The 55652-nt window shown below is 68.0% G+C and carries 56 protein-coding genes and 1 pseudogene (1 of these 57 running past the window's edge); 26 read left to right on the forward strand and 31 right to left on the reverse strand.

The features are described 5' to 3' along the window. Positions 1-146, forward strand: a pseudogene (locus tag VGU65_RS10590) (IS481 family transposase); the annotation flags it as partial. Here the strand turns inward: VGU65_RS10590 and VGU65_RS10595 are convergent. The 9 genes from VGU65_RS10595 to VGU65_RS10635 all read right to left on the reverse strand — a co-directional run bounded on the left by VGU65_RS10595 (position 135) and on the right by VGU65_RS10635 (position 7723). Continuing rightward, positions 135-875, reverse strand: coding sequence for a CPBP family intramembrane glutamic endopeptidase (locus VGU65_RS10595; RefSeq protein WP_327475498.1), 741 nt, complete (start codon positions 873-875; stop codon positions 135-137). The pseudogene VGU65_RS10590 and the gene VGU65_RS10595 sit on opposite strands and share 12 nt — an antisense overlap. A 36-nt stretch (positions 876-911) precedes the next feature. After that, entirely contained in the window at positions 912-1238 is a 327-nt protein-coding gene (locus tag VGU65_RS10600) for a non-heme iron oxygenase ferredoxin subunit (protein WP_327475500.1), read from the reverse strand. Further along, positions 1235-1786, reverse strand: coding sequence for a GNAT family N-acetyltransferase (locus VGU65_RS10605; protein ID WP_327475502.1), 552 nt, complete (start codon positions 1784-1786; stop codon positions 1235-1237). The genes VGU65_RS10600 and VGU65_RS10605 overlap by 4 nt, the downstream gene beginning before the upstream one ends. 91 nt (positions 1787-1877) lie before the next feature. Then, positions 1878-3134 (reverse strand): cysteine desulfurase, encoded by a 1257-nt coding sequence (locus VGU65_RS10610; protein WP_327475504.1) that lies wholly within the window; start codon positions 3132-3134, stop codon positions 1878-1880. A gap of 132 nt (positions 3135-3266) precedes the next feature. Beyond that, complete coding sequence (sufD, locus tag VGU65_RS10615) at positions 3267-4571, reverse strand: Fe-S cluster assembly protein SufD (protein ID WP_327475506.1); 1305 nt, start codon at positions 4569-4571, stop codon at positions 3267-3269. Continuing rightward, positions 4568-5335, reverse strand: a complete 768-nt coding sequence (sufC, locus tag VGU65_RS10620; RefSeq protein WP_327476325.1) for a Fe-S cluster assembly ATPase SufC — start codon at positions 5333-5335, stop codon at positions 4568-4570. Before sufC ends, sufD begins: the two co-directional genes overlap by 4 nt. A 41-nt stretch (positions 5336-5376) precedes the next feature. Then, positions 5377-5796 carry an ACT domain-containing protein gene (locus VGU65_RS10625; RefSeq protein WP_327475508.1) on the reverse strand — a complete coding sequence of 140 codons (420 nt, stop codon included), beginning with the start codon at positions 5794-5796 and terminating at the stop codon, positions 5377-5379. Next, positions 5793-7271 (reverse strand): Fe-S cluster assembly protein SufB, encoded by a 1479-nt coding sequence (gene sufB / locus VGU65_RS10630; protein ID WP_327475510.1) that lies wholly within the window; start codon positions 7269-7271, stop codon positions 5793-5795. The genes VGU65_RS10625 and sufB overlap by 4 nt, the downstream gene beginning before the upstream one ends. Next, the gene (locus VGU65_RS10635; RefSeq protein ID WP_327475512.1) at positions 7268-7723 is read right to left on the reverse strand and encodes an SUF system Fe-S cluster assembly regulator; all 456 of its coding nucleotides are present in this window, start codon (positions 7721-7723) and stop codon (positions 7268-7270) included. Before VGU65_RS10635 ends, sufB begins: the two co-directional genes overlap by 4 nt. Before the next feature lie 106 nt (positions 7724-7829). Between VGU65_RS10635 and VGU65_RS10640 the strand changes: the two genes are divergently transcribed. Further along, positions 7830-8333, forward strand: coding sequence for a hypothetical protein (locus VGU65_RS10640; protein ID WP_327475514.1), 504 nt, complete (start codon positions 7830-7832; stop codon positions 8331-8333). Positions 8334-8397: 64 nt separating this feature from the next. Continuing rightward, positions 8398-8688: a hypothetical protein gene (locus VGU65_RS10645; RefSeq protein WP_327475516.1), complete on the forward strand. Its 291-nt coding sequence runs from the start codon at positions 8398-8400 to the stop codon at positions 8686-8688. Positions 8689-8825: 137 nt separating this feature from the next. Here the strand turns inward: VGU65_RS10645 and VGU65_RS10655 are convergent, their stop codons facing one another. The 3 genes from VGU65_RS10655 to VGU65_RS10665 form a co-directional block, all read right to left on the reverse strand. Further along, on the reverse strand, positions 8826-9476 hold the full coding sequence (locus VGU65_RS10655; RefSeq protein WP_327475518.1) for a glutathione S-transferase N-terminal domain-containing protein: 651 nt from the start codon (positions 9474-9476) through the stop codon (positions 8826-8828). Positions 9477-9535: 59 nt separating this feature from the next. Continuing rightward, positions 9536-9928, reverse strand: coding sequence for a YciI family protein (locus VGU65_RS10660; RefSeq protein ID WP_327475520.1), 393 nt, complete (start codon positions 9926-9928; stop codon positions 9536-9538). A 126-nt stretch (positions 9929-10054) separates the two neighbouring features. Continuing rightward, a complete protein-coding gene (locus VGU65_RS10665) occupies positions 10055-10594 on the reverse strand; it encodes a hypothetical protein (protein WP_327475522.1) in 540 nt (179 codons plus the stop codon). Positions 10595-10750: 156 nt separating this feature from the next. Between VGU65_RS10665 and VGU65_RS10670 the strand changes: the two genes are divergently transcribed. The 4 genes from VGU65_RS10670 to VGU65_RS10685 all read left to right on the forward strand — a co-directional run bounded on the left by VGU65_RS10670 (position 10751) and on the right by VGU65_RS10685 (position 14594). Then, positions 10751-11407 carry a glutathione S-transferase family protein gene (locus VGU65_RS10670; protein WP_327475524.1) on the forward strand — a complete coding sequence of 219 codons (657 nt, stop codon included), beginning with the start codon at positions 10751-10753 and terminating at the stop codon, positions 11405-11407. Positions 11408-11427: 20 nt separating this feature from the next. Further along, positions 11428-12135 (forward strand): DUF899 family protein, encoded by a 708-nt coding sequence (locus VGU65_RS10675; protein ID WP_327475527.1) that lies wholly within the window; start codon positions 11428-11430, stop codon positions 12133-12135. A gap of 334 nt (positions 12136-12469) precedes the next feature. After that, the gene (locus tag VGU65_RS10680; RefSeq protein WP_327475529.1) at positions 12470-13609 is read left to right on the forward strand and encodes a hypothetical protein; all 1140 of its coding nucleotides are present in this window, start codon (positions 12470-12472) and stop codon (positions 13607-13609) included. Positions 13610-13751: 142 nt separating this feature from the next. Beyond that, complete coding sequence (locus tag VGU65_RS10685) at positions 13752-14594, forward strand: class I SAM-dependent methyltransferase (RefSeq protein ID WP_327475531.1); 843 nt, start codon at positions 13752-13754, stop codon at positions 14592-14594. 21 nt (positions 14595-14615) lie between these two features. On the opposite strand, the gene VGU65_RS10690 is transcribed toward VGU65_RS10685, so the two are convergent. The 4 genes from VGU65_RS10690 to VGU65_RS10705 all read right to left on the reverse strand — a co-directional run bounded on the left by VGU65_RS10690 (position 14616) and on the right by VGU65_RS10705 (position 17142). Further along, the gene (locus VGU65_RS10690) at positions 14616-14828 is read right to left on the reverse strand and encodes a hypervirulence associated TUDOR domain-containing protein (RefSeq protein ID WP_327475533.1); all 213 of its coding nucleotides are present in this window, start codon (positions 14826-14828) and stop codon (positions 14616-14618) included. Positions 14829-14897: 69 nt separating this feature from the next. After that, positions 14898-15299: a hypothetical protein gene (locus VGU65_RS10695; protein ID WP_327475535.1), complete on the reverse strand. Its 402-nt coding sequence runs from the start codon at positions 15297-15299 to the stop codon at positions 14898-14900. An 85-nt stretch (positions 15300-15384) separates the two neighbouring features. Next, on the reverse strand, positions 15385-16752 hold the full coding sequence (locus VGU65_RS10700) for a permease prefix domain 1-containing protein (RefSeq protein WP_327475537.1): 1368 nt from the start codon (positions 16750-16752) through the stop codon (positions 15385-15387). 3 nt (positions 16753-16755) lie between these two features. Then, positions 16756-17142: a PadR family transcriptional regulator gene (locus tag VGU65_RS10705; RefSeq protein ID WP_327475539.1), complete on the reverse strand. Its 387-nt coding sequence runs from the start codon at positions 17140-17142 to the stop codon at positions 16756-16758. A 475-nt stretch (positions 17143-17617) separates the two neighbouring features. Between VGU65_RS10705 and VGU65_RS10710 the strand changes: the two genes are divergently transcribed. The 4 genes from VGU65_RS10710 (at position 17618) to VGU65_RS10725 (ending at position 22311) form a co-directional block, all read left to right on the forward strand. Further along, entirely contained in the window at positions 17618-18418 is an 801-nt protein-coding gene (locus tag VGU65_RS10710) for a phosphatase PAP2 family protein (protein WP_327475541.1), read from the forward strand. 153 nt (positions 18419-18571) lie between these two features. Continuing rightward, a complete protein-coding gene (locus VGU65_RS10715) occupies positions 18572-19117 on the forward strand; it encodes a peroxiredoxin (RefSeq protein WP_327475543.1) in 546 nt (181 codons plus the stop codon). Positions 19118-19329: 212 nt separating this feature from the next. Next, positions 19330-20139 (forward strand): TIGR04325 family methyltransferase, encoded by an 810-nt coding sequence (locus VGU65_RS10720; RefSeq protein ID WP_327475545.1) that lies wholly within the window; start codon positions 19330-19332, stop codon positions 20137-20139. 228 nt (positions 20140-20367) lie between these two features. Beyond that, a complete protein-coding gene (locus tag VGU65_RS10725; RefSeq protein WP_327475547.1) occupies positions 20368-22311 on the forward strand; it encodes a CocE/NonD family hydrolase in 1944 nt (647 codons plus the stop codon). A 260-nt stretch (positions 22312-22571) separates the two neighbouring features. Here VGU65_RS10725 and VGU65_RS10730 read toward each other — a convergent pair whose 3' ends face one another. The 3 genes from VGU65_RS10730 to VGU65_RS10740 all read right to left on the reverse strand — a co-directional run bounded on the left by VGU65_RS10730 (position 22572) and on the right by VGU65_RS10740 (position 25108). Beyond that, positions 22572-23126, reverse strand: a complete 555-nt coding sequence (locus tag VGU65_RS10730) for a YdeI/OmpD-associated family protein (protein WP_327475549.1) — start codon at positions 23124-23126, stop codon at positions 22572-22574. Between the two features lie 19 nt (positions 23127-23145). Then, positions 23146-24450, reverse strand: a complete 1305-nt coding sequence (locus tag VGU65_RS10735; protein ID WP_327475551.1) for a M24 family metallopeptidase — start codon at positions 24448-24450, stop codon at positions 23146-23148. 100 nt (positions 24451-24550) lie between these two features. Further along, a complete protein-coding gene (locus tag VGU65_RS10740) occupies positions 24551-25108 on the reverse strand; it encodes a DUF3228 family protein (RefSeq protein ID WP_327475553.1) in 558 nt (185 codons plus the stop codon). A gap of 148 nt (positions 25109-25256) precedes the next feature. On the opposite strand from VGU65_RS10740, the gene VGU65_RS10745 reads away from it, so the two are divergent. The 10 genes from VGU65_RS10745 (at position 25257) to VGU65_RS10790 (ending at position 34905) form a co-directional block, all read left to right on the forward strand. Next, positions 25257-26756, forward strand: coding sequence for a catalase (locus VGU65_RS10745; protein WP_327475555.1), 1500 nt, complete (start codon positions 25257-25259; stop codon positions 26754-26756). 258 nt (positions 26757-27014) lie between these two features. Next, on the forward strand, positions 27015-28220 hold the full coding sequence (locus VGU65_RS10750) for an HD-GYP domain-containing protein (protein ID WP_327475557.1): 1206 nt from the start codon (positions 27015-27017) through the stop codon (positions 28218-28220). A gap of 176 nt (positions 28221-28396) precedes the next feature. Further along, positions 28397-29437: a dihydroorotase gene (gene pyrC, locus VGU65_RS10755; protein ID WP_327475559.1), complete on the forward strand. Its 1041-nt coding sequence runs from the start codon at positions 28397-28399 to the stop codon at positions 29435-29437. A gap of 167 nt (positions 29438-29604) precedes the next feature. Next, positions 29605-30360, forward strand: a complete 756-nt coding sequence (locus VGU65_RS10760) for a M90 family metallopeptidase (protein ID WP_327475561.1) — start codon at positions 29605-29607, stop codon at positions 30358-30360. 403 nt (positions 30361-30763) lie between these two features. Beyond that, complete coding sequence (locus VGU65_RS10765) at positions 30764-31228, forward strand: hypothetical protein (protein WP_327475563.1); 465 nt, start codon at positions 30764-30766, stop codon at positions 31226-31228. A 381-nt stretch (positions 31229-31609) separates the two neighbouring features. Next, complete coding sequence (locus tag VGU65_RS10770) at positions 31610-31792, forward strand: hypothetical protein (RefSeq protein ID WP_327475564.1); 183 nt, start codon at positions 31610-31612, stop codon at positions 31790-31792. A 416-nt stretch (positions 31793-32208) separates the two neighbouring features. Further along, on the forward strand, positions 32209-33297 hold the full coding sequence (locus VGU65_RS10775; RefSeq protein WP_327475566.1) for an alkene reductase: 1089 nt from the start codon (positions 32209-32211) through the stop codon (positions 33295-33297). Positions 33298-33415: 118 nt separating this feature from the next. Next, positions 33416-34393, forward strand: a complete 978-nt coding sequence (locus tag VGU65_RS10780) for an aldo/keto reductase (RefSeq protein WP_327475568.1) — start codon at positions 33416-33418, stop codon at positions 34391-34393. Between the two features lie 64 nt (positions 34394-34457). After that, positions 34458-34622 carry a hypothetical protein gene (locus tag VGU65_RS10785; RefSeq protein ID WP_327475570.1) on the forward strand — a complete coding sequence of 55 codons (165 nt, stop codon included), beginning with the start codon at positions 34458-34460 and terminating at the stop codon, positions 34620-34622. Positions 34623-34650: 28 nt separating this feature from the next. Further along, a complete protein-coding gene (locus VGU65_RS10790; protein WP_327475571.1) occupies positions 34651-34905 on the forward strand; it encodes a hypothetical protein in 255 nt (84 codons plus the stop codon). A gap of 27 nt (positions 34906-34932) precedes the next feature. Here the strand turns inward: VGU65_RS10790 and VGU65_RS10795 are convergent, their stop codons facing one another. The 7 genes from VGU65_RS10795 to VGU65_RS10825 form a co-directional block, all read right to left on the reverse strand. Next, positions 34933-36276, reverse strand: coding sequence for an MFS transporter (locus tag VGU65_RS10795; RefSeq protein WP_327475572.1), 1344 nt, complete (start codon positions 36274-36276; stop codon positions 34933-34935). Positions 36277-36560: 284 nt separating this feature from the next. Further along, positions 36561-36818, reverse strand: a complete 258-nt coding sequence (locus VGU65_RS10800) for an XAC0095 family protein (protein ID WP_327475574.1) — start codon at positions 36816-36818, stop codon at positions 36561-36563. 272 nt (positions 36819-37090) lie between these two features. Continuing rightward, the gene (locus VGU65_RS10805) at positions 37091-37285 is read right to left on the reverse strand and encodes a ribbon-helix-helix domain-containing protein (protein WP_327475575.1); all 195 of its coding nucleotides are present in this window, start codon (positions 37283-37285) and stop codon (positions 37091-37093) included. Between the two features lie 355 nt (positions 37286-37640). Then, the gene (bglX, locus tag VGU65_RS10810) at positions 37641-40022 is read right to left on the reverse strand and encodes a beta-glucosidase BglX (protein ID WP_327475577.1); all 2382 of its coding nucleotides are present in this window, start codon (positions 40020-40022) and stop codon (positions 37641-37643) included. A gap of 247 nt (positions 40023-40269) precedes the next feature. After that, entirely contained in the window at positions 40270-41754 is a 1485-nt protein-coding gene (locus tag VGU65_RS10815; protein ID WP_327475579.1) for a glucoamylase family protein, read from the reverse strand. 124 nt (positions 41755-41878) lie between these two features. Next, the gene (locus VGU65_RS10820) at positions 41879-44905 is read right to left on the reverse strand and encodes a TonB-dependent receptor plug domain-containing protein (RefSeq protein WP_524537787.1); all 3027 of its coding nucleotides are present in this window, start codon (positions 44903-44905) and stop codon (positions 41879-41881) included. A gap of 404 nt (positions 44906-45309) precedes the next feature. Continuing rightward, positions 45310-45954 carry a hypothetical protein gene (locus tag VGU65_RS10825; RefSeq protein ID WP_327475583.1) on the reverse strand — a complete coding sequence of 215 codons (645 nt, stop codon included), beginning with the start codon at positions 45952-45954 and terminating at the stop codon, positions 45310-45312. Between the two features lie 276 nt (positions 45955-46230). On the opposite strand from VGU65_RS10825, the gene VGU65_RS10830 reads away from it, so the two are divergent. The 3 genes from VGU65_RS10830 (at position 46231) to VGU65_RS10840 (ending at position 49634) form a co-directional block, all read left to right on the forward strand. After that, positions 46231-47922 (forward strand): winged helix-turn-helix domain-containing protein, encoded by a 1692-nt coding sequence (locus VGU65_RS10830; protein WP_327475585.1) that lies wholly within the window; start codon positions 46231-46233, stop codon positions 47920-47922. Positions 47923-48142: 220 nt separating this feature from the next. Further along, the gene (locus VGU65_RS10835; RefSeq protein WP_327475587.1) at positions 48143-48691 is read left to right on the forward strand and encodes a cysteine hydrolase family protein; all 549 of its coding nucleotides are present in this window, start codon (positions 48143-48145) and stop codon (positions 48689-48691) included. After that, complete coding sequence (locus tag VGU65_RS10840) at positions 48669-49634, forward strand: GlxA family transcriptional regulator (protein WP_327475588.1); 966 nt, start codon at positions 48669-48671, stop codon at positions 49632-49634. The genes VGU65_RS10835 and VGU65_RS10840 overlap by 23 nt, the downstream gene beginning before the upstream one ends. Positions 49635-49749: 115 nt before the next feature. On the opposite strand, the gene VGU65_RS10845 is transcribed toward VGU65_RS10840, so the two are convergent. After that, the gene (locus VGU65_RS10845) at positions 49750-50190 is read right to left on the reverse strand and encodes a barstar family protein (protein ID WP_327475589.1); all 441 of its coding nucleotides are present in this window, start codon (positions 50188-50190) and stop codon (positions 49750-49752) included. 693 nt (positions 50191-50883) lie between these two features. Between VGU65_RS10845 and VGU65_RS10850 the strand changes: the two genes are divergently transcribed. Beyond that, on the forward strand, positions 50884-51300 hold the full coding sequence (locus VGU65_RS10850) for a YciI family protein (RefSeq protein WP_327475590.1): 417 nt from the start codon (positions 50884-50886) through the stop codon (positions 51298-51300). Positions 51301-51313: 13 nt separating this feature from the next. Here VGU65_RS10850 and VGU65_RS10855 read toward each other — a convergent pair whose 3' ends face one another. Next, on the reverse strand, positions 51314-52024 hold the full coding sequence (locus tag VGU65_RS10855; RefSeq protein WP_327475591.1) for a transposase: 711 nt from the start codon (positions 52022-52024) through the stop codon (positions 51314-51316). A gap of 195 nt (positions 52025-52219) precedes the next feature. Between VGU65_RS10855 and VGU65_RS10860 the strand changes: the two genes are divergently transcribed. Next, the gene (locus tag VGU65_RS10860; protein ID WP_327475592.1) at positions 52220-52756 is read left to right on the forward strand and encodes a flavodoxin family protein; all 537 of its coding nucleotides are present in this window, start codon (positions 52220-52222) and stop codon (positions 52754-52756) included. Between the two features lie 419 nt (positions 52757-53175). Here the strand turns inward: VGU65_RS10860 and VGU65_RS10865 are convergent, their stop codons facing one another. The 3 genes from VGU65_RS10865 to VGU65_RS10875 all read right to left on the reverse strand — a co-directional run. Continuing rightward, entirely contained in the window at positions 53176-53466 is a 291-nt protein-coding gene (locus VGU65_RS10865; protein WP_327475593.1) for a HigA family addiction module antitoxin, read from the reverse strand. Positions 53467-53482: 16 nt separating this feature from the next. Beyond that, entirely contained in the window at positions 53483-53764 is a 282-nt protein-coding gene (locus VGU65_RS10870) for a type II toxin-antitoxin system RelE/ParE family toxin (RefSeq protein WP_327475594.1), read from the reverse strand. Positions 53765-53949: 185 nt separating this feature from the next. Beyond that, on the reverse strand, positions 53950-55652 hold the 3' portion of the coding sequence (locus tag VGU65_RS10875; RefSeq protein WP_327475595.1) for a PPC domain-containing protein. The gene runs 1177 nt beyond the window's last position; only the last 1703 of its 2880 coding nucleotides appear in the window; the start codon falls outside the window, past its right edge — the gene reads right to left on this strand; its stop codon occupies positions 53950-53952.

Consider the following 55652-nt stretch of genomic DNA (forward strand, 5'->3'; position numbering starts at 1 on the left):
GCAGCTACGAGCACTCTGCCCAGCGCGCCGCCCATTGGCTGACCTGGCTACACCAGTACAACTGGCATCGGCCACACGCCAGCCTGGATTACCGGGCCCCAATCACCCGCATCACCATGAACAACCTGGTGGGTTTACACATCTAGCCGGCGCACCGGGAGCACCAGCACGACCAGCAGGATGCCCAGGTGCGCGATCGCCGAAAGCGCCGCGCCGCGGCGCGGATCCAGCGTGTCGACCGCAAGCAGGCCGTTGGCCAGGTTCCATCCCCAATGCAACCCGACCGCAGCCCACAAGGTGCCGCTGCGCCACAGCGCCGTCGCATAGGCTAGGCCGAAGCAGAACAACATCGCCCATTCGAGCGGTCCACGCTCCAGCCGGTAGATGTGGTTGAGCACGTACATGAGGCTGGAGAACGCCACGAAAACCAGGCCGCGCCGCCAATGGACACCGGCGGCGCGATACCAGAATCCGCGCGTGAGGATGTCCTCCGCCAGCGAGGGTACGAAGGTGCCCACGAGCAGCATCGCCAGCGCGCCGGCGGAAAACCCGTTCCAAACCAGTCCGCCGCTGTCGGATGCATAGACGCCCAGGCGCAGGCCCACCGCAACGGCCAAGGCCTTGCCCGCCACGGCCAGCCCCAGCCCGCCGGCAAGCCAGAACCAGACGCGCACCGGTGCCCACCGGAGCGCATAAGCACCGTAGCCTTTCCAGCCCAGCCAGCGCGACAACGGCCAAGCCGCCAGCACGCTGGCGATCATCAGGCCATCCTGGACAACGACGTCGCGCAGCCAGCGGGCGCCCACGCCCTCGGCCGACTGGTAGAGAACGAACAGCACACCAAACGCGAGCGGCGCGCGCCACGGACGCAGCATCGGTATTCCCCGGAAACCCCCACGCCAGCGTAGCACTCAGCGGTCGTCGCGCGTCCAGACGGAACCCTGCTCCTGGCGCACCGGGAAAGCCGCGATCGGTTCGTAGGCCGGCGGGCGGGTCACCGCACCGGTGCGCAGGTCGAAGCGCGCACCGTGGCGGGGGCACTCGACCTCGAAGCCGAACACCTCGCCGCCCGCAAGGTCGCCCCCGTCGTGCGTGCAGACATCCTCGATCGCGTACAGGCCGCCGTCCACGTTGTAGACCGCGATCGGCGTATCGCCGTCGTACACCACGCGAAACTCGCCCGGCAGCAGCTCGCCGGCCGCGCAGACGCGCACCCAACCTTCCGCTGCCAGGCTCATGCGGACGCTCCGGCCAGTTCCTTGACCAGCAGTTCGAAGCGCAGGTCGTCGCGGCGCGGCAAGCCGAAGCGCTCGTCGCCATAGGGAAATGGCTTGTAGGTCCCGGTGCGGCGGTAGCCGCGGCGCTCGTACCAGGCGATGAGTTCGGCACGCTGCACGATCACGGTCATTTCCATCACGCGGCAGTGCCACTCCCCGCGCGCTATGTTCTCCGCCTGCGCGAGCAGCAGCTTGCCCAGGCCGCCCGTCTGTTGCGTGGGGTCGATGGCGAACATGCCGAAATAGGCCGCATCGCCCTGGCGCTCCACATGGCAACTACCCAATAGGCGACCGTCGCGCTCCAGCAGCACGATCCGGCTGTCCGGGCGCGCGATCAAGGCACCGACGTCGGCGTCGTCGGTGCGCCTGCCGTCGAGCAGGTCCGATTCGGTGGTCCAGCCGCGGCGGCCGGAATCGCCGCGATAGGCCGATTCGACCAGCGCGACCACGGCGGGAACGTCCGCCAGGGTGGCAGCGCGGAACGTGGGAAGGGAATGCGGGGTGGTCATGGCGCCCATGATAACCAGCGGCCGCCCGTGCGATCGCTGATCTGGCGCAAGCGCGCTTGGTGTCCGCGGACGAAGCTCGACCGCGGGGCGATCACATGAGCAGCTTGCGCACCTTCTGCAGCGCCGCGACGAACACATCCACCTCGTCCATGGTGTTGTAGAAGGCCAGCGAGGCACGCAGCGTGGCGGGCACGCCGTAGTGCTGCATCAGCGGATGGGCGCAATGATGGCCCGAGCGCACCGCCACGCCCTCCAGGTCGAGCAGCGTGGCCAGGTCGGTCGATTGCGTACCTTCGATCAGGAAGGAGAGCACCGGCTCCTTTTCGGCCGCCTCGCCGAACAGCCGCAGTCCCGGGACCCCATGCAACCGCTCGGTCGCGTAGGCGAGCAGCTGCTGTTCCCAGGCGTGGGCGGCATCCAGGTCGAGTTCGCGGTAGTAGTCCACCGCCGCCCCCAGGCCGACGAAACCGGCGATGTTGGGCGTGCCGGCTTCGAACTTGTGCGGCGGATCGGCGAAGGTGGTGCCGTCCACGCGCACCTGCCGGATCATGTCCCCGCCACCGAAGAACGGCGGCATCGCATCCAGGCGCGCGCGGCGCGCCCACAGCGCGCCGGTGCCGGTGGGACCGAGCATCTTGTGCCCGGTGAAGGCGTAGAAGTCGCAACCCAGCGCCTGCACGTCCACCGGCCGGTGCGGCACGGCCTGCGAGCCGTCGACCAGCAGCGGGATGCCGCGACGCGCGCACTCGCGCGCGATCTCGCGCACCGGGTTGACCGTGCCCAGCACGTTGGAAACGTGCGCCAGGCAGGCGAGCTTGACCTCCGGCGTGAGCATCTCCAGGTAGCGCTCGACGATGAGCTGGCCACGCTCGTCGATCGGCGCGAACTTCACCGCGGCGCCGCTGCGCTGGGCGACCAGTTGCCAGGGCACGATATTGGCGTGGTGCTCCATCAACGTCGTGAGAACCGCATCGCCGGGCTTGAGCTGCGGCAACGCGAAGCTGTAGGCCACCAGGTTGATCGCCTGGGTGGTGCCGGAGGTCAACACCAGTTCGTTGCGTGAAGGCGCATTGATGAAGCGGGCGAGCTTGTCGCGGGCCCCCTCGTAGGCGAGCGTGGCCTCCTCGCCGAGCTGGTGCACGGCGCGCGAAACGTTGGCGTTGTGCAGGCGGTAGTGCGCGTCCATCGCCTCGATCACCGCCGCCGGCTTCTGGCTGGTGTTGGCGTTGTCCAGGTAAACCAGCGGCTTGCCATGCACACTGCGGGCGAGCAGCGGAAAGTCGGTGCGGACGCGCTCGACATCGAAGGCGGCAGGCGCGCTGTGTGCGTGTGCGGCGGTGGCGGCCATCGGGGTCTCGCTTTGTGAAGGATCGATCACGATGTTTTAGCCTGCCGGATGTGAAGAAAAGCTGGGCTTGCGTACGACCGCGCCGAGGCGGGTGCCGCCTCTCCCGCGCCGCAGGAGAGCAAGCAGAACGGATCAGCCGGGCAGTCGCGCCAGCAGCAACTGTTCGACGTAGGTGCGCAGCGTCTCGTCAGGCAACGACTCGAACGGCACGCGGGCAAAGGCGGCGGTCAGCAGCGAGCGGGCCTGGTCACCTGGAATCCCGCGCGAGCGCAGGTAGAACAATGCGCGTTCGTCGAGCTGGCCGACGGTGGCGCCGTGTGCGGCCTTTACTTCGTCCGCGTAGATTTCCAGTTCGGGCTTGGTGTCGATTTCCGCCTGCGACGACAGCAGCAGGTTCTTGTTGCTGAGCGTGGCATCGCTGCCGTCGGCGCCGGCCTCGACCACGATAGCGCCACGGAATACGCCGCGCCCACGGCCGCCGGCCACGCCTCGCCAGGTCGACGAGGACAGGGTGTCGCGCGCCCTGTGATGGATCGCCAGCTGCGTATCCATGTGCTGGCGCCCGTTCGGCAGGAACGCGCCATCGGTGCGGAATGCCGCGCCATCACCCACCAGTTCGGCGCGCAGGTCGTGGCGCGCCAGCGCACCGCCCAGCTCCAGCGCATGCAGCTGGACCTGCGCACGCGCATCGAGGCGATAGTGGCTGCGGCGAACCAGGCTGCTGCCCGTGTCCGCCTGCTGCAGCACGACGTGATGCAGCTTGGCGCCGGACTGCAGAGCAAAGTCGGCTACGCCGGTACCCAGATGCGCCTGCCCGCCGGTGGACAGGTGCTGTTCGATGAGCGTCAGCTCGCTGCCCACGCCCAGGTCGACCAGGTTGCGCACATGCCAGGCCAGATCCTCTTGGGCGCCGGCGCCGACGAACACCAGGCGCACCGGGACCGGCACCTGGATGCCGGCGCCGATGCGCAGCACCACGCCGTCGGAGGCAAAGGCGGCATTGACGCGCGCGAACGCATCGCCCGGGCCGCGGTAGTGGCGGGACAAGGCGAAACGCAAGGACTCGGGCACCTCGGCCAGTGCCCTCGACAGGGGCCTCAGGTCCACGCCATCGGGCAGCGCATCGAACGCGGAAAGGTCGGCACGGAAAACGCCGTTGACGAACACCAGCGCGGGGCCGTCCGAGCCCGGCAGCGCGAGCAGACTGGCTTCCACCGGTCGCTCGAGCGCCAGCGCATCCCCACTGGCGTAGCGGCGCTGCGCCAGGGCGCGCAGCGCGGTGTACTTCCAGGCCTCCACGCGGGTATCGGGCAGCCCGGCATCGACGAAGGCATCGCGGTTCTGGCGGCGCGCCTGGTCCAGCCAGGCGGTGGCGCTGGCCGGCAAAGGCGCCTCGGCCAGCGCGGCCACGAACGGCGTGCGGGCCATCTGGGTCATGCCGAAGCTCCAGCAGGCTCGCTGTGCTGGCCGATCCATGCGTAGCCGCTCTCTTCCAGCTTCAGCGCGAGACTGCGATCGCCGCTCTCGACGATGCGCCCGCCGGCCAGCACGTGCACGAAGTCCGGAACGATGTAGTCGAGCAGGCGCTGATAGTGCGTCACCACGATGAACGAGCGCTCCGGCGAGCGCAGCGCGTTGACGCCCTCGGCCACCTGCTTGAGCGCATCGATGTCCAGGCCCGAGTCGGTCTCGTCCAGGATCGCGAGCCTGGGCTCTAGCAGCGCCATCTGGAAGATCTCGTTGCGCTTCTTCTCGCCGCCGGAGAAGCCCTCGTTGACCGCACGGTTCAGGAGCTCCGGCGAGAGCTGCATGATCTTGAGCTTCTCGCGTACGAGCTTGAGGAACTGCATCGAGTCGAGCTCGGCCTCGCCGCGCGCCTTGCGCTGGGCGTTGAAGGCCGCGCGCAGGAAATAGGTGTTGTTCACGCCCGGGATCTCCACCGGGTACTGGAATGCCAGGAACACGCCGGCTGCGGCGCGCTCCTCGGGCTCGAGCTCCAGCAGGTTGCGGCCTTCGAACAGCACCGAGCCTTCGGTCACTTCGTAGCCTTCGCGCCCGGACAGCACGTTGCCCAGCGTGGATTTGCCCGCGCCGTTGGGGCCCATGATGGCGTGCACCTCGCCCGGCCTCACCTCGAGCGAGAGGCCCTTGAGGATGTCCTTGCCCTCGACGCGGGCGTGCAGGTTGTCGATCTTGAGCAGGGTCTGCGTGGGCAGGTTCGGCGTGGGCATGGTCGGGTCCATCAGGAAGACAGGTGCGCGAGCGCGGCGAGCGCGTCTTCGCGGCGGTTCCATGGCACGAACACGTGGTCGTGCAGGAACGCGGAAACCGGGTTGCAGGAGATGCCGCGCGCGGCGAGCGCGGCCGAGACGGCGGCCATCATGCCTACCGCATCGAGGCTGGATTCGACGCCCAGGGTGATCTGCGCCCACAGCAGACGGTCGGCGACGACCTCACCGCCCTCCAGGTCGTGGTCGACGATCAGCGTGACGCCCTCGTCCTCGCGGAACATCATCAGCGCCTCGGGGATGCGCGCGGCAGCCTGGTCGTGCGCGACGAACAGGAACCGGCACGGCGCCGGATGCAGGCGCGGGTTCAGTCCGGCCAGCAGCGCGCGCAGGTCGGTGCCGCCGGGATGCGCAGTGGTGGCGGCAGTGGTCATCCGACCGCGCCTTCCAGCGAGACCTCGAGCAGCTTCTTGGCCTCCACCGCGAACTCCATCGGCAGCTCGCGGAAGACCTGCTTGCAGAAGCCGTCGACGATCATCGACACGGCGTCTTCCTCGCCGATGCCGCGGCTGCGGCAGTAGAAGAGCTGGTCGTCGGAAATCTTCGAGGTGGTCGCCTCGTGCTCGACGGTGGCGGTGGGGTTCTTCACCTCCATGTACGGAAAGGTGTGCGCGCCGCACTTCTTGCCGATCAGCAGCGAGTCGCACTGGGTGTAGTTGCGCGCGCGCTCGGCGCCCTTCTCCACCTTGACCAGGCCGCGGTAGCTGTTGGAGCTGCGCCCGGCGGAGATGCCCTTGGAAACGATCTTGGACTTGGTGTCCTTGCCAAGATGGATCATCTTGGTGCCGGTGTCGGCCTGCTGGAAGTGGTGCGTGAGCGCCACCGAGTAGAACTCGCCGACCGAGCGGTCGCCGCGCAGCACCACGGACGGGTACTTCCAGGTCACCGCCGAGCCGGTCTCGACCTGCGTCCAGCTGATCTTGCTGTCGGCGCCGCGGCAGTCGCCGCGCTTGGTCACGAAGTTGTAGATGCCACCGACGCCGTTCTCGTCGCCGGGATACCAGTTCTGCACGGTGGAATACTTGATGGTGGCGCCTTCCAGCGCGACCAGTTCCACCACCGCCGCGTGCAGTTGGTTTTCGTCGCGCCGCGGCGCCGTGCAGCCTTCCAGGTAGGAGACGTGCGCGCGGTCCTCGCAGACGATCAGCGTGCGCTCGAACTGGCCGGTGTTCTGCGCGTTGATGCGGAAGTAGGTGGACAGCTCCATCGGACAGCGCACGCCGGCCGGCACGAACACGAAGCTGCCATCGGAGAACACCGCGGAATTGAGCGCGGCGAAGAAGTTGTCGCCCTGCGGCACCACGCTGCCCAGGTACTTGCGCACGAGTTCCGGATGTTCGCGGATCGCCTCGCTCATCGAGCAGAAGATCACCCCGGCGTCGGCCAGCTTCTTGCGGAAGGTGGTGCCGACCGAGACCGAGTCGAACACCGCGTCCACCGCCACGCCTGCGAGCGCCGCGCGCTCGTGCAGCGGTACGCCCAGCTTCTCGTAGGTCTCCAGCAGCGCCGGATCGACCTCGTCCAGCGACCTGGGCGCCGTCTTGGGCGCGGAGTAATAGCTGATCGCCTGGTAGTCGATCGGGTCGATCTTGAGCTTGGCCCAGTCCGGCGTGGGCATGGCCTGCCAGTGGCGGAAGGCCTCCAGGCGCCATCGCGTCATCCACTCCGGCTCGCGCTTGATCGCCGAGAGCTGGCGAATGGTGTCTTCGTCCAGGCCCGGCGGCAGGCTGACGCTTTCGATGTCGGTGACGAAGCCGGCCGCGTAGTTGCGGCCGAGCGCCTCGGCGACCTCGGCGTTGTCGCGCAGCGCGGCGGCGTCGGTCCGGCTTTCGATGGATTCGGCACTCATGCGTGGGTCCTGCCTTTCAGCTCGCTCAGCGCCACGGTGGCGACCGTCGGGCGCAACGGCTGCAGCATCTCCGCCAGGCTTACCGCGCGCAGCGCGCTGTCGAGCACGTTGTTGATGCGCCGCCAGCTGCCGCGCACGCCGCACTGCGACTCGCGCTCGCACTGGCCCTCGACGCTGCATTCGGTCATGCCGATCGGTCCTTCCATCGCCTCGACGATCTGCGCGAGGCTGATCTGGCCCGCCGGCCGCGCCAGCCGGTAGCCGCCATTGACGCCGCGGAAGGATTCCACCAGCCCGGCATGGGCGAGCGATTTCAGCAGCTTGCTCACGGTCGGCAACTCCAGCCGGGTCTCCTCGGCGATCTGCGCGGTGCTGAGCACGTCCTGCGGATGGGCGGCGATGCAGGTCATCACCACCGTGGCGTAATCGGTCAGGCGGCTGACGCGGAGCATGGGGAGCCGAGCCTCGTTAAATCAAGACCAAAATGGTACGGATTTACCGCGCTGGCGTCAATCCGCCTTCGCTCGGTCCCGAGTCCCCTCGCGGCACACTTCGCACATGGACACGCCCGCCCACCCTGCGATCGCCTGGCCCGGCTTCGATGCCGAGCGAGCCCTGGTGTTGCCGCTGTTGGCCGCGCTGATGGCTACGCCCTTCGGCGAGCGTTGCCAGATCGACGGCGTGCGGCTTGCACGCAAGCAGGAGTTCCACGTCACCCTGCTCGACCGGCAGATGGCCCGTGCCGCGGCCGGCTATGGCGAACCACAGCTGCGCGCGCTGTACGAAACGCTGCGATGGATACCGCGGCGCACCGGCCGGTACGCGCTGTTGCACGAAACCAAACGCACCGGCACTGGCCTGCTCGAGTGCTGGTCGCTGATCGAGCACCTGCAGTTGCCGGCGATGCACTCCTATCGCGCGGTACTGTCCCAGGCGCTGGGGCCAGCCTTCGACGATCCCGTGCCGCACGTGACCCATTTCGTGCACGGCGACCCCAACGGCATTGGGGTGCCGCACGTCCGAGCGCTGGACCGGCTGCTGGTGCGTGCGGTCTTGCCCTGACCATCACCCGGCCCGCACGGCCGCGGCCGCACACTTGCGCCGTCCAGCGAACGAGGGCAAGCCCATGCAAGAACCGATCGAACCCGGCTACATGGTCTTCGTCGCCGATGGCGACGTGGGTGTGGGCGCCGTGCGCGAGGTTCACGCGGACAGCAGGGAACTGGTGGTGAACATCGAGAACGGCGGCGACTTTACGCTGCCGGCCGAGGCCATCCGCGACGTGCACGAGGGGAAGGTGATCCTGGACATGGAGCACCTGCCGCAAGCCATGCGCGAGGCACTGAAGCACCCGCACGACGCAGAGGACCCGGACTACGAAGCGCCCGGCTCGCAGGACGAAACAGCGGGCCAGTGACGCCCGACAAGCGCAACGAGAAGGACAAGAATCGGGCCGCCCCGTGCGGGCCGGCCGCAACGTCTGGATCGACGCGGGCGCGATCATCCTGCCGGGCGTGTCGGCGCCATCGCATCATGCGGGTGACGTAGGCGACCTCAGGGTGCCGTTGCGACGTCGAACGCGTAGACGGTGGCCTGCACGGCGGGCCGCTGGCGATAGGCCTGGGCGAATGCGGCCAGGTGACGATAGGGCGCCACCGGCAGGGTGTCGCGAAACTCCAGGTGATCGAGCAGACAGAACAGCGAAGCTTCCAGCAGGCTCAAGTCCCGCGGAGGCAGGCCTTGCAGGACCGCTTCCAGGTTGGCATCCAGCCAGGCCAGCGCGTTGCGGAAACCCTCGGCCGCCTTGGCGAAATAGACGTTCCCCGCCGGCAGCTGCGCCACCTGCATGCCGAAAACCAGTTGCACCTGCGCGCCCATACCGTGCCAGATGAGTTCCTGCGCGTTGCGCGCACGCAGGTCGGGCAACTGGTCGGTCCACACGATGCGCAGGTCGGTGGTGGCCAGCGGGACCAGGGCATGGCAGATGTTCTCCGCGCCGAATACCGGCCCTTCCCTCAGCACCAGCACCGGCAACTTGAGCGCAGGGTTGCCCGCATAGTCGGCCGGGTCGCGCGAGGCCAGGTCGTGCACAGGCACGAACGCGCAGGCGACGCCCAGCTCCGCGGCGAACAGCCGCGCCAGCCGGGTGAAGTGCGAACTACTGCGGCCGACAAGCCGTGGCTGCGGGTCACGATCGGAAATCACGGGCATCCTCCGCGGTGGCCGAGCCAATGTAAGGCATGGGCTGGCAGCGCGCCGTGCATTCAGCCGGCAGCCGCCGCCATCGCCCGTGCCGCACCGCAGTGTTCGCTGTCCGGTTCCTCGATTTGCCGCATCTCGCACTCGAGGTCCCACTCGTCGCCGTGCAGTGCCAGGAAGCGCTTGGTCAGCTCGATCGCGTGCGCCATGGAATCGGTCTGCAGGATCGCGTATCCGCCGATGACCTCCTTCGCTTCGGTGAATGGGCCGTCCGTGCTCGACAGACGACCGCCCTGCAGTCGCACCCGCGCGCCTTCGGCGGAGGGGCGCAACCCGGCGGTATCGACCAGGGTGCCTTCACGGGTCATCTGCTCGACCAGCCTGCCCATGTCGGCCATCAACTGCTCGCTGGGCAGCTTGCCGGATTCCTGGATCCGGATCATCGAAAGGAAGCGCATGGTGTTCTCCGTGATGGACGCGCCGCCGCGGCGCGACTCACGGTACGACGAACCGTTGCGTGCGGGATCGACACCGCACGCAACGGATGACTCCTGCGCCGCCCACGGCGGAGCAGGAAGCGCGTGCTACTGCCGCCTCCGCGGAAGCGGCGCCGGCGCATTCTGCGCAGCGTTCTGCACCGGCGGCTCGATGCGGTCGGGACGCTCGTACCAGGTAGGATCCTGCCGGCGTTCGAAATACCGCTGGTGTGGCGTGAACTCGTTGCGGTTCCTCAACGCGAGCCGATGGCCGTCGATGTGCACCCAATACCACTGGCCGGGCGGCACCGGAGAGGTCGACACGTAAACGAAGCGGGCGTCGTACTTCCCGTCCGGGCGCGGCGAAGTCTGCAGGCCGAGGTTGATGACGAACTGGCTCGCGACCGCGTGACCATGGTCGTTCGCCGGCCGGGTGATCATCTGGTCCAGCGTATTTCGCAGCAGCCGGTCATAGCGTGGCGCCAGGTCCACCGCGGGCGAAACGTCGGTCACCTTGCCAGCCCTGTCGACCTGCACCAGCACCGGCATGACCCGGGGCGTGAACTGGTTGATGGACATCTGTTCCGCCATCGCAGCCTGGCCGGCGGACAGCGTACCCAGCAGCAACAATGCGCAATGCCGTTTCATGGGAAACCTCCTTGGTCTGCCACCCCGCCCGACGATCGTAGTCCTGCAGCGACGCCCCGGCCAGCGCAAAATCGCGCGACCGGCCCACCGGATGAAGGCCATGTCGAATTCCTTCCCGCTCGCGCGTCGTGAGGCGAGTCCATAAGGAATGCAGCCGTGCCCTCGCCCAGGCTCTACGCCCATCCGTTCTCCTCCTACAGCCAGAAGGCGCTGATCGCGCTGTATGAGCACGACACGCCATTCGAGTACCGCTCGCTGGAGGATCCCCTGGCCCGCGAAGAGCTGGCCGCGCTGTGGCCGTTGCAACGCTTTCCCATCCTGGTCGATCGGCAGCGCGTGGTGCTGGAGGCCAGTTGCGTCATCGAATACCTGGACGTGCACTATCCCGGCCCTAAGCGCCTGGTCCCGACCGACCCGAAGGCCGCGCTGGAAGTGCGCATGCTCGACCGCTTCTTCGACAACTATGTCGCCACGCCGCAGCAGAAGGCCGTGTTCGACGCCCTTCGTCCCGAGGGCAGTCGCGACCCCTATGGCGTGACCGAGGCCAAGGCCCAGCTGGAACGCGCCTATGCCTGGCTCGACCGGCATATGGATGGACGCGAATGGGCCGCGGGCGACGACTTCAGCCTGGCCGACTGCGCGGCCGCGCCCTTCCTGTTCTACGCCGACTGGACCCATTCCATCGCCCCGGCCTTTTCCCGCGTGCGCGCCTATCGCACCCGCTTGCTGGCACGTCCGTCGTTCGCCCGCGCGGTGGACGAGGCCAGGCCGTATCGCGCCTATTTCCCGCTCGGCGCGCCCGATCGCGACTGATCGCTACCACGGAGACCAACATGACCCCGCTCACTTCCGCCGCCGAATTGGCCCTGCGCAACCGCCTGCGGTTTCCCAACGAAAGCGACGCCTACCGCCGCGCCCGCCAGGCCTTGCTCACCGAAGAGATCGAACTGCGCCGCCATCTCGAACGCGTGGCCGAGCAGCGCCGGGCGCTGCCTCCCGGCGGCGAGGTCACCGGCGATTATCGTTTCGAGGGCGAGACCGGTCCGCTCGGCTTCGCCGACCTGTTCGGCGACAAGCAGACGCTGGTGGTCTACAGCTACATGTTCGGTCCGCAGCGCAAGCGTCCCTGCCCGATGTGCACCTCGCTGCTCAGCGCCTGGGACGGCGAGGCGCGCGACATGGAGCAGCGCTTCGCCCTGGCGGTGGTGGCCCGCTCGCCCATCGACCGCCTCGCCGCCTTCCGGCGCGAGCGCGGCTGGCGTCACCTGAAGCTGTACTCGGACATCGACGGCGCCTACAGCCGCGACTATTTCGGCGTGGATGCCGATGGTGGCGATGGCGACCAGGCGGCGTTCAACGTGTTCACCCGCCGCGACGGCACCATCAGGCATTTCTGGAGCGGCGAGATGGGGCCCGAAAGCGCGGACCCCGGCCAGGATCCGCGCGGCGCGCCCGACCTGATGCCGCTATGGACCGTGCTCGACTGCACGCCGGAAGGGCGCGGCACCGACTGGTATCCCAGCCTGGACTACCCCGCTTGAACGAATGATCCGGGTCGAACGACCGCTGGCAAACGCTGCCCACCCCTGCCGTCGTGGTCGCCATGGTGCCGCTGCACCAGGCCCTGCCCGCTGGCCTGCTCGTGGCAGCCCTGTTTGGTTGGCGCCTGCGGCTGGCATCGGTTTCGATGTCACTTTTCCGGCCGCTTGGCGCACCGCACCGCCAGGCCAGGAAAGCGCACGTCAGGGTTCGCTCATGGTGAGCCGTGGCATCGACGGCGGAAAGGCGCATGCGCAGGCCAGGCAAGCCCGCCCGCGTCGCCCCTCGTAGACCGGCTTCACGCGCCTTAGCGGCGCGATTGGTTATCGCAACCCGATGGCTGCCTCCGATCTCATCGCCGCGGCCGAGCTCATGGACCAGTTCGCCCAGCGCACCGGCCTGGATTCGGGCACGGCTCCCGTGCGCTACCTGTGGACCGATGCGTTCGCCGCCTGCAACTTCCAGTACCTGGCCGAAGCTGGTGCGGACGCCCGCTTCGATGCCCTGGCGCAACGCACGGTCGAGCAGGTGCACGAACTGCTCGGTCATTTCCGTGCCGACGACACGCGCAGCGGCTGGTTGCGCGGCGCTTGCGGGCAGGCTGATGGCGAACATCCCACCCGCGCCGGCCTTCGCATAGGCAAGCCACTGCCCGAGCGCGCCAGCGAACAAGCCTTCGACGAGCGGCTGGAGTGGGAGCGCGACGGGCAGTATTTCCACTACCTGACGCGCTGGATGCGGGCGCTCGAGCAGCTGGGCCGGCGCCGCGGCGAGCCGCACCTGACACGCTGGGCGCGCGAGCTGGCCGATACGGCCCATCGCGCCTTCACCCACGCGGCCGGTGGCGGCCGCAAGCGCATGTACTGGAAGATGAGCACCGATCTGTCGCGGCCACTGGTCCCATCGATGGGCCAGCACGATCCGCTGGATGGCCTGGTCACCGCGCTCGCGCTGCGCACGGACGCGACCCCTGAAATGGACCAGGCCATCGCGGACTACCGTGTCATGATGCGCGAGAGCCCGCTCGCCACCGGCGATCCGCTGGGCCTCGGCAGCCTGCTGATGGATGCGTTGCGGCTGGAAGAGCTGTTGCGGGCCGGCCACGGCGGCCATGGACCGCTGCTCGAGCACGTGCTGGAAAATGCGGCCGCGAGCCTGCCCCATCTCTCCCTGCAGCTTGGCGCACCGGCAGAACTGCGCCTGGGATTCCGCGAACTGGGCCTGGCCATCGGCCTGGGCGGGCTAAAGCAGCTGGCGGTACACCTGACCGAATGGCCCCCCACCGAAAGCCGACGCATGCGGCCGATGCTCGAGGCTTTGCTCACTTACCTGCCGCTGCGCCAGGCGATCCAGGCGTTCTGGCTCGATCCGGTCCATCGCCGCTCCGCTTCGTGGCGCGAACACCGCGACATCAACGAGGTGATGCTGGCGACCAGCCTACTGGCTGGAACCGACGGTCTCTGGGCCTGGTCCTGACGGGCCTGCACACGGACCGCACCGCCCCCAAGCCGGCCGCCTCAAGTGCGTCGCTTGGTCTGCGGCCATCAGGCAGCGCTCCTGCTGCATCGCCTTGCGGTGCGCTACGATGCCGCCCCCTTCGCCAAGGACAGCCGCCGCCGTGGCGCACTATGCCGGCCCCCTGCTGACGCAAGCTGTCGCCGGTTCGCTGCTCGAGGCACGCGATGCCGGCGCCGACGAGTGGAGCGGCTCGCTCGACCTTGGCCGCACGAGCGGCACTGCCCGGCTTCATGCGGAGGAATGGCAGTGGTGCGGGCGTAGCTATCCCTATCCCGTCGGGCTGAAGGACCGCACGATCTACTACTGGGACGACGAAGCGTTCGCGCCGGCGTCGCGCTTCTCCGGTTCGCTGATCAAGCTGGTGCCCACCGAGTGGGGGGCGCCGACCTTCGAGATCGACGGCATCAAGATGCTGCCCACGTCCAAGGCATCGCCGCTCGACGATGCGCGCCGCAAGGTGGAATTGGTCCAGCCGCGCGGCAAGGTGGTGCTCGATACCTGCGGCGGCCTGGGCTATTTCGCCGCGTGCTGCCTGGAGGCGGGCGCGACGCTCGTCCGCTCGTTCGAGAAGAACGCCGACGTGCTGTGGCTGCGCACGCTCAATCCGTGGTCGCCCGATCCCGATGCACCAGCCAGCGGCGGACGCCTCGAACTCGTGCACGGCGACGTCTCGCAGGAAATCGCGCAGATTCCCGATGCCTCGGTGGATGCGCTGCTGCACGATCCGCCCCGCTTCGGCATCGCCGGGGAGCTTTATTCGCAAGCGTTCTATGGACAGCTCGCGCGCGTGCTTCGCCGCAGCGGGTGGCTGTTCCACTACACCGGCAGCCCGAACAAGCTCACCAGCGGCCGCGACGTTCCGCGCGAAGTGGCCAAGCGGCTGGAATCAGCCGGCTTCAAGGCCCAACTGGCGCTCGACGGCGTACTGGCCACCCGGCGCTGAGCGCCGATCGCGCGGGCCGCTTCAATCGATCCTGTGCAAGGCCGAGCCCTTGTGCATGGCGACATGCCCGGTCTTGTCGCTGCGGATCTCGTATTGCGGGTCTTCTTCGCTGCAGTGGCGCGTATGGCCCTTGTAGTCGGTATCGCGCGTGTGCACCTTGATGATCCTCCCGGTGACGTGGCCGGCTTCGGAGTTCCAGCGCACGTGGTCGCCGACCTTGAACGGATGCTTCATGGAGACCTCTTCACCGATGGGCGCCGGCCGGGTTGGCCGCGGAGCGCGGGGCACCCGCGGCCGTAGGCGTCATTTCGCCTGCAAGCTGGACATGACGCGCTGCGCGTCCGCATGGGCGTCGGCCACCGTCGCGGCCCTGGTTCCGTGCTCGGCCTGTTCGAGCGCCTCGCGCAGGCGGGTCACGGTGGCCTGGTCGCCCTTGGCATCGACGATCGCCCCCTGACCCATGCCCTTGCACGGGTTCTCTTCCTGCGCGTCGTAGCCCTCGCCGGAAGGGCCGGCCAGGCAATTGATGACGTGATGCAGGTGCGCGTGCGCCATCTTCAGATCGGCGGCGCCGAGCGCCATGCCGGCATGCGCGCTGGCCGTTGCGACCTGCTTGACCACGGCATCACTTTTCGCCTGGGTGGCGACCGGCAGCGCGGCCGCCAGCAGGAACACGGGTATCCATCGAACCGACTTCATCGCCATGACACACCTCCGGGACACGCGGCGTCAGCCGCAACCGCTAAAGGATAGTCCCGCCGAGGCGAAGAGAAAGCATGCACCGACCCTTTCACACATATCGGAACAGCGGCGGAAAGAGCACAACGACCACTGCGGCCCAGCCGGCATACACGTACAGGTAGTCGGTCTGCCAGCGCTCGAGGCGGGCGAACGCCTCGCGCCTGCGCAGGAAGCGCAGGTAGAGCACCGCGGACCAGGCCAGATTGGCCAGCAGGATCACGTTCTCGCCCAGCGCGGCCACGCGGTTGGGCGTGAACCCGAATTCGCCGATGCGCGCGACGATCGCCCACAGGGCGAGCGCGTCGGCCAACAGCGCGCTGGCCAGCAGCACCACCTGCACCACGTCGAATGCGCCCGGGGGCGCCTGCGGATCGCGCGCCGAAAGCGAATACAGCAGCAGGCCCAGCACCAGTACGAGCAGCAGGTCGAAGGCGATCAACACGTTGCGCTCGATCTCGATGCCACGACCGGTCCACAGCACCGTGCCCAGGAACACCAGCAGCACCACGGTGAGGATCGGCGCGAACAGGCGCGTCAGCACCGGCGCCATGTTCTCGATCACGCTCTGCTTGGCCTCCACCAGCCACGACGCGATCAGCACGGCCCCGGCGGCGCCGCACGGCACCAGCCAGGTGGCGAACACGGGCTCGGCCTTGAGCCCGATCGCCTCGAACATCATCGCCATGAACGCGGTCAGCACGCCGCCGCCCAGGGCGATCAACACGTAGTAGATGAACAGCTCGCCGGAAAAGCGGATGAAGTCCATCCGCCCGTCGCCCTGGCGCCAGCGGCCGCCGGCGTAGGCGATGCCGACCGGCAGCCACAACGCGATCGGCAGGTGCAGCACGGTCAGCGCTTCGGTGGCGCCCTTCGCCCTGAACGGGTAGAGGTTGGCGAACATAGCCGCCGCGGCAAACGCGATCGCCAGCCCGCCGAGCGTCCGCCAGCCGAGCTTTCGCTTCCAGGCGAAATAGCCGGCCAGGAAAGGCAGCACGAACAGCCCCAGGTTGCGGGCATAGAAGCCCGCGTCGCGGTCCAGCTGCATACCGAACAGCGCCGGCAGCTTGATCGCGGCCGCTGCGGCCAGCGCAAGCCCGAAGGCGGCCAGCGCGTCCGTGCGAACTCCGGCGGGCGACGCGCCCTCCGGCGCGGCGACCACCAGCTGTTTCCACAGGCGCTCGGAGTGCTCCCGCGCGAATTCCCGCGAAAGGGCGTCCAGGTCGCCCATGCGCTTGACCGCCACCAGGAAAGCCTCGTCCGAGGCCAGTCCCGCGCCGGCCAGGCCCGCCACTTGTTCGCGCAGGTGGTCTTCAAGTTCCGCAACGTCGACGGCATGGATCGCCTGCCGCCGGCGCAGGTAGCTGCGCCATTGCTCGATCTGCGCTTCAAGCGATACGGCCTGTGCGGATGTCGGCATGGATCAGGCCCCCTGCGGCAGCGGTGCAGCGAACGCGGGATGGCCGGCCGGGTCGGCGGCGACGAGCGCATTCCATATGGCATGCAGCGTCGCGTCCACCGCCAGCCACTGGCGGCGCTCCTCGGCCAGTTGCTCCCGGCCCGGCGGCGTGATGCGGTAGTACTTGCGGCGACGACCGCTGTCGGCGGTCTCCCAGCGGGCCTGGATGTGGCCGAGCCGCTCCAGCCTGTGCAGGACGGGGTAAAGCATGCCGTCGGTCCACGCCATGTGCCCGCCGGACAGCTCGCGCACGCGCTGGATGATCGCGTAGCCGTAGCTGTCGCCCTCGGCCAGGATCGCCAGCACGATCGGGGTCGAGGAGGCGGCTACCAGATCCTTGTTGATTGCCATGGAGGGTCCGCTGCGCAGCGCGGTCGGGCTACCGCTTTACCTCGTGGCAATATACATGGAAGTGCTACGTATGCAAGTCGCGTTGGCAGTAACCCCCGGGACCCCGCGAGGCCCATCTGGAGACGCAGCTGAAACGGTCGGCATCCAGGATTCGCAACACTTCCCGCAGCGGACGCGTGGCGCCCGGAGATTCCGCATCGGGGCCGGCGGTAGTGAAGCCGTAGACACCCCGGGCCAGATCGAAGCCGCCATGCGCCACGCTCGTGCCGGTGAGTCGACGTCCATCCAGAGGCTGTTCGTACCTGCGTTTGCCCCGGCTCCGGCAGCCATCCAGGGCCGGCGCGGTGCGGTGCGGACTGGAAGGCCCGGTACCCCACAGTGGAGCCCGTTTTCACGTTCCCGATGGCAGCCTGCGGGCCGGGTGGGCCTTTGCGGGCTTAGCGCCGGAAGCAGCAACACAGCCTGAGGGAGCCTCATGAGCCAGGTAGTAGTGCACCGACTTCACCATGGGAGGGGCCTGACCGCGGCCGTGGCGAGCGGCATCGTTCTCGCCGCGATGACCGTGTATTCGGCCGCAGGCGGCGGCGGCCTCGACCGCTCCATAACTTCCGCCATCAACCTGGCGACCCGTGGCCATCGGTTGTTGGACCATTTCTTCCTGGCATTGGACGAAGGCCCGTTCCTGTCCGGTTCGATCCTGGTGGGGCTGGTCTGGTACTGCTGGTTCCAGTATCCCGGGATCCACGAGCGCGCCCAGCTGATGGTCGGCACCCTGACCGCACTGGTTTGCGGGCTGGCCAGCCGGCTGTTCCAGTTGCTGCTTCCCTCCCACCTGCGCCCCCTGCACGACCCGTTGCTGGCGTTCCAGCTGACCGCAGGCGTGGAGCCGAACAAGCTGAGCGGCTGGAGTTCGTTTCCCAGCGACCACGCCACGGTATTTGCCGGCCTCGCCTACATCCTTTATCGCAGCAATCGGAGGGCCGGCCTGATCGCGGCCGCGGCCGCCCTCCTGTTCGACTTCGCCCGCATTTACCTGGGCTACCACTACACCTCCGACATCATCGGCGGCACCGCGCTGGGCGTGCTGGGCGTGGCGCTGATGCTCAATTCGTCGGTGCTGGCCGCCGGACGCTGGGTGCTGCGCTACGAAACGACCCACCCCGGCCTGTTCTATCTTTGCGCCTTCGTGGTCACCTTCGGACTGGCCGACCTATTCATCGACATCCGCGTGATCGCCGCCGGGTTCGCGCACGACATGGGCTTCCTGAGAGGTTGACGCGCGGTACATGGTAAAGGCGCCGCGCGAGGTACGGCCGCTGCCCGGCCGCATGCCCGCGCTGGGACAAGCAGCCGCGCCGGGCCGGCTGCACCCGCCAGGACACTTTCGGCGCATGCTTTGCTTCTACCGCAAACCCTAAGGAGCCATGCCATGAAGCCTTCGACCAAGCTCGCCACGCTCGCCCTCCTCGCCACCGCCACCCTCGCCTCGCCGGCGATCGCTGCCCTTAAGGAAGGCTCGCAGGCGCCCGATTTCACCGCATCGGCCTACCTCGCCGGCCAGCCTTTCACCTTCAGGCTCGCCGATGCACTCAAGCAGGGGCCCGTCGTGGTGTACTTCTTTCCCGCCGCCCACACCTCCGGCTGCAACCTGGAAGCCCACCTCTTCTCGGTGGCCATCGACAAGTTCAAGGCGCAGCACGCCACGGTAATCGGCGTGACCGCCGGCAACACCGACCAGCTGGCCGCGTTCTCGAAGGAAACCGAGCACTGCAGCGGCAAGTTCCCGGTAGCGGCGGACCCGGGCGCGGCGATTGCCAAGCGCTACGACGCACTGCTGCCGATGCGGCCGGGCTGGTCGGACCGCACCTCCTACGTGATCGCCCCCTCGGGCAAGATCACCCACGTCTACTCGAATCTCAGCCCCAACAAGCACGTGCAGGAAACGCTCGACGCGGTGAAGGCGCTGGAGAAGTAGTACCCCCACAGGCCGCCGCAGGGAGCGCGGCAAGGCCCATGGCCTAACTTCCGGGCCGCCGCCCGCACGGGGTCGATCGGCCATCGCCGATCCAAACCCATCCGATCGGCGGCCCCATGTGGATTGCCGATGGGTTCCCCTTTCATCCGCGCCGTGGCTCGGCAATAGTAGCCACCGCAAATCCGCTGGTACGCGACGTCAAGGGAGCTGCCATGAGCCTGCGCGGCATTGCGATAGAGACCCTCAAGCTGCCTGCCCTTGCACCGCTCGCGCGGCTGCTCTACCGGCGCTTCTTCACGCGCCAGCGCAAGGGAAACCACTACCACGGCGTCTACGCCAGCTACGCGGATGCGCTGCGCGCGGTGCCTGCCTCGCTGCTCGGCAGCTACGACAACGCCGATGCGGCTGCGCGATACCGGGAGCGCACGCGGCAACTCTCCATCGGAGACTACCCGGTGCTTTACTGGGTCTCGCGCCTGCTCGACGAGGGCAACCGCAGAGTCTTCGACCTCGGCGGCCACATCGGCGTGGCTTACTACGCGTTCCAGCATTACCGGGCCTTTCCAGTGGACCTGCAGTGGACCGTGAGCGACCTGCCCACCACGATGGACGCCGGCCGCGCCTGGGCGCAGGCGCACGACCCGGCCGGGCGGCTGTCCTTCGCGGACGACAAGCAACGGGCCGACGGCCAGGATGTCCTGCTGGTACTCGGCGCGATGCAATACTTCGATTACGACTTTGCCTCCTGGCTGCGCACGCTTTCGCGGCCGCCGGCGCACCTGCTGGTCAACCTGACGCCGATGCATCCCACCCGCGACTTCCACACGCTGCAGAACATGGGATTCGCCTGCGTGCCCTACCGCATCCACGCGCGGCCGGCCTTCCTCGAGGCCATGGCCAGGCTGGGTTATCGCGTGGTCGATGCATGGCGCAACGATGACCGCAGATGCCGCATACCTTTCGCCCACGATCACGACGTGGACGGCTACAGCGGCTTCTATCTTCGCCGCGAACACGCATGAGCCCGGAGTAAGCCCGCGTCCGGACCCGGCCGTGGCCTCCGGCACTGCATCGTCCGTCGCCTTCACCATCTCGGCACTCCCCATTGAGGCCCGGCGTGCCGGCGACGTCCCCGGCGGCTCAACGAGGGCTCGGCCAGGCCTTTCGATGTCTTGCAAATTCCCGGCGGGCATTCCCATAGTCGCAATGCACCACGACAGGTGCGGTCACCCCAAGAGGATCCTCCAGCCATGAAGAAAGCCGCCCTGGCTCCAGCGCTCGTCTCGCTCGCCTGCCTCCTGTCCACCGCCGCGTTCGCCCGCCCGCCGATAGGGCAGGATGCCGCGAAGGTCACGCCCGACATGATCCAGACCGGGTCCGACATCCCGGCCGCTTGGAAGACGCCGCAGGGCGACGTCGACTACGTCAAGCGCGAGGTCATGATCCCGATGCGCGACGGTGTGAAGCTGCACACCGTGATCGCGATCCCCAAGGGCGCCCGTGGCCTGCCGATGCTGCTCGAGCGCACACCCTACAAGGCAAGCGGCTTCATGCCCGAGAACAGCCCGCACCTGGCCGATGCGGTGTGGTCGGGCAACAAGGACTGGGCCGACGGCAGCACCATCCTGGTCTGGCAGGACGTTCGCGGCAAATACGGCTCCGAAGGCGATTACGTCATGACGCGCCCGCCGATGGGGCCGCTCAACCCGAGCAAGACCGACGACACCACCGACGCCTGGGACACCATCGACTGGCTGGTGAAGAACATCAAGGAGTCCAACGGCAAGGTCGGCATGATCGGCTCATCCTACGACGGCTGGACCGTGGCCATGGCCCTGCTCCACCCGCACCCGGCGCTGAAGGTCGCGGCGCCGGAGTCGCCGATGATCGACGGCTGGATGGGCGACGACTGGTACCACTACGGCGCCTTGCGCCAGGTCAACCTGGACTACTTCACCGAGCAGACGACGGCGAAGGGCGAAGGCGAAAGCGTCCCGCGCGAGAACTACGACGACTACACCAACTTCCTTAAGGCCGGCTCGGCCGGCGCCTACGCCGAGGCCCATGGCTTCAAGCAGCTGCCCTGGTGGAACCGCTTCGCGGCGCATCCGGCCTATGACGCGTTCTGGCAACTGCAGGCGCTCGACAAGCTGCTCGTCGCCCATCCCTCCAGCGTGCCGACGATGTGGCTGCAGGGCCTGTGGGACCAGGAGGACATCTACGGCGCCGTGCATGCCTGGGAAGCGCTTGAGAAGGCCGGGCACGGCGCCAACAATCACCTGGTGATGGGCCCTTGGTGGCACAGCCAGATCAATCGCGACGGCTGGGCCATCGGGCCGCTCAAGTGGCCGGGCGACACCACGGCGCAGTTCCGCCGGCAGGTGCTGATCCCCTGGTTCCAGCACTACCTGCGCGGCACGCCGCTGCCCAAGCCGCTGCCCGAGGCGATGATCTACAACCCGGTCGCGCAGCGCTGGGACAGCTTCTCCGATTGGAAGCCGGCCAGCGAACAGCGGCTCACCCCGCTCTACCTGCAGGCAGACATGGCCCTGGGCTTCCAGGCGCCGGCCGGCGGGAGCGACAGTTACGTCTCCGACCCGGCCAAGCCCGTGCCCTTCCTGCCGCGCCCGATCCCGCAGAAGAACGACCGCTGGCGCACCTGGCTGGTGCAGGACCAGCGCTTCGTGGTCGACCGGCCCGACGTACTGTCCTACGTCACGCCCGTGCTGACGACAGCCGTGACCGTCCAGGGCGCGCCGATCGCCGACCTGTTCGCCCGCACCACCGGCACCGACGGCGATTTCGTGGTCAAGCTGATCGACGTCTACCCGGGCACGTATCCGGCCGATCCGGCGATGGGCGGCTACGAGCTGCCGGTGTCGCTGGACATCTTCCGCGGCCGCTACCGCAAGAGCTTCGCCGAGCCCTCCCCCATCCCGGCCAACCAGGTACAGGAATACAGGTTCCGCCTGCCGACCGTGAACTACGCCTTCCAGCCCGGCCACCGGATCATGGTGCAGATCCAGTCCAGCCTGTTCCCGCTCTACGACCGCAACCCACAGACCTACGTGCCCAACATCCTCTTCGCCAAGCCGTCGGACTACCGCAAGGCGACGGTGACGATCGAGCATGGGGCGGACGGGCGCAGCGCCGTGCTGCTGCCGGTGGTGTCAGGAGCGGCGCACGGCGGCTGAGGGGGAGCCGATCCGCGGACGAACGTCGTCCCCGTCACCAGGGACCGGGCCCGCTCACAACGCGGGCCCTATCGAGCCTGCCCGGGATCACCGTCCCTTCTCCACTCCGCAGGAGCGCCGGCGGGACGGCAAGCCGGCTTGAAGAGCGAGCACCACGGATGGCGCCAGTACGAGTAAGTACGGGAACTTCACCAGGGACTCTGGGCGGAACGCTTCGGCCTGGCGCCGCCTGCCGCTGACGGAAGCAAGGCAGAGCGTGGCTACGCCTCGTCCGCCGACTCCGGCGCCCCAAAGGCCTTGCTGTAGTAGCCGGAAGGATCGAAGCAACAGACCCGCCGCTTGCCCGAGGCGAGCATGTCGCAGGCGTCAGCCACCCGCTTCTCGCGGGTGGCCGGTTGCCTGGCGGAAGTCATCCAGTGGATCCAGTCCACGCGCGCCAGGGTGGTCGTGCTTTCCCAGGTCGCCCACGCCCCGGGGGTGTCGTCCAGCGCCCGGCGCAGGTCCGGCGGCAGCTCCGGCTCCGGTTCCTCGGCCACCGGCGCGATCTCGAGCGCAACCGTGTCGCCGATGGCGGCACGAGCGGCTTTGCGAAGCGCCTCATCCACCTTGAGCCAGTGGCTCAGTTGGCCATCCGGCTCGAGCGTGGCGGTAAAGGCGTGACCGTTGAGCGTGCCCTCCACGCTCGTCCTTCCCCGCCGCGGCAACCTGGCGCTGGCTTCCGCGGGCAGCACCACGAACGCCCACGACGCGTCGCGCGGTTCGCCAGGGCGCAGCAGCTTGGCATCGAATCGGGAGGTGGTGGTGTTCCTGGCCATGCTGGGATCGCCCCGCAGCTCAACCGAACGGCTGCTCGATGGACGGGCTTTGCGGCGTGAACCAGCGCGCGCCGTCGGCCGCGACGTGCATGTCGTCTTCCAGCCGCACGCCGAACTCGCCGGGGATATAGATGCCGGGCTCGTCGCTGAAGGTCATGCCCGCCTCGATCCGGCGCGTGTTGCCCTGCACGAGGTAGTACCACTCGTGCATGTCCATGCCGATGCCATGGCCCAGGCGGTGCGAGAAATAGGTGTAGCCGGGGCCGTAGCCGGCGTCGGTGATCACCTTGCGCGCGGCGGCGTCCACCGACTCCATCGTGGCGCCCGGATGCGCCGCGGCCAGCGCTGCCCGCTGTGCCTTGCGCACGATGTCGAACACCCGCTTCATCTTGTCGCTGGCCCTGCCCAGGGTGAAGGTGCGGGTGAGGTCGCTCATGTAGCCTTCCACGTAGCAGCCGTCGTCCAGCATCACCGGCGTGCCTTCGCGAATCACCTGCGGTTCGCGCGAGCCGTGCGGCTGCGCGGTGAACTCGCCCACGTTGATGCTGGCATCGCCGCGCAGGCCCATGCGCGCGTAGCCCGCCTCCACCCATGCCCCGATGTGCTGCTGGGTCATGCCCGGTTCCAGCCCCTGCCAGATCGCCTTGTACAAGGCCAGAGTGGCGTTGCACGCCACCTGCATCAGGGCGAGCTCCGCGGGGCTCTTGATCGCGCGGCAGCCGGCGGTGACCGGCGTGGCCGGAACCAGCTTCGCCTGCGGCATGGCCTCGGCCAGGCCGGTAGCGCGGAAGAACGGCACCTTCTCCTCGATGCCAAGTACGCCCGCGCCGGCATGCCTCTCGCGCATCACCCGGGCGACCACCGCGTAAGGGCTTTCGTTTTCCTGCCAGGTGCGTACGTCGTGCCCGAAGCGGATCTGCTCCAGCGCGCGGCTGCGTTCGAATGCGGGCGTGACGTACACCGGATCGCCCGAGCGCGGCAACACCATGCCCATCAGGCGCTCGCTGGTCCACCAGCGCATGCCGGTGTAGTAGTCCAGCGTGGTGCCGCCGTCGAGATAGATGGCGTCCATCCCGAGCCGGCCCATCAGCTCCTGCGCCCTGGCCAGCCGGGCCCGGCGCTCATCGTCCGTGATCGGCACCACCTGCGAGGCGACCGGCTGCAGCGCGAGGATCGACGGCGGCAGCTTGATGGCGCCCGTTGCGGCGTCCTTCGCGCTGGCGGTACCGCCGAGCATCGCCGCGGGCAGTGCGGCCGCCCCCAGCGCCGTGGACTGCAGGAAGCGACGGCGGCCGGGGTTGGTCGTGTCTGGGCTGTTGTTCATGGTTCTCTCGCGATGAGCGGTGACCGCGGATCGGTCATCCGGCGGCTAGTTCTACCGGGAATCTAACCTGACTGCGCCGCCATCGAGGACGCATTCGCTCTCACCCGCGCCAGTTGGCATGCGCGCGCCAGAACTCCACGCTGCGCCGATAGGCGTCCCGATCCAGCGGCACACCCGAGCCGCCCTCCTCCACGCCAAGGGCATTGCGCATCATGGTGATCGGCGCCATCGGCGTTTCCTCCGGCTCGGCGGTGTACATGCATCCCACCACGCCCCAGTCCGCCGCGATCGGCGAGCCCTCCTTCGCCAGCTGTTCGCGGCTGTACAGGATCGGGATCAGGTAACCGGCCACCGGCGGCTCCAGCCCCTCGAACCAGCGCACCAGCACCGGCAGCTCCTCCCGCGTGCGCGCCTCGTAGTCCGAGCGCAGCAGGTGACGGTTGTCGTCGGTGATCGGCACGGCCAGGCATCGGGTGGAGGTCCAGTTGCGATGCACGTGCAGCTTGCAGAACGGCGCGTAGCCGTCGAGCACCTTAAGCGGTGCCACCTGGTTGAGATGACGCTCGAACGCCTCGGGCGTGCAGCCCTGGATGGTGTTGCGGCGAGGCTCGCGCGGGAACAGTCGTGGCAGGGCGAAGTCGGTGAGGACGATGGACATGGGCGTGATGGCAGGGGCGGACCCCACGCATTATCCGTGCAAGACGACGCCTATCGCCGCGATCGGAAAAAGCAAATGGCCTACACGCGGCCGCGTCGTCACACTGGCTACAAATCCGCGCGATGCATTGCCACTGGAGGAAACGACCATGTCCGCAGCTGGAAAGAAACCCCAAGCCGCTTCGACCACGGGCACCGGCGCCCCGGCCGTGAGCGACCGCGACGCACTGACCATCGGCCCCGACGGCCCGATCGTCCTGCACGACGTGCATTTCCTGGAGCAGATGGCGCACTTCAACCGCGAGAAGGTTCCCGAGCGCCAGCCGCACGCCAAGGGCGCCGGCGCGTTCGGCGTATTCGAGACCACCGGGGACGTATCCAGATACACCCGGGCCGCGTTGTTCCAGAAGGGCGCCCGGACCGACGTGTTGGCACGCTTCTCCACCGTGGCCGGCGAGATGGGTAGTCCCGACACCTTGCGCGACGTGCGCGGCTTCGCGCTCAAGTTCTACACCGACGAGGGCAACTACGACCTGGTCGGCAACAACACGCCGGTCTTCTTCCTGCGCGACCCGATGAAGTTCCCGCACTTCATCCGCAGCCAGAAGCGCCTTCCCGACTCCGGCCTGCGCGACAACCACATGCAATGGGACTTCTGGACGTCCAACCCGGAATCGGCGCACCAGGTCACCTACGTCATGGGCGAGCGCGGCCTGCCGCGCACCTGGCGCCACATGAACGGCTACGGCTCGCACACGTACCTGTGGATCAACGCCACCGGCGAGAAGTTCTGGGTCAAGTACCACTTCCACACCCGCCAGGGCATGGCCTTCTTCGACAACGCCCAGGCCGCCGCGATGGCCGGGCATGACGCCGACTATCACCGGCGCGACTTGTTCGAGGCGATCGCGCGCGGCGACTTTCCCGCCTGGGAGCTGTCGGTGCAGGTCATGCCCTACGCCGAGGCGAAGGACTACCGCTTCAACCCGTTCGACCTGACCAAGGTCTGGCCGCACGGCGACTACCCGCTGCTCAAGGTCGGCACGCTGACGCTCGACCGCAACCCGGAGAACTTCTTCGCGCAGATCGAGCAGGCTGCGTTTTCGCCGGGCAACACCGTGCCCGGCATCGGCCTGTCGCCGGACAAGATGCTGCTCGGCCGCGCGTTCGCCTATGCCGATGCGCAGCGCAACCGTATCGGCACGAACTTCCACCAGTTGCCGGTGAACCAGCCGAAAGTGCCGCTCAATACCTACCTGTTCGATGGCCAGATGGCCTATCACCACAGCGGCAACGCGCCGGTATACGCGCCAAACAGTGGAGGGCGCGGCTGGTCAGACCAGACCGGACCGGTGGCCGACGGCTGGGAAGCCGACGGCGCGATCGTGCGCAGCGCCTACACCCTGCATGCCGAGGACGACGACTTCGGCCAGGCCGGTACGCTGGTGCGCAAGGTGTGGAACGACGCCCAGCGCGCGCAGTTCGTGGACCAGGTCGCGGGCAGCCTGCTCGGCGGCGTGCGCAGTCCGGTGCTGGAGCGCGCCTTCGCCTACTGGAAGTACGTCGATGCAGACATCGGCCGGCGGATCGAGGACAAAGTGCGCGCAGGGCGCGCGGCGGAGCCGGCCGAGGGCATGGGCGAGGGCTGAACAGGAGGGCGCGCCCCCGCCCGCGCCCATCCGCTGTCGGGGGCGCACGCCGGATTTGATCGGGCCTGCGGCCGGGACATTCGACACCTCCGGTGGCGATCCGCCGGGTGCCCTCCGGTACGCAGACGGGTCGCACGCAACGTACGACGCGAACCGCTCAAGTCTCCCCAACCACTGCCGATACACGCTTGCCAACCCGTGCACCACGCGGGTTGCGCCGTATCCCCGTCCGGCCAGCGGTAGAGAACACGACAAGACATGGGCTCGCCACTCAAGAAGATTCCTGCCTCCCGGGCCAGGCTGGGCATGTACGTGCGCCGGATCGAGGGCAAGTGGCGGGACCATCCCTTCTGGCGCCGCTCCTTCCTGGTGGCCGATGCCGAGGCGCTGAAGCTGCTGCGCGCGCTTGGCCGGCAGGAGATCTGGATCGACACGCACAAGGGCCTGGACGAGGAGGTGCAGGCCTCGCCTGAGCCCTGCCATGACGACGCTCCGGCCCCACCCGATGCACCCTCCGAGCCGGAGGTTGCGCGCTCCGATTTCGGCGACGACATTGTCCGCGCCGAAGCCATCCGCGACCGCGCCAAGGTCGCCGCCAAGGCGTTGTTCGACGACGCCCGCATGGGTCGCGCGCTGCGCATGGAAGACCTCGCCAGCGTGATCGACGAAGTGGACAACGCGATCGCGCTGAACCCGGCGGCGATGCTCAGCGTGGTGCGCCTGAAGAACAAGGACGACTATACCTACCTGCACTCGGTCGCCGTTGCCGCGTTGATGATGGCGCTGGGCCGCCGCCTCGGATTCGAGGGCGCGGCGCTGACCGAGCTCGGGCTCGCCGGGCTGCTGCACGACATCGGCAAGGTCGGCGTCCCCGACGCGACGCTCAACAAGCCGGGGCGGCTCGATCCGCTGGAGTGGGCCTCGGTCCGGCAGCATCCGCAGATCGGGTGGGACATCCTGCGCCGCGAGTCCGCGGCCGGTCCGATGGCGCTGGACATGTGCCTGCATCATCACGAGAAGACCGACGGCAGCGGTTACCCGCACAAACTCGGCGGCGAGGCGATCAGCCGCGTCGCGCGCATGGGCGCGATCTGCGATGTGTACGACGCGATCACATCCGACCGCCCCTACAAGCGCGGCTGGCAGCCAGCCGAGGCCATCCGCCGGATGGCCGAATGGCAGGAGGGGCACTTCGACCGGGCCATCTTCCACGCCTTCGTCAAGCTGATCGGCATCTACCCCACCGGCACGCTGGTGCGGCTGGCCTCCGACCGCCTCGCCGTGGTGCTCAGCCAGAGCGGCGGCAGCTCGCTCACGCCGACCGTGCGATTGATCTGCAGCCTGCCCGATGGCGAGCCGCTGGCCCCCACGGAGATGGAGCTGGAAGACAGCGGCGACCGGATCGTCGCCATCGAAGACCCGGCCCGCTGGAACCTGCAGGTTCCGCAATTGCTGCGGGCGTGATCGCCGGGCCCGTTTTCCAGTGGTCGTCCCGTTCCGCCACCAACCCGCGATGGCTCGGCCTGCGCCTGCGCACCGGGCAACAGCAGATGCGCGCGCTTGGGCTGCAGGCACCATGCTGTGCCCGCCCATGCCGGACGCCATCGTCGAGCTGCGCCTCGCCACGCTAGACTGCACGCATGACTGCCGACCATCTCACCCTTACCCGTCCCGACGACTGGCACCTGCACCTGCGCGATGGCGCCCTGCTGGCCGCCGTGCTGCCGCATACCGCCCGATGCTTCGCGCGCGCCATCGTGATGCCGAACCTGAAGCCGCCGGTGGCCACGGTGGAGCTGGCCCGCGCCTACCGCGAGCGCATCCTGGCCGCGTTGCCCGCGGGCATGGCGTTCGAGCCGTTGATGACGCTGTACCTCACCGAAGCCACGACACCGGACGAGATCGCCCAGGCCAGCGCCAGCGGTTTCGTGCACGCGGTCAAGTACTACCCGGCCGGCGCCACCACCAACGCGGCCAGCGGCGTCACCGATCTGCGCCGCTGTTATCCGGTGTTCGAGGCGATGCAGAAGCACAAGCTGCCTTTGCTCATGCACGGCGAAGTCACCGATCCGGAAGTCGACGTATTCGACCGCGAGCCGGTGTTCGTGGAGCGTCACCTGACCACGCTGCTGCGCGATTTCCCGGCGCTGCGCATGGTGCTCGAACACATCACCACGCGCGAGGCGGCTCACTTCGTGCGCGACGCGCCGGCGCACGTCGGCGCCACCGTCACGCCGCAACACCTGTTGATGAACCGCAACGCCATCTTCGCCGGCGGCCTGCGGCCGCACAGCTACTGCCTGCCGGTCCTCAAGCGCGAAAGCCATCGCCAGGCGCTCGTCGAGGTGGCCACCAGCGGCGATCCGAGCTTCTTCCTGGGTACCGACAGCGCGCCGCATCCGCGCCACGCGAAGGAAAGCAGCTGCGGCTGCGCCGGCATCTATTCCGCGCACGCCGCCATCGAGCTTTACGCCGAAGCCTTCGAGGCCGCCGGTGCATTGGACAAACTGGAGGCATTCGCCAGCTTCCACGGCGCCGACTTCTACGGCATGCCGCGCAATACCGGCACCATCACCCTGCGCAAGCAACCATGGACCGTGCCCGAGGAACTCGATTTCGGCGGCGTGCCCGGGGTGCCGATGCGCGCGGGCGAAACCGTCGGATGGCGCTTGGAGGCCTGAAGCCGGGCCGTTGTGCAGCGCAAGGGCAACGGGAGCCTTCCTGGCGCACATTCTTCGACCACTCCGGGCCTGGCGCATTCCCGGGACTTGCGCCGCCCGTTGCGCTTCTTGAGAAAGCGCATATCGCCCAGATGCTGGGAATGCCAAGGCTTCCGCCCGCAGGGACCATGCTCGACGCCATCAGGAATTGGCGCGTGCGGCGCATCGTCGACCGCCGCCCCATCGCAGAACCGCTATGGCAGGACGCGCTGCGCCGATGTGCGCCGGCGCGCCGGCTGGGCGCATCCGACCAGGCGGCACTGCGCGTACTGGTCACGCTGTTTCTCGAGAACAAGTCGCTCGAACCGGTGCAAGGACTGGAGCTGGGCGAGGCCGACCGCGTCCTGCTCGCGGCCCACGCCTGCATACCCATCCTGAAACTGGGGCTGGACTGGTATGACGGCTGGCGCAGCGTCATCGTCTATCCGGACGCCTTCATTCCCCGCCGCACGCGCACCGACGCGGCGGGCGTAGTCCACGAGACCCGCAGCGTGATGGCCGGCGAGGCCTGGGGGCGCGGGCCGGTGATTCTGTCGTGGGCCGACGTGCTGGACGCGAGGGGGAGGCCCGGCCACAACGTGGTCATCCACGAAATGGCCCACAAGCTCGACATGCTCAACGGTGAGGCCAACGGCTTTCCGCCCCTGCACCGCGGCATGGATCGCCGCGTGTGGACGCAGGCTTTTTCCGACGCGTGGAACCGCCTGCGCGACGACCACCGCGACGGGCTGCCCCTGCCGATCGACCCCTACGGCCTGGAGAGCGAGGCGGAGTTCTTCGCGGTGGCCAGCGAGCAGTTTTTCGAGACGCCGGCCACCCTGCGCGAGCATCTGCCGCAGGTGTACCGGCAACTCGAGCTGTTCTATCGGCAACACCCCTATTGAGAGGCGCTCGATAGACAAGTCGCCCGCCTGCCGAGCCCACCCCACCCGATGGCAAGCCCGTCCCGAGTAGTACCGTATCCGTGGTGCGCATCGGCCGCCCCATGGACACGGCGACCGCTCCTTTCCATCCGGCCCGACCAGTGGCGTGCCCTCCTCCGCAGGAGGCGTTGGCCCTGCACGCAGGCGGAATCCGTTGCCCTCTCCTTCAGTCACGGGCTGGCGCTTCACTCCTCCCACACGGGCTGACGCGCACGTTTTCCGCGCTGCCGCCGCCACACCTACGAGCCGCGCCCGGGTGCCGCGCCCCTGATGGCCGGCCGGCAAGTACGAGCGATGCATATCGCCCGGAGGACGACCTCGCTGGTCCCACCGCGGGAGGCTTTCGGATATGACTGAGCATGACTTGGGCAAGCTCTCGGCCACGGCACTGCTGCTGTGTGCCGCAGTCCTCCCTTCGGCGGCACATGCCGATACCGACGCATGTTCCCTGCTTGCGCCGGCCCAGGTCGGCGCCGCCGTCGGCGTCCCGGTGTCCGAGGGAAAGCACGTCACGCCTAGCTTCGTGAAAACCTGCACCTGGACCGCGTCCGGCACCTCGGCCGTGAAGTACGTAACGCTCTACCTGCAGACCGCCGCGGCGTACGAGGGCGGCAAGCAGATGGCGGTCCGGATGGCGGCGGCGGGTGCCAAGGTCACGCCGGCCTCCGTGGGAGACGATGGCTACTACTTCGTCGCGGGCGACCAGGTCGGGCTGCTGGTCAAGAAGGGCGACGCCTCGTTCAAGGTCGCGGTGTATGCAACGCTTCCGGTCGCGAAGAAGGAGGCCATGGAACTGGCCCTGGCGCAGGAAGTCGTGGGGAAGCTCTAGCGGGCGACGAGCAGGAACGGGCGGACGAAGCCGGTCCCATCTGGATGCGGGCTTGCGTCACCTGGCCACGTTCGCGCTGTGCCGCTACCGCGGTATGGCGCACGGTCGTGGAAGACCGCGAGCCGCCCGGATCCCGCTTATGCGGGCGCGACCAGGTGGCTTGACGTACGGAAAGTTCTAGCGATCCGCGGAACCCGTACCCTAGCAAGCTTGGTGCTCATCCACGCCAGGCCCGGCCGGCCAGACGCGGATAACCCCCAGCTAACGGCTGCAAGCGCATGGTGTCGAGGCTGTCAGCCCTTCGCGCAGGCAGGAGGCTTTGTTTCCCGAGCGCGATGCCCTATCGCCATCGCCGCCCGAGTGCGGCCCAGGAGCCGTACCGTGTCGCATAAGCAACCTGCCACTTCCCTGTCCGACATCCACGACATCTACCAGGGCACACGCCCTGCCCGCTCCGCGGATCAGGCCCTTGCCTATAAACGGGTTCCCTTTTCGCCGCGCGACGAAGGGCATCCGGGCCGCACGCCGGAGCGTCCACCGATCAAGAGCAAGGTGCGCCGCTAGCCTCATGGTGGGGTGGGCCTTCGGCGCGTTTCCGTGCCGCTGCGGCCGCAGCACCTCGACCAAGTCGCCTGCATAGCAGCCGCCTCCCGAAGGGGGGCGAGCGTTCGGCTGCGCGAAAGGGCAAAGAACAAGTCGATTCCCGAAGGAATGGACTTGCTCCCCCTGATCCCTTGCCCGGGTCCGAACTCGCTCATGATCGATCCCTCGATGCGCCAGTGGCCGTCCAGTGGCGGTGTCGGTCGATGATGGCCGGCAAACCATCCTGTCGTTGCACGGCACGCGCACGTCCGGGAAGCATGCACCTGCCTGGACATCCCGGAGCACCGCATGCACGGGATGAATCCCCGTTTCGCCTCACGCTTTGAACCGGCCGTCACCACGCCTGCCGTACCGTTGCTCTTTTCGAGCAACTGCACATGACCCGAGACGACGCACCCACGCTCTACGATCCCATCCGTATCGGCGCCATCGATATGGCCAACCGCATCGTGATGGCCCCACTCACGCGCAGCCGCGCGGCCGAGGGCCTGGTGCCCCCGCCGATGGCGGCCGAATACTACGGCCAGCGCGCCACCGCCGGGCTGATCATCACCGAGGCGACCCAGGTCAGCGTGATGGCGCAGGGCTACATCGCCACGCCCGGCCTGTACACGCCGGCCCAGGTGGCCGGCTGGAAGCAGGTGACCGACGAGGTGCACCGGCGCGGCGGGCGCATCGTCGTCCAGCTGTGGCACGTCGGGCGCGTGTCCCACGTCAGCCTGCTGCCGCCGGGCGAAGTGCCGGTGGCGCCCAGCGCGATCCGTGCGAAGACCAAGACCTTCGCACCCGAGGGCTACGTCGAAGTGTCCGATCCGCGCGCGCTCGCGCTCGAGGAGATTCCCGGCATTGTCGAGGACTTCCGCCATGCCGCCCGCTGCGCGACCGAGGCGGGTTTCGACGGTGCCGAGGTACACGGCGCCAACGGCTACCTGATCGACCAGTTCCTGCGCGACGGCAGCAACAAGCGCACCGACGCCTACGACGGCAGCATCGAGAACCGCACGCGCCTGCTGGCCGAAGTGACCGAGGCGGTCGCCAGCACCATGGGCGCCGATCGCGTCGGCGTACGTCTGGCGCCGGTGACGCCCGCCAACGACATGCACGACTCCGATCCGCAGGCGTTGTTCGAGCGCGCCGTGGAACGGCTGGATGGGCTCGGCATTGCCTATGTGCATGTGATCGAAGGCGCCACCGGAGGCCCCCGAGACAACCTGCCGTTCGATTACGCCGCGCTCAAGGCGAAGTTCCGCAACGCCTGGATCGTCAACAACGGCTACGACCGCCAGATGGCCGAGGCGGCCGTGCGCGAAGGCCGCGCGGACGCGGTGGCCTTCGGCATGGCCTACATCGCCAACCCCGACCTGGTGCGCCGCCTGCGCGAACACGCGCCGCTCAACCAGGCCAATCGCGATACGCTCTACGGCGGCGGGCCCGAGGGCTACATCGATTATCCCGCGCTCGACTGAGCGGGGCCGACCATGCATGTCGGCAGGGACACGGTGGCCTAGGCCCGATCCACACGACATCGGGCACCATCGACGACCGCCCCCCAATCCGGCGCCCTCGGCCTTCCAGGAGAACACCATGGACTACGTGAAACTGGGCACCACCGGGCTGGATGTCTCGCGCGTCTGTCTGGGCTGCATGACCTACGGCGCGCCCGACCGGGGCAACCACACCTGGACGCTGGACGAGGATGCCAGCCGGCCGATCCTGCGCAAGGCACTGGACCTGGGCATCAACTTCCTCGACACCGCCAACGTGTACTCCGCCGGCAGCTCGGAAGAGATCGTCGGGCGCGTGCTCAAGGAACATGGCCAGCGCGACCGCATCGTGCTGGCGACCAAGGTGTTCAACCGCATGCACGAGGGCCCCAATGGCATGGGCCTCTCGCGCAAGGCGGTCCTGAGCGAGATCGACCGCAGCCTTCGCCGGCTCGGCACCGATTACGTCGACCTGTACCAGATCCACCGCTGGGATCCGCACACGCCGATCGAGGAAACGATGGAGGCTTTGCACGACGTGGTGAAGGCCGGCAAGGCGCGCTACATCGGCGCCTCCTCGATGTGGGCCTGGCAGTTCGCCAAGGCGCAGCACGTCGCCCAAAGGCATGGCTGGACGCGCTTCGCGAGCATGCAGAACCACTACAACCTGCTCTACCGCGAGGAGGAGCGCGAGATGATGCCGCTGTGCCAGGACATGGGGGTGGGCGTGATCCCCTGGAGCCCGCTGGCGCGAGGCCGGCTGACCCGCGCCTGGAACGAGACCAGCGAGCGCCAGCAGACCGACGAGTACGGCAAGACGCTCTACACCGTACCCGACGCGGACCGCCGCGTGGTCGAGGCGGTAGCGAAGGTGGCTGCGGCGCGTGGCGTATCGAAGGCGCAGGTGGCGCTCGCCTGGGTCATGCAGAAGCCGTTCGTCACCGCGCCGATCATCGGCGCTTCCAAGCCGCAGCAGCTGGACGACGCGGTCGCTGCGCTCTCGCTGCAGTTGAGCGACGAGGAGATCGCCGCGCTGCAGGCGCCCTACGTTCCCCACGCGGTCAGTGGCCACAGCTGAGCGCACGACGTGCGCAAGCGACGGCACGCAGCGCCCCCAAGCCCGGCAACAGCAGAGACGGACGATGACCCGGGCTCCTTTGATCCAGCTCAACGACGGCGTGCAGATTCTCCAACCGGGCCTGGGCGTCTTCGAGCTCGGCGAAGCGGAAACCCGCCGCTCGTGCGAAGCCGCGCTGGCCGCCGGCTACCGGCATAACGACACCGCGATGATCTATCGCAACGGATAGGCAGTCGGCCGGGCTAGCCACCTCCGGCTTGCTGCGCAGCGAGGTCTTCACCAAGCTGTGGAACGACGACCAGGGCTTCGACAGCACGCTGCGCGCCTTCGACGCCAGTCTCGCGCGGCTGGCCACCGACTACATGGTCGTGTTCGACTTCGCGCTGGATGCGCAGGACATGCAGGCGATCGCAGCCATGGACGTGGGACACCGCATCGGACCGGACCCTGCACTCTCCGCTGAGCGGGCTGCGTCCGTGCGCGGGACTTTTCCGCAAAGTCGTAGCGGATGACAGCCGCGCCCGACGGGCGTCCTTGACCTACTTCCCCGCGGGGTCGGAGTCGCTGCAAGCCACCTTGGCGCCGGCGTTTCGCCCGGCTTCCGGGACCCGTGACGGCCGGGTCTCCGGCATCGTCAGGAACACTGGCAGCACCGCCAGCGCAACCACCGCGATCATCGCACCGGGCACGAGCGGCCAGCCCGTCATCCGGATCAGGAGCGCGGCGAGAAAAGGCGTCAGGCCTCCGAAGATGACGGTCGAGATGGTCACCCCCAGAGCCAGGCCGCTGAGCCGTCCTTCGCCGGGGAACTGCTCGGCGGTCGCCGAGGCGCCAACCGCGCTGACACCACCGGCAAGGCAAGCCAGCACGATGGCGCCGAGTGCGATCTGCCGCTGCGCACCAGCGGTCATCAGGCCGAACATGCCCAGCGGCAGCAGCGTGCACGCGAGCGCCAGCCCGACCAGCACCGGCTTGCGCCCGACGCGGTCCGCAAACGCGCCGGTCACCGGCGTAACGAGGGTCACCGCTACCGCGGCCAGGGTCGACAGCCCAAGCGAATGACCTTCGGCCGCCAGGCCCGAGGAGCTCAGGAACGCCGGCACGTAGGTGATGCCCACGTAATACGTGATGGAGCCGAGCGCGGAGATGGCGAACGTGCGCCACAGGGCGGGTCGGTGGTGAGCGAGCGTATGGCCGAGCGGCGAGTCGGGCACGCTGCGGTGCGCGACCTGGCGCAGGAAGTCGGGTGACTCGTCCATGGTCGAGCGCGCGAACCATACGACGCCGGCCAGTACCGCACCCACGAAGAACGGGATGCGCCAACCCCAGGCATCCAGCTGTGCGGGGCCCAGGGTGCCGACCGTCAGTGCCGCCAGCGCCACCGCCAGCAACGCACCGATCTCGCTGGAGGCCGCGGCCAGCGAGGTGACCAGGCCGCGCCGGTCACGCCGCGCGCCTTCCAGCAGGTAGGCGACCACGCCCGTGTATTCGCCGCCCACCGAGAAAGCCATGAAGCAGCGCAGCAGCATCAGCAGTCCACCTGCCGCCGGCCCGAGGGTGGCGTAGCCGGGCAGCAATGCGGTGGCCAGCATGGCCAGCGTCATCAGCAGCATCGACAGCAGCAGCGTGCGCCTGCGCCCGATGCGATCGCCGATGTGCCCGAACACCATCGCGCCCAGCGGCCGCATGCCATAGGCCACCGCGAAGCCGCCGAGCGTGGCCAGCAGTGATGTGACTCCGCCGCCGAAGAACACCCGCGACAGCACGGTCGCCATGTACAGGTAAAGAGTGAAGTCGTACCACTCCACCACCGTGGAAAGCGCCGCGATCGCCATCGAGCCGCGCGAGACCGCGGGGACGCCTTGCTGGTCGGTCCATGCCATGCGCAATCGCCTCGAGTGGACGAAGCACCGATGGTAACGCTCGCCGCCGCCCACCTCTGGAAGCGGTTGCCAGGCGTCCGGGCACATCGAACGGGAGCGCGCCAGGCGATGTCAAGCTTGGGTCGAAGCTGATCGGCGCCTACTTCACTCTGCGGGCAGGGCTTGTGCTCACCTTCCGAACATCGGCCTGTTCGCTGCACGCGCTGCCAAGCCAGCGCAGGTTGCTGTCGCCGGTAGAGACGCGCAAGCTCGGACACCGCCCGAGCCCGCCTCTTGGCGCCTCCTTACTTTGCGCTCGCCGTCGCCGGCCACACCGCGGCCTGGGCCACTCCGTCGAGGTCGCCGGCCAGACGCCAGAAGCATTCGGCCAGGGCGCCCGGGGACAGTCTCAGCTCGGACTCGTCGATGCCGCGGGGATCGGCCAGGAGGGCAAGCAACCGTAGCTGGTCGCGGGTCTGGAGCAGGGCCAGGTGCGCGTCCTCCGGCAGCAGGTAGCCTTCGGGCACGGAGCTGGGCGGTTCGGTTCCTTTGCGCTTGGGCATGGAGTGCTCCCTAGATGCGGCCTACCAGCGGTCGGCATTCGGCCCTGTCTTCCGTGGCGAACTGCGAGGAGCGCCAGTCAACAACCTCCGAGGCTGTGGCTGAGCACCTATCGGTTCGCCCACCGCCCAAGGCACGGTCCCCCGGGCTTGCGAACCTCGGACAGACCCTTGGAGTCTGGATACGCCGGACGCCCCGCACCTAGGAGACAGCACGCGTCAGCCGGCTTCGCCAGGCCCTCGGTTGCGATGATCACGGTGGACCCACGACCGACTCACTTCCTACTTCGCGAGGTAGCCGCCGGTGGGTCAGCCTCGCCGGCGACGTAGCGCTCGGCCGCCTCCCTCACCACCCAAGCGACGGAGACCTTCTTGGTGGCGGCAATACGTTCCAGCTCTGCATAGACATCGGCAGGAAAGCTCACGGTCGCCCGGGTGATGTCTTCCGTACCGATGCGAGGCTTGGCCACGACTCGAGTCTTCTGCATATCACTGCCTCATCGGTCTTTGCATCACTTTACACCACAATGGTGCGAAATGGAACATGACCGAGCGCGAGGATTTCTGCCGCTCCCCGTGCCCTCACGGCCGGTGATTCGAAGCACCCGGTGCCGCCCGATACCGATGGTCGTCGAACATCGCCGGCAACCGGGGACCATGCCGCCGCCGACGTCCGGTCGAAGATCCATGTAGCGCGTCGGCACAGGTGGCGCATCGCCATCCTCCTGACTAAATCGGCAACGGTGGGCGGCCTCCCGCCCGCCTTCAATCGGACGACGGTCTGCCGGTCACCCATCGAAGCTGCAGGCTCGATTTCCTCATCGGTCAGCGCACGTCGAATTCCGACGACCCTGCCGCCTGCGAGCTGCCGCCGACCCACACCGTGTAGTGCGTGGGTTCCACCACCTGGCGGCTGTGGACGTCATGGAAAGACAGCTCCGGAAAGCCGAGCTCGAAGCGCACCTGGCGCGACTCCCCCGGTTTCAGCGTCACGCGCTGGAAGCCCTTCAGGCTGCGCACCGGCTGCTCGACGCTGGCGCCGAGGTTGCGCACGTAAAGCTGGGCCACTTCCGTGCCTTCACGCTTGCCGGTATTGGTCAGCGTGGCGGTGACCGTGACCAGGTCGCGCGCACCCGGCCGGTCGGCCTCGGCGAGCGGCAGCGTGCTGCGCGACACGCGCACGTCGGAATAGGCGAAGCTGGTGTAACTCAGTCCGTGGCCGAACGGGAACAGCGCGTCGTTCGGCACGTCGATGTAGCGCGAAACGAAGCGCGTATCGCCGCCGCTGGGCGGTCTGGACAGGTCGGCATCGCCGGCCGGACGCCCGGTCGGGAACTGGGCGTAGTACAGCGGCTCCTGCCCGACCGCGCGCGGGAAGCTCATCGGCAGCTTGCCGCTGGGCGCCACGTCGCCGAACAACACGTTGGCCAGGGCATTGCCTGCTTCGGTGCCGGGGAACCACACCGCCATGATCGCCGGCACGTGCCGTGCGGCCCAGTCCAGCACCAGCGGCCGGCCGGAGAACACCAGCAGCACCACCGGCTTGCCGGTCGCCGCGACCTGCTCCAGCAGTTGCTGCTGGTTGCCCGGCAGGTTCAGGTGTGCGCGCGACCCGGCTTCGCCGCTCATCTCGGACGACTCGCCCAGCGCCATGATCACCACGTCCGCCTGGCGCGCCGCCTGCACCGCGGCATCGAACCCTGCGGTCGAATCGCTCAGCACGTCGGTGCCGTGCGCGAACAGCACGCGGCCACCGTGCTGCTGCATGCGTCGCTCCAGCGCCTGGCGCAGCGTCACCACGTCCGGTGCCTGCGCGGCGCCGCCCCACGCGCCCTGCATCTCGTTGGCGGCGTCCGCGAGCGGACCGATCAGCGCTACCGACTTCACGCCATGGCCCAGCGGCAGCACCGGTTGTCCGTTGGCCGGCGCGTTGCGCAGCAGCACGAACGATTCCTCGGCCGCGTGGCGCACCAGCGGGCGGTTTGCGGGCAACGCGTGCGTCACCTCGGTGCCCTGCGCGTAGGGATGCTCGAACAGCCCCAGCGCGAACTTCACCCGCAGCACCCGGCGCACCGCCTCGTCGACGGTGGCCATGGAGAGACGGTGCTCGGCCAGCAGCTTGGGGATCTGCGTGTCGTAGAAGTGGGACATCATGTCCACTTCCACGCCCGCCTCCAGCGCCTTCTTCGTAGCGGTGGCGGCGTCGAGCGCGACGCCGTGATGGGTCAGTTCCATCACCGCCGTGTAGTCGCTGACCACGAAGCCGTCGAAGCCCCATTCCTTGCGCAGGATCTCGTCCATCAAATAGGGGTTGGCCGTGGCCGGTACGCCGTTGAGCGCATTGAACGAGCTCATCATCGTCGCCGCACCCGCCTCGACCGCGGCCTTGTACGGCGGCAGGTACACCTGCCGCAGGCGGATGTCGGACATGTCGGTGGTGTTGTACTCGCGCCCGGCCTCGGCCGCGCCGTAGGCGGCAAAATGCTTGACCGAGGCGGCAACGCTGTCCGGCCGGGACAGGTCGGTGCCCTGGTAGCCGCGCACGTAGGCGCGCGCCATCGCCGCGCCGAGGTAAGGGTCCTCGCCCGCGCCTTCGGTCGAGCGGCCCCAGCGCGCGTCGCGCGAGATGTCCACCATCGGCGAATAGAACCACTTCACGCCCGCGGTGGTCGCTTCGGTCGCGGCCATGTGCGAGAGCTGCTGGACCAGCGCGGTGTCCCACGACGCGGCCAGGCCCAGCGGCACCGGATAGATGGTGCGGTAGCCGTGGATCACGTCCGCACCGAAGAGGATCGGAATGTGCAGGCGGCTGTGCAGCGCCGCGTCCTGGAAGGCGCGCGTCTTCTCCGCGCCGATCACGTTGAGCATCGAGCCCAGCCGGCCCTGCCTGGCCAGCGCCATGGCGTCGACCCGGGTGTGCGTCTCGGGGTTGGCGGCCAGCGCCTTGTCGCCGTGAGCTGTGGTCGGCGCACTGGCGCCCTGGTCGTTGTACTGCACGAGCTGGCCGATCTTATCCTCCAGCGTCATCTGCTTGAGCAGTGCATCGACGCGTTGCTCGATCACGGGCGAGGCCAATTGCGCGTTCGACGGTGCCGCGCCGTGCCGGACCGTCGCGGCGACCGCACCGGCACGGGCACCAACACAGGCAACCGTGCCTGTGCACAGCAGTGCGGCAAGACGCAGAGGAAAGAGCGATGATCGTTTCATGGCAACAAGGCAATGCGAGCGGCAGCGCCCGCTTGAGCGTGAAACCGTTTACACGAGCGGGTGTGAAAAGATCCAGACCCGACCGGTGTTTCCTTTCGACCGCGGCGGCATGCCATGCCGCGCGCCGGTCCCCTGACCTGAGTATCGAGCGCGACGACCACGCTCGTTTGGAGCCTTGGCTCAGGCCCAGGGCGGCACCGCGATCTTGATAGCACCGCGCCGCCACGGGCAGTTGCTACGGATTGCGTCATCGCGCCGGCGCGGCCAGCCAGCCGCCCGAGAATCCAGCCTTCTGCAGGCCCTTGCGGATGTAGGGATTGCGCCGCATCACCTTCCACACGAAGTCGCTGCGCCAGTTCTCGATCATCAGCACGATCGGGCCCTGGTCGATGCCTAGCTGCTCGGTGTCCACCCAACCCAGCTCCGGCACCAGCTTGCCGGTGCGCAGGCCGGTCTTGGTGTGGAAGCTCAAGTTGAAGGCGTCGACGAACCCGTAGCGGTCGTAGATCCACTGGCCGTAGCGCTGTTTCATGGTGGCAAGCGCCGGCAGCACGAGCTCCGGTGCGAAGGCGATCGAGCCGGCCGCCGCGGTGGGTGCGATGGTGCCGTCGTCGGAGACGTAGTCGCGCCCGGCGCCGCGCGCCGTGTAGCCCTGGAAGGTGCGTTCCCGCCCGCCCTGCTCCACCACGATGCCGCCGGGCCCGTTGCAGGCGGTCAGGCCCCACACGTTGGTGTCATAGCCGGTCCAGCCGCCTGGGTTGACGATGGCGTAGTTGCGCTGGGCATACACGGCGCGGCGGCTGTTCTGGAAGTAATCCAGGCCATGCGCGCGGTTCCAGTCGTCGCGGATACCACGGAAGTCGATCCACACGTGGCTGTACTGGTGGCCGAACAGCGGCGCGAAGTTCAGCAAGGTCACGTCCTGGAAGTTGCCCCAGGTGCGATCGTAGGTGGCGGTCCAGGCCTTCCACGCATCGCCGCCGACCGGATGCGTGGGCGAGCCCAGCGCCAGCACGTAGACCAGCATGCCTTCGTTGTAGCCTTGCCAGTCGTGCGGGATGAACTTCCCGCCCGGTGTCCAGCCCATGCTGATGAGCGGTTTGCGCACCTGCAGCCAGGGCCAGTCCACGCGCCGATAGATGGCGTCGGCCAGTGCGCGGATTTCGCGCTCGGCCGGCGTGTCGCGGTCGTAGTAGGACTGCGCGAACAGCACGCCGCCCAGCAGCAGCGCGGTGTCCACGGAGGAGAGCTCTACCCACCGCGCCTCGCGCTTGCCGGTGTGCAGGTTGAGGAAGTGGTAGAAGAAGCCGTGGTAGCCGGTGGCGTCGTCCTCGCTCGCGTTCTGCGGCGCGTCCTTGAAGAAGCGCAGCGTCGCCAGCGTGCGCTCGATCGCTTGCTCGCGGCTTATGTAGCCGCGCTCCACGCCCACCCCATAGGCGGTCAGGCCGAAGCCCACCGCAGCGATGCTGGCGAAGGACTCGGGTGATGGGTAGTGGTCGGGCACCAGGCCGTTGGCCGGGTTGGTGCTGTCCCAGAACCAGTCGAAGGTGCGTCGCTGCAGGTCGTCGATGAGCTGCTGCTGCGCGAGCGGCAGGTTCTTGTAGCGGGTGATGGTCGCCGTGGTGGCCGAGCGCGAAGGTGCCGTGGTGGCCGAGCGCGAAGGCGCCGCGGTAGCGGCGGCAGCCACCGCCAGGGCGGCCAGGCAGAAGGTGCGCAGGTGCGTGAGGGTCATCCGGTCAACGGTCGTGGTCGATGCGCCGTCGCTCGATACAGGGGAAACGGCGATGGAGGTTTGCCGGCCCGGGATCGGCCGGCCGCCTCGCCCACGCCGCCGGTGCGGCGTGGGCGTCGGACATCTAGAAGCGCAGGCCGAGCTCGAGTTTCACCGTGCGTGGTACGTAGGTGATGTTGCCTACCGGGTTATAGGACGCGAGGGTCGGCAGCGGCTGGCCGTTGGCCGAGCGGGTGGTGTAGAGGATGTCGGTGTAGTTGTTCCAGTTGAACACGTTGAGCACGTCAAAGCGGCCGTACAGCGTGACGCCGTGGCCGAGGTCGAAGTCCTTGGTCGCCTGGAAGTCGACATCGCGGTAGCCGAATATCTTGCCGCCGATCAGGAACTTGCCGGTACCCTGCGGCTGTACGCCCTGCGGCGAACAGGTGCTGCCGTTGGGGAAGGTCACGTCCGGATAGCAGCCGATGAAGTTGCCCGGGATCGGCGTGGCCAGCGTCAGCTTGGCCGACAACGTGATACCCCACGGCCCGTCCAGCGAACCGGTGGCGACGAAGCGATGCTTGGCCGCCGCGTTGGAGAGGATGAAGGGGTACTGGCCGATGGTCGCCTCGTCGAACGCATAGTGCTCGTTGACGTCGCGGTTCTGCTTGGCGTGGGTGTAGGTGTAGGCAAAGGTCGCGCCCCAGCCCGATTCCTTGGTGTAGGGCTTCTCGGCCGACAGCAGCACCTGCGTGGTGCGCGTCTGGATGCCGGTGTTGCCGATGATCAGGCTGCCGAAGCCGGGAATGCCGTTACCCCACGGCTGGCTGCCGCCCTGCCAGAAGCTGCCATCCGGGCGGCGGTTGCCGAGCGTATAGACGAATCCGTTGTAACTGAGAATCCGGCTGACCGCGGCGCTGGTGTTCCAGTCGCCGACCTGGTTGCGCATCCCCAGGCTGAACTGGTCCGAGTGCGGCGCGCGCAGTTTGTTGTTGACCATGTCCACTTCCTGCCCGGTGTTGCTGGAGGCGAGCAGCGCCTGCAGGTTGGCCAGGCCGGTGAGGTAGGCAGGGTTCCAGGCGAAACAAGGCGCGCCACCGTTGTGGCAGAGCCCGGTGGCCGGATCCTGGAAGAACACGTTCACCTCGGGCAGTGCGGACTTGGTCTGCTCCACCTGCAGGTAGTCGTACAGGTCGCGGTCGTAGGCGCGGCCGACGCCACCGAAGATCACGTGTTGCTGGTCGCCGTTCAAGTCGTAGGAGAAGCCCAGGCGCGGCTGCACCTCGCCCTTGTACGCCTTGCGGTTGTTGCCGGTGCTGATGTAGTCGTTGATGTTCACGCCGCCGGCCGCCAGCGACTGTGCGTAGGTCTGCCCGGCCGGGGCATTCGGGTCCTGGCTGTTGAGCGCCGCGACCACGTTGGCCGGGGTGACGTAGTTGAGGTAGGACGGGTTGCGCTCGTAGTCCCAGCGCACGCCAAGGTTGAGGGTCAGCTTGTCGTTGACGGCCCAGTCGTCCTGCACGTAGACGCCGAACTGCTTGTCCTTGGACGTGGCGACCGGGCTCAGGCCCGGCACGGGATTGGGAAAGAAGGCCTTGTACGGCGTCGCGCCGGTGCCGGTCGGGTCGACGTTGTAGAAGAACTGAGGGTTGTTGAGGCCGGCGTCCTGCGCGTTGAGCGTGACCTCCTTGTACTTGGCGCCTAGCTTGATGACGTGGTCGCCGTGCCACTCGAAGTCGTTGAAGGTCAGGTCGTCCTGGATCGCCGGGCCCTTCTGGCCCTTCTTCTGCGTCGCCAGCGCGTTGGCCGCGCCGGTGAACAGGATGGAAGCGTCGTTGTCGGGGCCGAAGGTGTACGCCTGGCCGTTGCCGAAGTGGAGCGGCGTGGGATTGTTGTAGGCCCTCTCGTGGGTCAGCAGCACTTCGTTGAAGTAGGCCTCACCGCTGTGCTGCCAGCGCAGCGCAAGGCGGGTGTCGTTGTTGATGGTGTCGATACCGGCCGAGGCGGCGGTCTGGTTGCCGATGTTGTCGTACTGGTTTTCCTTGCGGACCTGGCCGGTGAGTTCGAAACGGTCGCGATCGGTCGGCTCCCAGTCGAGCTTGGCGAAATAGAGATCTTCCTTGAACGGCAGGTCGCCGGGGCCAAGCTGCGCGGCGGCCGCCGGCGGCAGAAAGCTGGCCGCACCAGGGACCGAGCCGGGCACGATGGTGACAGGCGTGTCGAACCGCTTCGCCTCATACGTGACGAAGAAATGCATCTTGTCGCGGATGATCGGTCCGCCCAGCGCGAAGCCGTATTCCTTCTCGTGCGAGGGTGTCTTGTGGCCGGCGGCGTCCTCCGCGGGCGTGCGCGCGCGGAAGGCGTCGTGGGTGTAGCGGCCGAACACCTCGCCATGGAAATCGTTGGTGCCGGACTTGGTCTGTGCGGTCACCGCGGCGGAGGAGATCTGGTCGTACTCCGCCTTGTAATTGGAGGTTATGACCTTGTACTCGCCGATCGCCAGCTGCGGGAAGGGGTTGCCCTGGCTGTTGAACTGGCCGCTGACGCCACCTTCCTTGACGTAGCTCTTCTGGCCGACGCCATCGATGTAGACGTTGACCGAACTGGTGTTCTGCGCACCGCCGCGAAGTTGCGTGTGGCCGGAGGAATCCACCTGGAACACCATGCCCGGCACGGTGTCTGCGAACTCGAGGAAGTTGCGCGACACCTGCGGGATGGTCCGGATCTGGTGCAGCGAGATGGTGTTGCCCACCTCGGAGGTCTTGACCTCCTGCAGCGTGGTTGCGGTCACCGACACGGCGCCCAGGTTGGCCGCATTCGCAACCGAGGGCGTGGCGGGCGCCGCCGGTGCGGCCTGCAGGTTGAGTGTGGCGGTGGAGGCCACCGTCAGGGTGACCGTACGCTCAGTGCCGGGACCGGCGTCCACCTGGTAGGTGCCGGGCTGCAGGCCCGGCAGCGCATAGCTGCCGTCGGCGCCGGTGCGTGTATGGCGCACCGCACCGGTGGCCACGTTGCGGGCGGTGACCTGGACGTTGGCCGGGCCGGTGCCACGCAGAGTGGCGTTGGCGGTCTGCGCCCACGCGATGTCCGGGGCGGCGGCCAGCGTGGCGACCGAACCGGCGATCAGGCTCGCCAACAGGCTCTTTTTCATCAAACGTAATGTTCTTTTCATCGCTGCCTACCTCGAGGGTCGGGGTGCGACGAATAGTTATTAACCCAGAGTGATGACGGCGTCTGCGGACACCTGAAAATGCGGGGCGTTCAGGCAAGCGCCAGCCAGCCCGTCACAGCCGCCGCGAGCGGGCTCCAGGATGGAATCACCGTAGATTGGCCCGTCGCATGCCGTCTACCTGGCCGGCCTCGACGGGCCGCGCGCGCGACGGGCTGGGACCCGCCCCGTCCGCCCTTTTGTCGCGGGGGAGGAGGTTGCTCCCTCGATAGGTCGCTCCCTTTGGATCCCTTTCTTGGCCAAGCGGTCCGATCCGCCCATAGCGATCCGCGCCCCTCGCCGGTGCCGCGCGGTCGGGCGTCCGCTTTCCGTCACGGGCGGCGGACTCGGCACGCGCGCGTGCCCGCCTAATGCCGCATGTCCACCGCGGCGAGCTGCAGGCTTTCCGTCCGGATCGACGCCAATCGCTGCCCGGGCGTGCCGGCCGTCCGCTGGGGGGCCATCTGGCAACGCGTGCCTTCCGACGGCATGGACCTCTTGCAGTACACGTTCACGACCGCAACCGTCTCGCGGGCGGCATTGATCAACTGGAACTGCCGCGCCACGCCCGGGCCGGCGGAGTTGTCGATGGCCACGGAGACGACCGGCTGCTGGGCGAGGCCCTGCATGCGCTGGGATTCCAGCTGGTCGGCCGCCCGCTGTGCCTGCACATACTGCCTGTGGGTGTGGCCGACCAGGGCCTGCAACTGGAAGCCCGCGTCCAGGTGGGTGACATAGGTTTCGTAGGCACGTTCGCCGGTGACGACGACGTTCTGCAGCTGGGTGGTCTGCGTCTGGTTCTGGGCGAGGCTGACGCCGCCGGCGCTGGCGAGACCGAGTGCGATGGTGATGGCAAGGACGGATTTCTTCATGGGAGCCTCCCGACGGACGCCGATGTCCGTGGAGCGATCCTGGACTGGAGCCACCGATGCGCGCTTGAGGGAATCCTGCGGGATATGCGTGGATTCGATGAGGTTTTCATGGACGCGCCGGCTGATGGAAAGCCGGGACACTTGAAGCCATCCGCGGAAAACGGATCAACCATGCGATGGGTACGGCTGGAGCGGGCGAGGTCCACCAGCGACCAGACTCGAGCCAGGTAGTGGCCGAACGAGCCCCGATGGCGGGCCAACCGAGATCGAGGGCCAGTGAGCACTTCGGCACCCACTGGCGCTCGACTAAGGAACCAGACGCGACGCCGCAAGCTTGTCGCACCCCGCTCTCTCGCTGCTCCAGGGTCACGCTTTGGCAACATCAGGCAACACCCACCGCTGGGATAATCCCCACCCGTGCCCACACCACCGACCAACCCTCGAGTGGACTACGCGTTCGGCGACATCCGCGTCGAGCCGACGGCACACCGCGTGCTGCGGGACGGGCACGAGCTCGACCTGGAGCCGAAGGCCTATGCCGTGCTGCTGCAGTTCCTCACCCATCCGGGCGAGCTGATCAAGCACGACGACCTGCTGGAACAGGTTTGGGGACACAAGTACGTCACCGCGGCCACGCTGAGCCGGATCATCTCGCAGTTGCGGCAGAAGCTCGGCGACGAGGCGGCGGAGCCGCATTACATCCAGACCGTGCACGGCCTGGGCTATCGCCTGATCGCCAGCGTCGCGGCGGGACGTACACCCGATGCCCCCGTCGCCAGGCTGGACGTGCCTGGCCCGACCCGCCATCCGGACCGCGACCGCGACAGGCACAGCATCGCCGTGCTGGCGTTCGTCAACATGAGCGGCGAGCTGGAGAACGAGTACTTCAGCGACGGCATCGCCGAGGAGATCCTGAGCCTGCTGACCAAGCTGCCGCAGCTGAAAGTCTCCTCGCGCACCTCCTCGTTCTTCTTCAAGGGCAAGGAGGCCGACCTGCAGATGATCGCGGCCAAGCTGGACGTCGGCACGGTGCTCGAGGGCAGCGTGCGCCGGGCGGGCAACCACGTGCGCATCACCGCGCAGTTGATCGACGTGGCGTCCGACTCCACCCTGTGGGCGGAGACTTACGACCGCGAGCTGCGCGACGTGTTCGCCATCCAGGACGACATCGCCCAGAGCATCGTCGATGCCCTAAAGGTGAACCTGTCGCCGAAGGAACGCCGCGCGATCCAGTACGTCGCCACCGCCAACGTACAGGCCTACGACGACTATCTGCGCGGCCGCAAGTATTTCTACGCCTGGAACCGCCGCGATTCGCTGCGCGCCATCGAGATGTACGAGCGCGCCATCGCACGCGACCCGAAATACGCCGCGGCCTGGGCCGGCCTTTCGGATGCGTACGTCATGCGTCATCGCTTCCTGGACCGCAATCCCGAACATGTCGCCTGTGCCATGGACGCCAGCGAGCGGGCCCTGCAGATGGATCCGGACTCGGCCGAGGCGCATGCCTCGCGCGGCCTGGCGCTGTACATCAGCCAGCAGTTCAGGGAGGCCGAGCGGCAGTTCGAGACGGCCATGATGCTCAACCCCAACCTGCTCGAAGGCTGTTTCATGTACGGCATGATCTGCAGCTCGCTGGGCAATTTCCAGAAGGCCGCCTGGCTGTACCTGCGTGCCGCCGAGGTCAGCCCCACCGATTACCTGCCGCAGGTCTACCTGGCCCAGGCGTACAGCGAGATGGGCCGCAAGGATGACGAAAAGAAAGCGCGCCTGCGTGCGCTCGAACTGATCGGGCGCACCCTCGGCGTGAATCCCGACGACGCACGCGCCCGCTACATGGGAGCGGCAAGCTTCGCGGCGCTGGGCGAGAAGGCCAAGGCGACCGAATGGGCCAACCTGGCGCTGCGATCGAGCGAGGACGAGCCCATGATCTTCTACAACGCCGCCTGCACGTTCGCGGTGCTGGAGGAACACGACCGCGCCATCGACCTGCTGGAGCGCGCGGTGCAACTCGGCTGGGGCGATCGTGCCTGGATGGCGAACGACAGCGACCTGGCCTCGCTGCGCGGCAAGCCGCGGTTCCAGGCGCTGCTGACCAGCTTGAACTGAGCGCGCGACCGTCCTCTTGCACTGTCGCGTCAGGGCCCTGTCTTGCAGCAGGACGATGCCAGGCGGCCGGCTTGCCGAGCCTGGCGGCAACCACCGACACCTGCCCACCTCTACTGCCGAACACGTTGGCCCGATCCGTCCGCAAGCGGTCCGCCGGCGTGCTCGTCGGCCCGTTGGCGGCGACCTAGAGTGGCGACCTCCCAACCACCGGAGTCGCGCCATGTCAGACACCCCCGCCGTCCTCGTCATCGATGTCCAGCAGTCCTTCCTGCACGCGCCCTACTGGCGCGAGGACGACGTGCCGGCCTTCCGCCAGCGCCTGGTGCAACTGCTCCACGGTGCCGCCAAAAGGGGCTGGCCGATCGTGCGGATCCTGCACGAGGACGACGATGCCAACTTTCGCGCCGATTCTGGCCTGGTCCGTCCGCTGGACTGGGTGCCGGAGCAGCATGCGGCGGTATTCCACAAGCGCGTGCACAACGCCTTTACCGACACGGAGCTGGAAGCCTGGTTGCGCGAACGCGGCATCCGCCGGGTGATCGTCACCGGCATCCGCTCGGAGCAGTGTTGCGAAACGACTTCGCGGGTCGCCTCCGACCTGGGCTTCGAGGTCGATTACGTCACCGAGGCCACGCTCACTTTCCCGATGGTCCACGCCCGCACCGGCCGGCATTACGATGCGCAGGACATCAAGCAGCGAACCGAACTCGTACTGGAAGGCCGCTTTGCCCGCATCCGCACCGTCGATGACGTCCTCACCGATCACTGAGATCTGTTTCGTGCTGCCGCCGGCATTGCTCCTGCTGGACCTCGCCGGCGCCGCCGATGCGTTCCGCATTGCCGGCGCGCAAGGCTTGCCCTTGCGGCTGCGCATGGTGGCGCCCGTGCGCGAGGGCGAGTCCGCGTCGACCGGCCTGGGCGTGGGCCTGTCCGGTGTCGAGCCGTTGCCCGAGCAGGTGGCTGACGACGTCCTGGTCGTCGTTTGCGGCGCGGTGGGCGATGGCGGGTCGGTGCTGTCGAACGACGCCAGCCGCGAACTGGTGGACTGGTTGCGGCGTTGCGTCAGCGGCCGGCCCGTCGCCTGCGTCTGCTCCGGCGCGTTGCTGGCGGCCGCCGCCGGCCTGCTGAAGGACCGCTGCTGCACCACGCACCACACCCTGCTCGATGCGCTCCGGCGGCTGGAGCCCACGGCCGACGTGCTGGACAGCCGGGTGTTCGTCGAGGATCGTGGCGTGTACACCAGCGCGGGCGTTACTGCCGGCATCGATCTCGCGCTGCACCTGATCGCCGGGCTCGGCTCCCCGCGCATGGCCGCCGCCGTGGCACGGGAGATGGCCGTCTATCTGCGCCGCGCACCGGGCGATCCCGCGCTGTCGCCGTGGCTGGAGGGGCGCAACCACATGGATGCGCGCATCCATCGGGTGCAGGAGGCGCTGGTGCACGCGCCCGCCGAAGACTGGCCGCTGGCGCGCCTGGCCGAGATCGGGCACATGAGCGTGCGCAGCCTGACCCGGCGGTTTCGCGAGGCCAGCGGCATGTCGATCCACAGCTATCACGCGCGCCTGCGGCTCGCCCTCGCGCGGCAGGCCCTGGCCGCGGGCGACACGGTCGAGCGGGCCGCGGAACGGGCGGGCTTGGGTTCGGCGCGTCAGTTGCGCAGGCTTTGGTCGGCGGGCGCCGACGGCACGCCGGCGACGGTGCGCAGAGCCTGAGCGGGTCGGAGTCCCTTCCTTTCGCGACTCCACGTGCGCGGTTTCGGTCGGCCGGGCTCTGCTGGTGGATCATGCACCCTCAGGCTGGCCTCCGCGGCTACGAACCCCCCTTTGCTCAGGCGTCGATGGCCGCGTCGCGGGTTTCGTTGTCCGGGAAGACCATGAAGACGAAGAACGGCACGCCCCGCGCGTGCCAGTCGCGCGCCACGCTGGCCAGGTGGTCGCGATAGGCGGCGTAGATTTCGGGCGCCTGCGCGCGCAGGACATCGGCATGGTCGAGCACCAGTACGTAGCCGGGTGCGGACAGCCAGCCCAGATCGCGCAGGCCGGCGCTGACCGCCGGCCATTCGTCAGCCGGCCCGGGGAACTCGAACGCCTGGGCCAGGCATTGCGCGGCGCGCTGGTGGCTCGCGCAATCGCGCAGGTCGATCCGGCTCAGGCGCAGGCCGGCGCGGGCCGCGTCATCCACGAGGGTCATCGGATCGTCGGGCACGACGCGGTAGATGCCATCGCGTCCGGCATCGTGCAGGTCGATCTGCAGGACTTTGCTGGTCATGAGCGAGCGCGTGGAGAGTCAGGGATCACCGCCTCATACGCGCAGGAGCGTGTGGGCCGAGCGAAAAGCGCAGCCTCGCTTGTGGGACATCCCCTTCGACTCGATCTTCGGCTCCGGGGCTCGGCTCTCCGCTGCGCCTCGATCGCTGCGCGGAAGCGCTCGCAGCGTAGCCGGAGCCACAGGCGACCGGCCGGTGTCGATTTGCCAAGGCTCCGCTCGTCTTGCTGTCGTAGGCGTATCGGTGACGTATGCGCTGGAATTGGCCCGATACGGCGCGGGCATCGCCCTGGGCGACACGGAGAAAGCCTATATCGCCCGCACCAGCACGCGCGACGGCTACCAGCGCGCCTTGGAGACCTGTCGATCCAGGAAGGCATGGTTCGCCAGAACGCCTGTTCCGTAACGGCCAAGGCGGGTCAATGCGCTTTGCGCAGTCTTCCGAGGGCGCACGCTCTTCGCGAGGCTGGATCTGCAGTCGAGCTGGCTTTCGATCGCTTCGGAAGCGCTCGCTGCAGAGCGCGTGCTGGCCGCAAGCCCGCCCTGTCAGACAGCACTTGCTTCAATAAATACAATTGCTTCGGCCAAATATCTGAAATTTTCCCGAGCAGGGTCTATTTTCGAAAAGCTCGCTCGTCGCTCAGATGAGAGACGCCGATGGGGCGGGCTCACACCAGGAGAAGGACGATGCGAGTCATGGTGTTTGCGAAAGTCGCCGAAATCGGCGATCTGAGTGCTCCCACGCCCGAGGAGGTCGAGGCGTTCGCGGCGATGGACAGGTTCACCGAGGAACTGGTCGAGGCCGGCGTCTTCGTCGCCGCCGCCGGCCTGAAGACCGGCGCCGAAGCCAAGCGGCTGACCTACGACGGCACCGAGCTTGCGGTCGTCGACGGACCGTTCTCCGAGAGCAAGGAGGTGGTGGCCGGTTTCTCGATCTGGCAGGTCAAGGACATGGACGAGGCCCTGGCCTGGGTGAAGCGCTCGCCGATGACCGCCGGGAGCGTGGTCGAGATCCTGCCGTTCTACGAGGCGGAGGATCTGGCCCAGTTCGTGACGCCCGAGGAACTCGCGGCGCCCCGCGGCGGGGAGCGCGGCAAGCTCGGCGTCGCTTGATACTGAAATGGTGTCAGGGACCATTAGCCCGATGCGGCGGGCGACCGGTCGGGCGCACAGCCGCGAAGCGGCCTGTCCTGGCCTCGACCCAGCAACGGAATCGGTCCGAGCCCAGCGCCTTCTCCTGTTGCAGGTAGCTGCGGATCTCTCCCACCAGTGCGTCGGGCAGCACCTCCGCAAACAGGGCCCGGTACGCCGCGGCGCGAGCGCTGGGATCGGCGCCGAGCGCCAGGTACTCCGGGTGCGGGGTCAGCAGGGGGTCCGGCCGCGTATGGGCATGGAAACCATAGCTCGACCACGCATGGTCGCCCGGCTGGGCCACCATCCAGGCACGCACCGGATTGAGTTCGATGTAGCGGCAGCACGCCAGGAAATAGCGGCCCGAATCCACCAGGCAAGCCTTGTAGCGACCTTCCCACAGCGTCCCGGTACGGCCGTGCCGGGCATTGAGTGAACACACGTAGTTGCGCGCAAAGGTGTGCATCAACCGCGACATCGCGCCCGCCTCGCCCGGCGTGAGCAGCAGGTGCACGTGATTGCTCATCAACACATAGGCGTGCAGCCTGCATCCGAAGCGCAGTAGCGCCTGATGCAGGCACTGCAGATAGCGCTGCCGATCCTCATCGTCCAGGAAACAGGGCAGTCGGTTGTTCCCCCGCTGCACCACGTGCTGCGGGACGCCGGGAAGATCGAAGCGCGGAAGTCTAGCCATGCGCGCCAGCATCGCCGGCCCGATCACCCGCCGCCATCGGCCCACGCCCCGCCGCAGCATCGTCCCATCCCCCGCGCGCCGTCAGGAGTTGTCCCTGACACCCTTTTTGATCTGCATCAAAACCCCTGCCGCGACACATAGGAGCATGCGCCTAGAACGATCCCCCGATACGGATCCCTGCACCACCGCCAGTCCCGGAGGTCCCCCATGACACCCGCAAATCCCTTGCTGGTCGCCTACTACAGCCGCAGTGGCAACACGGCGCGCGTCGGCCACGCCCTCGCCCAGCGGCTCGGTGCGGACGAACTGCCGATCGAGGACCTGCGCGGCGATGGTCGCGTATCGGTCTGGCGGGCCGCGCTCGACCGCCTGCTGGGCACCTTGCCCCCGATCGCCGATCCCACCGTGCCGCTGGAGAACTACGATCTGGTCGTACTGGGCACGCCGGTGTGGGGTGGACGCCCCGCCTCCCCCGTGCGCCGGTTCCTGCACGAGCACGCCGCGCACCTGCCGCGAACGGCGTTCTTCTGCACCATGGGCGGAAAGGGCTCGGACAGCACGTTCGCCGAGATGCAGGAGCGACTCGGCAGGCAGCCGCGGGCCACCTGCGCCTTCGATGCGGGGATGATCGCCGACGACGGCTACCTCGACCGGCTCGACTCATTCGCCGGCCAATTGGCCGACGGGGCGCAACCGCCGCTCAACCACACGCATGCCTGGAACGGCATCCACGTCAGCGGCTAGGCAACGGGTTCGGGGTCGCGACGTTAAGAGTGCGCCTTTCCGCCGGCGAGGTCCGAACGATGCACGGTCCAGGCTTGCGGAAGTCTCCCACACGGGTTCGCGTGCGAAGCCTGCTGGGTGCAGGGCTCTTGCTCTGGCTCGGAGGACGAACCCATGGGCGACCTCGCTTGTCGCTTCGAGCCTGTCCGCCAGCTGCTCGTCTGCCCCATGCACGGTGCCCAGTGGCGGTTCCGCTGGGACGGAAGCTCGCTCGTCGGCGTCCTGATCGACAGCGACGGAAGCCTGTTCCGCGTCATCCAGGTACGCCGGTCGACCCCAAGTTCAGGTCGCCCCTGAGTCGCAACGTCAGGTCAGACGGCATCTGCCGAAAGTGTTCTGCCCCGGTTGATCCGGGAGTTGTCCCTGGCACCTTTTGCTGCTCACGCGGCAATGCGCGTGATCCGCTCAACGGCCTTGCCGAGCGCGCGATGGGCTTCTTCGAGATCGTAGTCCGCCTGCAGCCCCAGCCAGAAGCGCTCGCTGGTGCCCAGCGCGGCCGCCAGGCGCACGGCCGTATCGGCACTGATGCCGCGCTTGCCGAGCACGATCTCGTTGATGCGGCGCGGCGGCACGCCAGCCGCCCGTGCGAGGGCGTTCTGGCTGATGCCCATCGGCAGCAGGAATTCCTCGAGCAGCACTTCGCCGGGATGGACGTTGGGCAAAGTCTTCATGGTCGAATCCAGGGGATCAGTGGTAGTCGACGATCTGGACGTCATAGGCGTCGCCGTCCTTCCAGCGGAAGCATATGCGCCATTGATCGTTGATCCGGACGCTGTGTTGTCCCTTGCGATTGCCCCTGAGCGCCTCCAAGCGATTCGCAGGAGGAACGCGCAAGTCGTCCAGGTTGAGCGCGTTGTTGAGCATGCGCAACTTGCGCCGAGCGACCGGTTGGATGTCTTCAGGCAGCCGCCGGGACGGCTTGCCGTCCCATATCTTCTCCACTTCCCTGTCAGCGAAGTTCCGGATCACGGAAGAACCATAACGCAACCCGTCATATGGCGCAAGTCGTCATGGCCGACTGGCAAGCGTCCCACCGTCCGGGCGCAGGCGCGGCTTGATCAGCCACGCCCCGTTTTCGACCTCCGCGATGGCCGGACCGGCCATCGCGGGGCATCCCTTTCCGGAACGTCACCGAAGGGCGACGTCACGGGCATTTACGGCAACCACTGGGCCCGAATGGTCAGGCCGGTGACGCTGGTCCGGGCATGCACCAGGACGTAGTACGTACCAGGCTTCGGATTGCTCAAGGCGCACAGCTCTTGGTTGCCGGCATGGGACGAGCGGCAGTCGTAGCTGCTCAGCGTCGGTGCCGAGCCATATTTGACGTACAGATCGGCGTTGCCCGTTCCGTTCACGGTCATCACCTCGCTGTAGGTGGCGCCCTGGGGGATCTGCAGGGTGTAGCGCAGGTCCCCACCCGTGGAGATGTTCACGCCGCTCACGGGGACGTCGTTCTGCAACTGGCCGCCCGGTGCGGGTGCGGGTGCGGGTGCGGGTGCCGGTGCCGGTGCGGGCGCGGGTGCCGGTGCGGGAGCCGGTGCTGGCGCCGGCGCGGGTGCCGGCGGGGGCGGCGTAGCCGCGGTCACGGTGCCGCCGCCGCTTACGTTGAAGGCAAGCACGCCGTTGGCGCTGACCATGAACGTACCGCCGGAGGACACCTTCACCTGCTGCTTTCCGTTGGCGGTGGCCACCGTCACCGAGTAGCCCGTCCGGGGAACCAGCTCGGTGATCACGTGATTGGCGGCAGCCGCCGGCACGGTGTAGCCGATGGTGCCGCTGATGGGCGTGCCGGCGGCCCCGGCGCTGTTGATGACCACGTCGTTGCCGTCGCTGCCCGACAGGCGCACGCCGACGATGGCGCCCGCATTGACGGTGACCGGCGTGGCGGAGGCCACGAGCGTCGGCGACGAGGAGGTATCGAAAACGTTCAACCACTGATGGCTGAGGGCGGCGACAGGCGCGCGCTCCTGCACCTGCCACACCTTCACCGGGTTGCTGCCCGGATACAGACCGACCGTGGTCATGGCCGCATTGGCGGGAAGCACCGAGGTCATCGCGCCGGCATAGGTCCCGTTGTAGGTCAGGTTCAGCCGTGTCTGGCCGGTCGGCGCCGAGCCCTTGGCCGGGGCGGCCGGGAAATGCCACGCCAGGTACTGGTCGTAGGCGCTGCCGCCGGCCGTGGTGCGGTCGTGGACGACGAACCGGTGCGGCCGCAGGTACACCACCTCGCGCGACCAGGCCGCCACGGCCGGGCCGGCGGAGAACTTGCGATACATGTCCTCGATGTGTTCGGCGCGGGTGTAGACGTAATGCGCGCCGTCCTCGAACGCCGCGACGTGCGTACGCACCTGGTTGTCTTCGGTGGTTGCCGCCGCCTGCGAGCCGCCCTCGACGATCCTGCCGCCGCTTTTGTTGAACACGTGGAAGATGTTGTAGAGCTGGCGGTTGCCCATGTAGAGCGTGCCGTCGCTGCTTCCGTAGTTGTCGTTGTAGATGCGGTCCTCGTCCGCGCTGCCGGTGGACCCATGCACCATCCAGCCGCTGGCGTTGACCAGCAGCGGGGTGTTGCCGCGCGTCAGCGCCAGGCTGCCCTGGTCGAAGAACTCCTCACCCTGCGACGGCGCGTTGGTGTACGGCCCCGCGCGGAACGACATCCAGCTGGCGGCCGTGCCCCAGTCCGAGCGCGCCGCCACGGCGTTCATGCCCTTGGCGAAGTACGACAGCGGCAGCGACGAAAGCGACGCGGAAGGCGCGGCCGGGTTGGTCTCCAGGAACAGCAGCCACGGGTCGGAGGAATTGAAGCCCTTGGTGGCCGTGCTGATCTCATTGAGGTACTCGTGGAACACGCCCACCCTGG

The organism is Frateuria sp. (genome assembly GCF_035943815.1).
Classification (GTDB): Bacteria; Pseudomonadota; Gammaproteobacteria; order Xanthomonadales; family Rhodanobacteraceae; genus Frateuria_A.

Bases quoted from the DNA above. Each gene is read 5' to 3' on its own strand.
- VGU65_RS10750 (WP_327475557.1), top strand. From the start codon at position 27,015: ATGGGCTCGCCACTCAAGAAGATTCCTGCCTCCCGGGCCAGGCTGGGC.
- VGU65_RS10610 (WP_327475504.1), bottom strand. From the start codon at position 3,134: ATGGCCGCCACCGCCGCACACGCACACAGCGCGCCTGCCGCCTTCGAT.
- VGU65_RS10600 (WP_327475500.1), bottom strand. From the start codon at position 1,238: ATGAGCCTGGCAGCGGAAGGTTGGGTGCGCGTCTGCGCGGCCGGCGAG.
- VGU65_RS10665 (WP_327475522.1), bottom strand. From the start codon at position 10,594: ATGAAACGGCATTGCGCATTGTTGCTGCTGGGTACGCTGTCCGCCGGC.
- VGU65_RS10730 (WP_327475549.1), bottom strand. From the start codon at position 23,126: ATGGCCAGGAACACCACCACCTCCCGATTCGATGCCAAGCTGCTGCGC.
- VGU65_RS10605 (WP_327475502.1), bottom strand. From the start codon at position 1,786: ATGACCACCCCGCATTCCCTTCCCACGTTCCGCGCTGCCACCCTGGCG.
- VGU65_RS10680 (WP_327475529.1), top strand. From the start codon at position 12,470: ATGGCTGCCTCCGATCTCATCGCCGCGGCCGAGCTCATGGACCAGTTC.
- VGU65_RS10850 (WP_327475590.1), top strand. From the start codon at position 50,884: ATGGTGTTTGCGAAAGTCGCCGAAATCGGCGATCTGAGTGCTCCCACG.
- VGU65_RS10815 (WP_327475579.1), bottom strand. From the start codon at position 41,754: ATGACCCTCACGCACCTGCGCACCTTCTGCCTGGCCGCCCTGGCGGTG.
- VGU65_RS10835 (WP_327475587.1), top strand. From the start codon at position 48,143: ATGTCAGACACCCCCGCCGTCCTCGTCATCGATGTCCAGCAGTCCTTC.
- VGU65_RS10595 (WP_327475498.1), bottom strand. From the start codon at position 875: ATGCTGCGTCCGTGGCGCGCGCCGCTCGCGTTTGGTGTGCTGTTCGTT.
- VGU65_RS10800 (WP_327475574.1), bottom strand. From the start codon at position 36,818: ATGCCCAAGCGCAAAGGAACCGAACCGCCCAGCTCCGTGCCCGAAGGC.
- VGU65_RS10645 (WP_327475516.1), top strand. From the start codon at position 8,398: ATGCAAGAACCGATCGAACCCGGCTACATGGTCTTCGTCGCCGATGGC.
- VGU65_RS10705 (WP_327475539.1), bottom strand. From the start codon at position 17,142: ATGGCAATCAACAAGGATCTGGTAGCCGCCTCCTCGACCCCGATCGTG.
- VGU65_RS10745 (WP_327475555.1), top strand. From the start codon at position 25,257: ATGTCCGCAGCTGGAAAGAAACCCCAAGCCGCTTCGACCACGGGCACC.
- VGU65_RS10690 (WP_327475533.1), bottom strand. From the start codon at position 14,828: ATGAAGCATCCGTTCAAGGTCGGCGACCACGTGCGCTGGAACTCCGAA.
- VGU65_RS10660 (WP_327475520.1), bottom strand. From the start codon at position 9,928: ATGCGCTTCCTTTCGATGATCCGGATCCAGGAATCCGGCAAGCTGCCC.
- VGU65_RS10780 (WP_327475568.1), top strand. From the start codon at position 33,416: ATGGACTACGTGAAACTGGGCACCACCGGGCTGGATGTCTCGCGCGTC.
- VGU65_RS10735 (WP_327475551.1), bottom strand. From the start codon at position 24,450: ATGAACAACAGCCCAGACACGACCAACCCCGGCCGCCGTCGCTTCCTG.
- VGU65_RS10775 (WP_327475566.1), top strand. From the start codon at position 32,209: ATGACCCGAGACGACGCACCCACGCTCTACGATCCCATCCGTATCGGC.
- VGU65_RS10715 (WP_327475543.1), top strand. From the start codon at position 18,572: ATGAAGCCTTCGACCAAGCTCGCCACGCTCGCCCTCCTCGCCACCGCC.
- VGU65_RS10720 (WP_327475545.1), top strand. From the start codon at position 19,330: ATGAGCCTGCGCGGCATTGCGATAGAGACCCTCAAGCTGCCTGCCCTT.
- VGU65_RS10640 (WP_327475514.1), top strand. From the start codon at position 7,830: ATGGACACGCCCGCCCACCCTGCGATCGCCTGGCCCGGCTTCGATGCC.
- sufB (WP_327475510.1), bottom strand. From the start codon at position 7,271: ATGAGTGCCGAATCCATCGAAAGCCGGACCGACGCCGCCGCGCTGCGC.
- sufD (WP_327475506.1), bottom strand. From the start codon at position 4,571: ATGACCCAGATGGCCCGCACGCCGTTCGTGGCCGCGCTGGCCGAGGCG.
- VGU65_RS10675 (WP_327475527.1), top strand. From the start codon at position 11,428: ATGACCCCGCTCACTTCCGCCGCCGAATTGGCCCTGCGCAACCGCCTG.
- VGU65_RS10635 (WP_327475512.1), bottom strand. From the start codon at position 7,723: ATGCTCCGCGTCAGCCGCCTGACCGATTACGCCACGGTGGTGATGACC.
- VGU65_RS10840 (WP_327475588.1), top strand. From the start codon at position 48,669: ATGACGTCCTCACCGATCACTGAGATCTGTTTCGTGCTGCCGCCGGCA.
- VGU65_RS10795 (WP_327475572.1), bottom strand. From the start codon at position 36,276: ATGGCATGGACCGACCAGCAAGGCGTCCCCGCGGTCTCGCGCGGCTCG.
- bglX (WP_327475577.1), bottom strand. From the start codon at position 40,022: ATGAAACGATCATCGCTCTTTCCTCTGCGTCTTGCCGCACTGCTGTGC.
- VGU65_RS10785 (WP_327475570.1), top strand. From the start codon at position 34,458: ATGACCCGGGCTCCTTTGATCCAGCTCAACGACGGCGTGCAGATTCTC.
- VGU65_RS10845 (WP_327475589.1), bottom strand. From the start codon at position 50,190: ATGACCAGCAAAGTCCTGCAGATCGACCTGCACGATGCCGGACGCGAT.
- VGU65_RS10855 (WP_327475591.1), bottom strand. From the start codon at position 52,024: ATGCTGGCGCGCATGGCTAGACTTCCGCGCTTCGATCTTCCCGGCGTC.
- VGU65_RS10860 (WP_327475592.1), top strand. From the start codon at position 52,220: ATGACACCCGCAAATCCCTTGCTGGTCGCCTACTACAGCCGCAGTGGC.
- VGU65_RS10695 (WP_327475535.1), bottom strand. From the start codon at position 15,299: ATGGCGATGAAGTCGGTTCGATGGATACCCGTGTTCCTGCTGGCGGCC.
- VGU65_RS10760 (WP_327475561.1), top strand. From the start codon at position 29,605: ATGCTCGACGCCATCAGGAATTGGCGCGTGCGGCGCATCGTCGACCGC.
- VGU65_RS10625 (WP_327475508.1), bottom strand. From the start codon at position 5,796: ATGACCACTGCCGCCACCACTGCGCATCCCGGCGGCACCGACCTGCGC.
- VGU65_RS10700 (WP_327475537.1), bottom strand. From the start codon at position 16,752: ATGCCGACATCCGCACAGGCCGTATCGCTTGAAGCGCAGATCGAGCAA.
- VGU65_RS10740 (WP_327475553.1), bottom strand. From the start codon at position 25,108: ATGTCCATCGTCCTCACCGACTTCGCCCTGCCACGACTGTTCCCGCGC.
- VGU65_RS10725 (WP_327475547.1), top strand. From the start codon at position 20,368: ATGAAGAAAGCCGCCCTGGCTCCAGCGCTCGTCTCGCTCGCCTGCCTC.
- VGU65_RS10865 (WP_327475593.1), bottom strand. From the start codon at position 53,466: ATGAAGACTTTGCCCAACGTCCATCCCGGCGAAGTGCTGCTCGAGGAA.
- VGU65_RS10820 (WP_524537787.1), bottom strand. From the start codon at position 44,905: ATGAAAAGAACATTACGTTTGATGAAAAAGAGCCTGTTGGCGAGCCTG.
- VGU65_RS10710 (WP_327475541.1), top strand. From the start codon at position 17,618: ATGAGCCAGGTAGTAGTGCACCGACTTCACCATGGGAGGGGCCTGACC.
- pyrC (WP_327475559.1), top strand. From the start codon at position 28,397: ATGACTGCCGACCATCTCACCCTTACCCGTCCCGACGACTGGCACCTG.